The organism is Shewanella sp. SM23 (genome assembly GCF_025654295.1).
Taxonomy (GTDB): Bacteria; Pseudomonadota; Gammaproteobacteria; order Enterobacterales; family Shewanellaceae; genus Shewanella; species Shewanella oncorhynchi.
The window spans coordinates 1-57671 of record NZ_JAKKRM010000009.1; the positions used below are offsets into that span (position 1 = coordinate 1).

General features: G+C 45.3%; 49 protein-coding genes and 1 rRNA gene (1 of these 50 running past the window's edge). 24 read left to right on the forward strand and 26 right to left on the reverse strand.

What is annotated here, in order from left to right:
- The first annotated feature begins 107 nt into the window (after nucleotides 1-107).
- Nucleotides 108-3010 (forward strand): 23S ribosomal RNA (locus tag L5L98_RS12425).
- 328 nt (nucleotides 3011-3338) lie between these two features.
- Entirely contained in the window at nucleotides 3339-5789 is a 2451-nt protein-coding gene (locus L5L98_RS12430) for a GGDEF domain-containing phosphodiesterase (protein WP_263141238.1), read from the forward strand.
- On the opposite strand, the gene L5L98_RS12435 is transcribed toward L5L98_RS12430, so the two are convergent.
- On the reverse strand, nucleotides 5746-6729 hold the full coding sequence (locus L5L98_RS12435) for an alpha/beta fold hydrolase (RefSeq protein WP_198573810.1): 984 nt from the start codon (nucleotides 6727-6729) through the stop codon (nucleotides 5746-5748). The two genes, L5L98_RS12430 and L5L98_RS12435, sit on opposite strands and share 44 nt — an antisense overlap.
- 95 nt (nucleotides 6730-6824) lie before the next feature.
- Complete coding sequence (locus L5L98_RS12440; RefSeq protein WP_263141244.1) at nucleotides 6825-8636, reverse strand: DUF885 domain-containing protein; 1812 nt, start codon at nucleotides 8634-8636, stop codon at nucleotides 6825-6827.
- A 210-nt stretch (nucleotides 8637-8846) separates the two neighbouring features.
- On the opposite strand from L5L98_RS12440, the gene add reads away from it, so the two are divergent.
- Both add and L5L98_RS12450 read left to right on the forward strand, forming a co-directional pair.
- A complete protein-coding gene (add, locus tag L5L98_RS12445) occupies nucleotides 8847-9842 on the forward strand; it encodes an adenosine deaminase (protein WP_263141246.1) in 996 nt (331 codons plus the stop codon).
- A gap of 126 nt (nucleotides 9843-9968) precedes the next feature.
- Complete coding sequence (locus L5L98_RS12450; RefSeq protein WP_263141248.1) at nucleotides 9969-10178, forward strand: hypothetical protein; 210 nt, start codon at nucleotides 9969-9971, stop codon at nucleotides 10176-10178.
- 26 nt (nucleotides 10179-10204) lie between these two features.
- Here the strand turns inward: L5L98_RS12450 and hemN are convergent, their stop codons facing one another.
- The 5 genes from hemN to L5L98_RS12475 all read right to left on the reverse strand — a co-directional run bounded on the left by hemN (nucleotide 10205) and on the right by L5L98_RS12475 (nucleotide 15113).
- Nucleotides 10205-11581 (reverse strand): oxygen-independent coproporphyrinogen III oxidase, encoded by a 1377-nt coding sequence (gene hemN, locus L5L98_RS12455; protein ID WP_263141251.1) that lies wholly within the window; start codon nucleotides 11579-11581, stop codon nucleotides 10205-10207.
- Between the two features lie 261 nt (nucleotides 11582-11842).
- The gene (locus L5L98_RS12460; RefSeq protein ID WP_212599427.1) at nucleotides 11843-12310 is read right to left on the reverse strand and encodes a DUF2489 domain-containing protein; all 468 of its coding nucleotides are present in this window, start codon (nucleotides 12308-12310) and stop codon (nucleotides 11843-11845) included.
- Between the two features lie 73 nt (nucleotides 12311-12383).
- Nucleotides 12384-12944, reverse strand: a complete 561-nt coding sequence (yihI, locus tag L5L98_RS12465; RefSeq protein ID WP_105250763.1) for a Der GTPase-activating protein YihI — start codon at nucleotides 12942-12944, stop codon at nucleotides 12384-12386.
- A gap of 90 nt (nucleotides 12945-13034) precedes the next feature.
- Nucleotides 13035-13673, reverse strand: a complete 639-nt coding sequence (locus tag L5L98_RS12470) for a class I SAM-dependent methyltransferase (RefSeq protein ID WP_105250762.1) — start codon at nucleotides 13671-13673, stop codon at nucleotides 13035-13037.
- An 816-nt stretch (nucleotides 13674-14489) separates the two neighbouring features.
- The gene (locus L5L98_RS12475) at nucleotides 14490-15113 is read right to left on the reverse strand and encodes a c-type cytochrome (protein WP_105250761.1); all 624 of its coding nucleotides are present in this window, start codon (nucleotides 15111-15113) and stop codon (nucleotides 14490-14492) included.
- A gap of 167 nt (nucleotides 15114-15280) precedes the next feature.
- On the opposite strand from L5L98_RS12475, the gene yihA reads away from it, so the two are divergent.
- Nucleotides 15281-15940, forward strand: a complete 660-nt coding sequence (gene yihA, locus L5L98_RS12480) for a ribosome biogenesis GTP-binding protein YihA/YsxC (RefSeq protein WP_006079362.1) — start codon at nucleotides 15281-15283, stop codon at nucleotides 15938-15940.
- 1022 nt (nucleotides 15941-16962) lie between these two features.
- Here the strand turns inward: yihA and polA are convergent.
- Complete coding sequence (gene polA, locus L5L98_RS12485; protein WP_173497795.1) at nucleotides 16963-19731, reverse strand: DNA polymerase I; 2769 nt, start codon at nucleotides 19729-19731, stop codon at nucleotides 16963-16965.
- A 387-nt stretch (nucleotides 19732-20118) separates the two neighbouring features.
- On the opposite strand from polA, the gene elbB reads away from it, so the two are divergent.
- On the forward strand, nucleotides 20119-20781 hold the full coding sequence (elbB, locus tag L5L98_RS12490; protein ID WP_263141269.1) for an isoprenoid biosynthesis glyoxalase ElbB: 663 nt from the start codon (nucleotides 20119-20121) through the stop codon (nucleotides 20779-20781).
- 88 nt (nucleotides 20782-20869) lie between these two features.
- Here the strand turns inward: elbB and glpG are convergent, their stop codons facing one another.
- From glpG to L5L98_RS12515, 5 genes are all read right to left on the reverse strand, one after another.
- Nucleotides 20870-21715 (reverse strand): rhomboid family intramembrane serine protease GlpG, encoded by an 846-nt coding sequence (glpG, locus tag L5L98_RS12495; RefSeq protein WP_173497797.1) that lies wholly within the window; start codon nucleotides 21713-21715, stop codon nucleotides 20870-20872.
- Nucleotides 21712-22017, reverse strand: a complete 306-nt coding sequence (gene glpE, locus L5L98_RS12500; RefSeq protein ID WP_006084745.1) for a thiosulfate sulfurtransferase GlpE — start codon at nucleotides 22015-22017, stop codon at nucleotides 21712-21714. The genes glpG and glpE overlap by 4 nt, the downstream gene beginning before the upstream one ends.
- 101 nt (nucleotides 22018-22118) lie before the next feature.
- On the reverse strand, nucleotides 22119-23144 hold the full coding sequence (gene tdh, locus L5L98_RS12505) for an L-threonine 3-dehydrogenase (RefSeq protein ID WP_012090660.1): 1026 nt from the start codon (nucleotides 23142-23144) through the stop codon (nucleotides 22119-22121).
- 11 nt (nucleotides 23145-23155) lie between these two features.
- On the reverse strand, nucleotides 23156-24349 hold the full coding sequence (locus tag L5L98_RS12510) for a glycine C-acetyltransferase (RefSeq protein WP_168826108.1): 1194 nt from the start codon (nucleotides 24347-24349) through the stop codon (nucleotides 23156-23158).
- Between the two features lie 286 nt (nucleotides 24350-24635).
- Complete coding sequence (locus tag L5L98_RS12515) at nucleotides 24636-25283, reverse strand: TetR/AcrR family transcriptional regulator (RefSeq protein WP_113940155.1); 648 nt, start codon at nucleotides 25281-25283, stop codon at nucleotides 24636-24638.
- Nucleotides 25284-25430: 147 nt separating this feature from the next.
- Here L5L98_RS12515 and waaA point away from each other — a divergent pair, with 147 nt between their 5' ends.
- Nucleotides 25431-26696, forward strand: coding sequence for a lipid IV(A) 3-deoxy-D-manno-octulosonic acid transferase (gene waaA, locus L5L98_RS12520; RefSeq protein WP_263141277.1), 1266 nt, complete (start codon nucleotides 25431-25433; stop codon nucleotides 26694-26696).
- A gap of 26 nt (nucleotides 26697-26722) precedes the next feature.
- Here the strand turns inward: waaA and L5L98_RS12525 are convergent, their stop codons facing one another.
- Nucleotides 26723-27478: a 3-deoxy-D-manno-octulosonic acid kinase gene (locus L5L98_RS12525; RefSeq protein ID WP_263141279.1), complete on the reverse strand. Its 756-nt coding sequence runs from the start codon at nucleotides 27476-27478 to the stop codon at nucleotides 26723-26725.
- 98 nt (nucleotides 27479-27576) lie between these two features.
- Here L5L98_RS12525 and L5L98_RS12530 point away from each other — a divergent pair, with 98 nt between their 5' ends.
- The 4 genes from L5L98_RS12530 (at nucleotide 27577) to L5L98_RS12545 (ending at nucleotide 31475) form a co-directional block, all read left to right on the forward strand.
- Complete coding sequence (locus L5L98_RS12530) at nucleotides 27577-28626, forward strand: glycosyltransferase family 9 protein (RefSeq protein ID WP_263141281.1); 1050 nt, start codon at nucleotides 27577-27579, stop codon at nucleotides 28624-28626.
- A 24-nt stretch (nucleotides 28627-28650) separates the two neighbouring features.
- Complete coding sequence (locus L5L98_RS12535; protein ID WP_263141284.1) at nucleotides 28651-29724, forward strand: hypothetical protein; 1074 nt, start codon at nucleotides 28651-28653, stop codon at nucleotides 29722-29724.
- Between the two features lie 84 nt (nucleotides 29725-29808).
- Nucleotides 29809-30915, forward strand: a complete 1107-nt coding sequence (gene vioA, locus L5L98_RS12540) for a dTDP-4-amino-4,6-dideoxy-D-glucose aminotransferase VioA (RefSeq protein WP_212599438.1) — start codon at nucleotides 29809-29811, stop codon at nucleotides 30913-30915.
- A complete protein-coding gene (locus L5L98_RS12545) occupies nucleotides 30915-31475 on the forward strand; it encodes an acyltransferase (RefSeq protein WP_212599439.1) in 561 nt (186 codons plus the stop codon). Before vioA ends, L5L98_RS12545 begins: the two co-directional genes overlap by 1 nt.
- Nucleotides 31476-31550: 75 nt before the next feature.
- Here L5L98_RS12545 and L5L98_RS12550 read toward each other — a convergent pair whose 3' ends face one another.
- Nucleotides 31551-32465 (reverse strand): WavQ, encoded by a 915-nt coding sequence (locus tag L5L98_RS12550; protein ID WP_263141289.1) that lies wholly within the window; start codon nucleotides 32463-32465, stop codon nucleotides 31551-31553.
- Nucleotides 32466-32751: 286 nt separating this feature from the next.
- Here L5L98_RS12550 and rfbB point away from each other — a divergent pair, with 286 nt between their 5' ends.
- The 7 genes from rfbB (at nucleotide 32752) to L5L98_RS12585 (ending at nucleotide 39229) form a co-directional block, all read left to right on the forward strand.
- The gene (gene rfbB, locus L5L98_RS12555) at nucleotides 32752-33810 is read left to right on the forward strand and encodes a dTDP-glucose 4,6-dehydratase (protein WP_263141291.1); all 1059 of its coding nucleotides are present in this window, start codon (nucleotides 32752-32754) and stop codon (nucleotides 33808-33810) included.
- A 91-nt stretch (nucleotides 33811-33901) separates the two neighbouring features.
- Complete coding sequence (gene rfbA / locus L5L98_RS12560; protein WP_263141294.1) at nucleotides 33902-34771, forward strand: glucose-1-phosphate thymidylyltransferase RfbA; 870 nt, start codon at nucleotides 33902-33904, stop codon at nucleotides 34769-34771.
- A 47-nt stretch (nucleotides 34772-34818) separates the two neighbouring features.
- Nucleotides 34819-35700 carry a dTDP-4-dehydrorhamnose reductase gene (rfbD, locus tag L5L98_RS12565; RefSeq protein WP_263141296.1) on the forward strand — a complete coding sequence of 294 codons (882 nt, stop codon included), beginning with the start codon at nucleotides 34819-34821 and terminating at the stop codon, nucleotides 35698-35700.
- Between the two features lie 10 nt (nucleotides 35701-35710).
- The gene (gene rfbC, locus L5L98_RS12570; protein ID WP_263141299.1) at nucleotides 35711-36250 is read left to right on the forward strand and encodes a dTDP-4-dehydrorhamnose 3,5-epimerase; all 540 of its coding nucleotides are present in this window, start codon (nucleotides 35711-35713) and stop codon (nucleotides 36248-36250) included.
- Nucleotides 36251-36270: 20 nt separating this feature from the next.
- Nucleotides 36271-37101 (forward strand): hypothetical protein, encoded by an 831-nt coding sequence (locus tag L5L98_RS12575; protein ID WP_263141302.1) that lies wholly within the window; start codon nucleotides 36271-36273, stop codon nucleotides 37099-37101.
- A 70-nt stretch (nucleotides 37102-37171) separates the two neighbouring features.
- The gene (gene coaD, locus L5L98_RS12580; protein ID WP_105250747.1) at nucleotides 37172-37663 is read left to right on the forward strand and encodes a pantetheine-phosphate adenylyltransferase; all 492 of its coding nucleotides are present in this window, start codon (nucleotides 37172-37174) and stop codon (nucleotides 37661-37663) included.
- 90 nt (nucleotides 37664-37753) lie between these two features.
- Nucleotides 37754-39229 (forward strand): capsule assembly Wzi family protein, encoded by a 1476-nt coding sequence (locus L5L98_RS12585; RefSeq protein WP_263141306.1) that lies wholly within the window; start codon nucleotides 37754-37756, stop codon nucleotides 39227-39229.
- Between the two features lie 72 nt (nucleotides 39230-39301).
- Here the strand turns inward: L5L98_RS12585 and mutM are convergent, their stop codons facing one another.
- From mutM to L5L98_RS12625, 8 genes are all read right to left on the reverse strand, one after another.
- The gene (mutM, locus tag L5L98_RS12590; protein ID WP_263141309.1) at nucleotides 39302-40117 is read right to left on the reverse strand and encodes a bifunctional DNA-formamidopyrimidine glycosylase/DNA-(apurinic or apyrimidinic site) lyase; all 816 of its coding nucleotides are present in this window, start codon (nucleotides 40115-40117) and stop codon (nucleotides 39302-39304) included.
- A gap of 35 nt (nucleotides 40118-40152) precedes the next feature.
- Nucleotides 40153-40608 (reverse strand): hypothetical protein, encoded by a 456-nt coding sequence (locus L5L98_RS12595; RefSeq protein WP_263141311.1) that lies wholly within the window; start codon nucleotides 40606-40608, stop codon nucleotides 40153-40155.
- 90 nt (nucleotides 40609-40698) lie between these two features.
- Nucleotides 40699-41682, reverse strand: a complete 984-nt coding sequence (moaA, locus tag L5L98_RS12600) for a GTP 3',8-cyclase MoaA (protein ID WP_263141314.1) — start codon at nucleotides 41680-41682, stop codon at nucleotides 40699-40701.
- A gap of 16 nt (nucleotides 41683-41698) precedes the next feature.
- Nucleotides 41699-43510: a bifunctional molybdopterin-guanine dinucleotide biosynthesis adaptor protein MobB/molybdopterin molybdotransferase MoeA gene (locus L5L98_RS12605; protein ID WP_263141317.1), complete on the reverse strand. Its 1812-nt coding sequence runs from the start codon at nucleotides 43508-43510 to the stop codon at nucleotides 41699-41701.
- 36 nt (nucleotides 43511-43546) lie between these two features.
- Complete coding sequence (mobA, locus tag L5L98_RS12610; RefSeq protein ID WP_113940167.1) at nucleotides 43547-44137, reverse strand: molybdenum cofactor guanylyltransferase MobA; 591 nt, start codon at nucleotides 44135-44137, stop codon at nucleotides 43547-43549.
- Nucleotides 44121-44831, reverse strand: coding sequence for an ATP-binding cassette domain-containing protein (locus tag L5L98_RS12615; protein ID WP_173248426.1), 711 nt, complete (start codon nucleotides 44829-44831; stop codon nucleotides 44121-44123). Before L5L98_RS12615 ends, mobA begins: the two co-directional genes overlap by 17 nt.
- A gap of 3 nt (nucleotides 44832-44834) precedes the next feature.
- The gene (locus L5L98_RS12620; protein ID WP_168826136.1) at nucleotides 44835-45542 is read right to left on the reverse strand and encodes an ABC transporter permease; all 708 of its coding nucleotides are present in this window, start codon (nucleotides 45540-45542) and stop codon (nucleotides 44835-44837) included.
- The gene (locus tag L5L98_RS12625; protein WP_212599451.1) at nucleotides 45539-46363 is read right to left on the reverse strand and encodes a substrate-binding domain-containing protein; all 825 of its coding nucleotides are present in this window, start codon (nucleotides 46361-46363) and stop codon (nucleotides 45539-45541) included. The genes L5L98_RS12620 and L5L98_RS12625 overlap by 4 nt, the downstream gene beginning before the upstream one ends.
- A 284-nt stretch (nucleotides 46364-46647) precedes the next feature.
- On the opposite strand from L5L98_RS12625, the gene L5L98_RS12630 reads away from it, so the two are divergent.
- Nucleotides 46648-48030 (forward strand): sigma-54-dependent transcriptional regulator, encoded by a 1383-nt coding sequence (locus L5L98_RS12630; protein WP_105250738.1) that lies wholly within the window; start codon nucleotides 46648-46650, stop codon nucleotides 48028-48030.
- A gap of 1 nt (nucleotide 48031) precedes the next feature.
- A complete protein-coding gene (locus L5L98_RS12635) occupies nucleotides 48032-50185 on the forward strand; it encodes a cache domain-containing protein (protein ID WP_263141326.1) in 2154 nt (717 codons plus the stop codon).
- Nucleotides 50186-50523: 338 nt separating this feature from the next.
- On the opposite strand, the gene L5L98_RS12640 is transcribed toward L5L98_RS12635, so the two are convergent.
- Together L5L98_RS12640 and L5L98_RS12645 are read right to left on the reverse strand one after the other, a co-directional pair.
- On the reverse strand, nucleotides 50524-50982 hold the full coding sequence (locus L5L98_RS12640) for a GNAT family N-acetyltransferase (RefSeq protein WP_263141328.1): 459 nt from the start codon (nucleotides 50980-50982) through the stop codon (nucleotides 50524-50526).
- Nucleotides 50983-51082: 100 nt separating this feature from the next.
- The gene (locus tag L5L98_RS12645) at nucleotides 51083-51742 is read right to left on the reverse strand and encodes a 7-cyano-7-deazaguanine/7-aminomethyl-7-deazaguanine transporter (RefSeq protein WP_219251451.1); all 660 of its coding nucleotides are present in this window, start codon (nucleotides 51740-51742) and stop codon (nucleotides 51083-51085) included.
- Nucleotides 51743-51947: 205 nt separating this feature from the next.
- On the opposite strand from L5L98_RS12645, the gene L5L98_RS12650 reads away from it, so the two are divergent.
- Complete coding sequence (locus L5L98_RS12650; RefSeq protein WP_105250734.1) at nucleotides 51948-52688, forward strand: transporter substrate-binding domain-containing protein; 741 nt, start codon at nucleotides 51948-51950, stop codon at nucleotides 52686-52688.
- Nucleotides 52689-52709: 21 nt separating this feature from the next.
- Here L5L98_RS12650 and L5L98_RS12655 read toward each other — a convergent pair whose 3' ends face one another.
- The gene (locus tag L5L98_RS12655; protein WP_173248418.1) at nucleotides 52710-54068 is read right to left on the reverse strand and encodes an isochorismate synthase MenF; all 1359 of its coding nucleotides are present in this window, start codon (nucleotides 54066-54068) and stop codon (nucleotides 52710-52712) included.
- 515 nt (nucleotides 54069-54583) lie between these two features.
- On the opposite strand from L5L98_RS12655, the gene L5L98_RS12660 reads away from it, so the two are divergent.
- The 3 genes from L5L98_RS12660 to L5L98_RS12670 all read left to right on the forward strand — a co-directional run.
- Nucleotides 54584-55954: an ATP-binding cassette domain-containing protein gene (locus L5L98_RS12660; protein WP_263141334.1), complete on the forward strand. Its 1371-nt coding sequence runs from the start codon at nucleotides 54584-54586 to the stop codon at nucleotides 55952-55954.
- 306 nt (nucleotides 55955-56260) lie between these two features.
- Entirely contained in the window at nucleotides 56261-57451 is a 1191-nt protein-coding gene (locus L5L98_RS12665) for an HD-GYP domain-containing protein (protein ID WP_105250731.1), read from the forward strand.
- 113 nt (nucleotides 57452-57564) lie between these two features.
- Nucleotides 57565-57671, forward strand: the start of a protein-coding gene (locus L5L98_RS12670; protein WP_263141510.1) for a paraquat-inducible protein A. It continues 529 nt past the right edge of the window; 107 of the gene's 636 nt are visible here — the first part of the coding sequence; its start codon is at nucleotides 57565-57567; its stop codon lies off the right edge, out of view.

Genomic DNA, 57671 nt, shown 5'->3' on the forward strand with positions numbered 1-57671 from the left:
AATAGTTTACGTCTAAGGCGCGTCCACTTCTTTGGTCAGAAGTGAGACAAGTAAAACCAAGCTGGTCGCAATGCGGCGCAGATGAGTGAAACTCATTTGGGTTGTATGGTTAAGCGACTAAGCGTATACGGTGGATGCCTTGGCAGTCAGAGGCGATGAAGGACGTAGTAACTTGCGAAAAGCGTTGGCGAGCTAGTAACAAGCATTTGAGCTAACGATGTCCGAATGGGGGAACCCAGCAGCATAAGCTGTTATCGCAACATGAATACATAGTGTTGCGAGGCGAACGAGGGGAACTGAAACATCTAAGTACCCTTAGGAAAAGAAATCAACCGAGATTCCCCTAGTAGCGGCGAGCGAACGGGGATTAGCCCTTAAGTCAGTGGGGTGTTAGTGGAATGCGTTGGAAAGCGCAGCGGCACAGGGTGATAGCCCCGTACATGAAAACTAACCATTGATGAAAACGAGTAAGGCGGGACACGTGACATCCTGTTTGAATATGGGGGGACCATCCTCCAAGGCTAAATACTCCTGACTGACCGATAGTGAACCAGTACCGTGAGGGAAAGGCGAAAAGAACCCCTGTGAGGGGAGTGAAATAGAACCTGAAACCGTATACGTACAAGCAGTGGGAGCGGTTCTTGAGACCGTGACTGCGTACCTTTTGTATAATGGGTCAGCGACTTACATTTTGTAGCGAGGTTAAGCGAATAGCGGAGCCGTAGGGAAACCGAGTGTTAACTGCGCGTTTAGTTGCAAGGTGTAGACCCGAAACCCGGTGATCTAGCCATGGGCAGGTTGAAGGTTGAGTAACATCAACTGGAGGACCGAACCGACTAATGTTGAAAAATTAGCGGATGACTTGTGGCTGGGGGTGAAAGGCCAATCAAACCGGGAGATATCTGGTTCTCCTCGAAAGCTATTTAGGTAGCGCCTCGAGCGAATACCATTGGGGGTAGAGCACTGTTAAGGCTAGGGGGTCATCCCGACTTACCAACCCTTTGCAAACTCCGAATACCAATGAGTACTACTCGGGAGACAGACGGCGGGTGCTAACGTCCGTCGTCAAAAGGGAAACAACCCAGACCGTCAGCTAAGGTCCCAAAGTACTAGCTAAGTGGGAAACGATGTGGGAAGGCTTAGACAGCTAGGATGTTGGCTTAGAAGCAGCCATCATTTAAAGAAAGCGTAATAGCTCACTAGTCGAGTCGGCCTGCGCGGAAGATGTAACGGGGCTAAGCTAGTCACCGAAGCTACGGGTGCACAGTTTACTGTGCGCGGTAGAGGAGCGTTCTGTAAGCCGTAGAAGGTGAAGGGGTAACCCACGCTGGAGGTATCAGAAGTGCGAATGCTGACATGAGTAACGATAAAGGGGGTGAAAAACCCCCTCGCCGAAAGACCAAGGGTTCCTGTCCAACGTTAATCGGGGCAGGGTGAGTCGACCCCTAAGGTGAGGCCGAAAGGCGTAATCGATGGGAAACAGATTAATATTTCTGTACTTCCGCTAACTGCGATGGAGAGACGGAGAAGGCTAGGCTAGCGCGGCGTTGGTAGTCCGCGTTTAAGGTGGTAGGTGGTGTTCTTAGGCAAATCCGGGGACACGTACTTAAATGTACACACTGAGAGCTGATGACGAGGTCCTAAGGGACTGAAGTAGTTGATGCCATGCTTCCAGGAAAATCTTCTAAGCTTCAGGTTAGTGGGAATCGTACCCCAAACCGACACAGGTGGTCGGGTAGAGAATACCAAGGCGCTTGAGAGAACTCGGCTGAAGGAACTAGGCAAAATGGTACCGTAACTTCGGGAGAAGGTACGCTCCTGTTGGTGATGAGACTTGCTCTCTAAGCTGACGGGAGTCGCAGATACCAGGTGGCTGCAACTGTTTATCAAAAACACAGCACTGTGCAAACTCGCAAGAGGAAGTATACGGTGTGACGCCTGCCCGGTGCCGGAAGGTTAATTGATTGGGTTATCGCAAGAGAAGCTCATGATCGAAGCCCCGGTAAACGGCGGCCGTAACTATAACGGTCCTAAGGTAGCGAAATTCCTTGTCGGGTAAGTTCCGACCTGCACGAATGGCGTAATGATGGCCACGCTGTCTCCAGCCGAGACTCAGTGAAGTTGAAATTGCGGTGAAGATGCCGTATACCCGCGGCTAGACGGAAAGACCCCGTGAACCTTTACTATAGCTTGGCACTGAACATTGAACCTACATGTGTAGGATAGGTGGGAGACTWTGAAGTTGTGACGCTAGTCATGATGGAGTCGTCCTTGAAATACCACCCTTGTAGTTTTGATGTTCTAACCTAGGTCCCTTATCGGGATTAGGGACAGTGCCTGGTGGGTAGTTTGACTGGGGCGGTCTCCTCCCAAAGAGTAACGGAGGAGCACGAAGGTTGGCTAAGTACGGTCGGACATCGTACGGTTAGTGCAATGGCATAAGCCAGCTTAACTGCGAGACATACACGTCGAGCAGGTACGAAAGTAGGTCATAGTGATCCGGTGGTTCTGAATGGAAGGGCCATCGCTCAACGGATAAAAGGTACTCCGGGGATAACAGGCTGATACCGCCCAAGAGTTCATATCGACGGCGGTGTTTGGCACCTCGATGTCGGCTCATCACATCCTGGGGCTGAAGTCGGTCCCAAGGGTATGGCTGTTCGCCATTTAAAGTGGTACGCGAGCTGGGTTCAGAACGTCGTGAGACAGTTCGGTCCCTATCTGCCGTGGGCGTTGGATGATTGAAGGGAGCTGCTCCTAGTACGAGAGGACCGGAGTGGACGAACCGCTGGTGTTCGGGTTGTCATGCCAATGGCATTGCCCGGTAGCTACGTTCGGAATCGATAACCGCTGAAAGCATCTAAGCGGGAAGCGAGCCCTAAGATGAGTCATCCCTAGGAATTTAATTCCTCTAAAGAGCCGTTCGAGACTAGGACGTTGATAGGCATGGTGTGTAAGCGTTGTGAGGCGTTGAGCTAACATGTACTAATGACTCGAGAGGCTTAACCATACAACCCAGATGGGTTTTCATCGCCAAGCGCCTAATTATCTCATTGAGATGTAACCAAGCCAGCTGAATAAGCTGGCTTTTTTGCGTCTGCAATTTGTAAAATCGTCATTTAAAGACCAATGCTATATAGCATTATTCTATTCATTTTAGTTTTGGTTCTTCTGCTAGTTCTTTACATTTTTTCCTTCCTTTATTTCAGACTTTTATACTCTAAGTTGATTATTTACATGAAGATCTCGCTTAGTTTGATAAGTCCTTTTGCTTAGTGGTTCGTTTCCCGTTAGCATACAAAAATATTAATTTTTTTGTTAACGGCCATCTGTTGCCTATGCTTCGTAAGCTTTCGCTCGCGGTACTGCTTCCTCTTTGTATGCTGACCCTATATTTAGTGTTGGTCATAGGCGAGTACCTGTTCGAAAGTGACCAAGTTAGGGCTGAACTTGCGCAGCGACAATCGGCTTTGATAAATCAACAGTTGTTCCGCATGCAGAATGTGGTTCAATCGGCGCAAGCTTTACAGGATGTAGAGCGGATTGAGCAGGAGGTTTCCTTAGCTGCGCTGGATATGGGCACTATGGTGTATATCTTGGTTGATGCTGAAAGCCGTATTCGTTTTGCTAATCATACTGTGTGGCGTGATAGCAATGCGACTCAAGTCATCGATGGTTATGATGTAGACCTTCACCGCTCTGTGGTTCAAGCTTTTCTTCCGCAGATCCTCGTTAATCTCGACCGTTTAACTATTCAAGCATATTATCCCGTTCTTCCCCAGTATGGTGGGGCTGTTGATTTGATTTATCTTGAAGCCGATTTAGCGCCTTTAGTTGCCGAAGCTTCCGCTAAGTTACAACAACGTTTTATGCGGGTTTGGGGGCTGGGTGGATTATTACTCATTGGTTTTACCTTCATTCTCTATTTCCTATTGATCCGTCCATTCCAAATATTAAGCGAGGCCGCTAAACAGGTAGGGACTTCTTCCTTTTCGACATCGATACCTTGGAGTTCATCTGAAGTTTTATCTTTGCAAGCCAGTTTGCAGCAGGCACATGAGCGTTTAAGTCGGGCAGTTAAACAGCTCAATGACAGTGAATTGCGTTGGTTATTTGCTGTGGAAGGTTCGCGTAACGGTATTTGGGATTGGGATATTAGTACTGGGGAGGTTTTTCTTTCTGATCGCTGGAAAGAGATGATTGGTTATGAGCCTGATGAATTGGCTGGAGTATTCCAGACATGGGAGACGCGGCTACATCCCGATGATAAGCAGATTGTGTTAGATGCTTTGCAGGAATACGTTAGCGGAAAGAGTAAAGAATTTGAAAGTGTTCACCGCTTACGCCATAGAGATGGCCATTATGTGTGGGTATTAGACCGCGGTATGTTAGTTGATTGGGATCCCCAAGGGCGCCCGACTCGCATGATAGGCATTCATATGGATGTGTCAGAAAGCGCGAAGAACCATGCTGCAATTACTGAGCTTGTAGATCAATCTGTTGTCGGTCGCAAGATGTTGCCCGATGTCTTTATGGTGCGTTTATCTCAATTTTTAACCCAAGGTAATAGTTCGGGGCAATGGGGGGCATTGCTGCTCGTTGAGGTGGATCGCTTAGGATTGGTCGCCACTTTACATTCCCATGAATTAGAGCGCTTGTTAACGCAAATCGCGGCCCGTTTATCGAGTTATTTCACTGAAAATATAACGGTCGGTCGATTAGAGTCTGGTAATTTCGTTTTGCTTGCTAAAGATTTAGCGGCAGATGCGTCAGCCGCTGCTCGTCGTGCTTTAGCCCTTGCGAGTGAGTTAAGGCAAGTGATTGCTCGACCATTCCATTACGGTCATCATCACTTTGAGCTGAGCGCGTGTGTGGGGATCTGTTTACTCGATAGTATAGAAACCTTAGATCCTGCTTTAGTCATGCGTCGTGCCGAGTTGGCAACGTTAAGCGCTAAGCAAGCAGGTCAAGCTGGGTGCGCTTTTTACCATGCTGAAATGGACTTTCGCCAGAGCCGTGATGAGCTGTTGCAACAGGAATTACAAACCGCATTACAACAAGATAGCTTAACGTTAATGTTCCAGCCTGTGATCAATGCGACCAGTGAACTTGTCTCGGCTGAAGTGCTCACGCGTTGGTATCGTGCTGATGGAGAGTTTATTCCGCCAGCTGAATTTGTGGCGTTAGCAGAACAAGGGGGAATTATTGCTGAGCTTGATCTTTGGGTGGCAAAGCGGGTGTGTCTGTTTATTCAGAAATCGCGGGCTCAAGGAAGGAGTTTGCCTCCTTTGACTCTCAATATCAGTGCATTCTCATTTGGTCAGGCTGATTTTGTTGATGCATTCGTTGGGTTAGTTAAGGAGCATGGTATTGTGGCTAATCAACTGGGTATTGAGCTCAATGAGGCCGCATTGTTAATGCAACCACAGTTTGTCGATGAGCGTGTCTCTAAGTTAGTTGAAGCAGGTGTAGGCATCATCCTCGATCATTTCGGTTCGGGTTTGAGTGCCTTGAGCTGCTTAGCTAATCAGCCATTAGTTGCGGTTAAATTGGATATGAGTTGTATCGATTCATTAACCACAATGCCAACAAAAGTGAATGTACTTATTACCTCTGCGCGGCAATTCAATTTGAGCGTTGTCGCCAAAGGTGTCGAATCATCCCAACAATATCAAGCTTTTGTTGAACTAGGCTGTGATGGCTATCAGGGCTATTTATTCAGTCGAGCTTTAAACCAAGCGGACTTTATCCAGCTTGTTTGTCCTCGTCCTTTATTGCGTAGCGTTTAAAGAAGTCGAGAGCATAGTTTAAGGCTTGGTTTCGGCAGGCGTCTTTTTCCATAAAAATCTCATGGGCAGCCCCAGCGATTACTTTCAATTGGCAATGGGTACTCACGGCGAGATTCTGGGCCGCATTATCAACAATCTTATCTTCACTCGCTTGCAGTATCAGTATCGGAGTGCGAATTTGTGCCGTTGCCAGTACGCAAGTATCTGCCGCATCTAAAGATTCAGTCAACCAACGGTTAGTGGGTGAACCGAGTTGTAACTTAGGAGCAGCATCATACAATTCTCGGTAGGCTTGGTATCGGCTTTGACTGTGAGTTAGCTCATTCCCTTTGAATGGAACAGGTTTATAGTTTTGTCCTGCAAGTACATAATTAGGCTCGCCGCCATTGAGTGTGGTATCGAGTTTACTGGCTAACCAGCGTACGAACGCTTTTGGCATAGGTAATTTAATGCCATACATGGGTGCGGAAAATGCCGCGGCGGTAAAAATATCGGGATGCTGTTTGAGATACAAAGTGCCAATCGCGCCACCCATTGAATGGCCAAGTAGCATGAGTTGTTTGTCGTTTTGTGGTAACACTATCTTCTGCATAAATAGTGCAAAATCATCAATATAATCATTGAATCTTCGCACATGGCCCATGTGTGGATTGATTGTCATACGATCCGATAGCCCTTGGCCACGGTGATCTATGGCATAAACAGAGTAACCTTGTTGGTATAAGTCGAAGACCAATTCTTGATACTTTAAATAGGACTCGACTCGGCCACTGCTGAGAACGATTGCGGTATGCGCTTGGGGATGTTTGACCATCATATAGGCCAGCGTGACGCCGTCGGCAGAGGCTAGCGTGTCTTGAACAACGCTTTGCCAGAAGGCTTGCTGCTCTGAGGTATTTAAATCGTGTTCAGTCGAAAATGTCGCTTTGGCTTGGCTCATACTCAGTCGCAAATCATTTGGCTTGAATGGTTTGTTAGAGTGTAACAGACAACCATGGGAGTCTGAAAATACCGACTCCCATGAATTTCATTAACTTAGCGTGTCGCCTTTTTCGCTTCAATAAAATCATTGATTTGCTGTTCGAGGATCGACATAGGCACAGAGCCATTTTCGAGCACAGCATCGTGGAAGGCACGAATATCAAATTTGTCGCCGAGTTCCTGTTCTGCCTTGGCACGTAATCGTTTGATTGTTAACTCACCAATTTTGTAGGACAAGGCTTGTCCTGGCCACGAAATATAGCGGTCAATTTCGGTAGTGACATTGTGCAGTGATAGTGCGGTATTGCTGGCCATAAAGTCGATGGCTTGTTGACGACTCCACCCTTGGGCATGCATGCCTGTGTCTACGACTAAACGCGCCGCCCGCCACATTTCATAGGTTAGGCGGCCAAAGTTACTGTATGGATCTTGGTAGAAACCAGCTTCTAAACCTAAATATTCGCAATATAGCCCCCATCCTTCACCAAAGGCAGAGATATAGCCATAACGACGGAAATCTGGGAGTGAGGTTAGCTCAGAGTTGAGTGAAATTTGCAGATGATGACCGGGTACGGCTTCGTGCAAGGTTAAGGCTTCTAGCTCGTAGAGTGGGCGCTTATCCAATGCATAAGTGTTGACCCAGTAGTAACCGGGTTCATCATCGCTGTTCGATCCTGAATATCGCCCTGTGGTGTATTTCGGTGCAATTTCGGCGGGCACTGGTGCTATACCATAGGGCTGGCGTGGGAGTTTGCCGAAGTACTTAGGCAGCATGGCATCGGCTTTTTTGGCAATAAACGCCGCTTCTTTGAGTAACTGCTCGGCACTGGTGGTGTAGAACTGGGGATCGGTCCGCAGGAAATGTAAGAAGTCGGCAAAGTTGCCTTTAAAACCTACTGACGCGATGATTTGTTCCATTTCTTGGCGGATACGTTGTACTTCTTTTAAGCCCAGTTCATGCACTTGCGTCGACGTCATATTCAAGGTCGTATAGTAACGTACCCTATTCTCATAAAATTCTGCGCCGTTAGGTAAGCTACTGGCCGCGATATTTTCCCGGGCATTGGGAATGTACTCTTTAGTCATGAAATCATAAAAGTTTTGGTACAGAGGTAGAACTTTTTGCTCAACTAAAGCGCGGCCTTCTTGGGTCAGCTGAGTTTTTTGTGCCTCAGTGAAATAGCTGGGATATTGAGTAAAAGGTTTGAAATAACTGCTCTTTTCAACAGGGACGATATAAGCACTGATACTGTCTTCAAAGCCATTGAGTGTCACTTTTGGCGGCGTTATTCCCTCGGCTAATCCTTGTTTTAGCCAGTGGGTTTGCTGGGCGAAATAGGTCGGGAGTGCATTGAGTTTGGCAATATAGTTGCGGTAATCCTCAAGGGTGTTGAATCTTCCCTGTGCGATTGACGTGATATAAGCGTGGAAGCCGCTTTCCGCCGTAATGGGCAGGTAATAATCCTTGAAACGATATAGGTCGACATCGTTTTGGATCTGATCTTCCAGTATTTGAGCGTTAATCCTATCTTCTTTACTCAAGCTGCTGCGGTCGAGTGCTTTGAGCTGCGCTAGTACTGCGATTTGACCTTGATTAAGCTTAGCGAGCGCGGCTGGCGAGAGATCCGCTAATTTTCCTGCGGCACTGGCATCGCCCATGCTGTAAGCCATTTCAGGACTCGCACTGAGCTGTAATTGCCAGCTTTGGTCGATAATCGCTTGCAGCGCGGGAGCTATGGGCTCAACTTGCGACTGTGCTGCCGATATTGTCTGTGGCGCTGCGATTTGACTATTTTTTGTGATTTGAGTGGCACTGCAGGCGCTTAATGCGCATATCAATAAACTGGGGGTTAAGAGTTTATGCATAGTCGATCTCTGATATTTTCGTTGTTATTGAAGTCATTATGCCTGATGAATGCGGCCATTCCTTGTATGGATATTAAGCAGAATTGTGACTGAATGTGAATTTAAATGCGTTTGGCGCATAAATGCCCCCGAAAATGCGTGTTAAACTTAGTGTCCGCCCGCGACCAAATAACAAAAGCATTGGCTGGGTAGTTCAAATAGGGGTTAAATATGATTGATACATCCATTCCATTGGTGGATCTGCATCGTCACCTAGACGGTAATGTGCGGGTAAATACCATTTGGGAACTAGGACACCAACACGGCATTGCGCTACCTGCCGATTCTTTAGAGACGCTCGCACCTTTTGTGCAAATTCAGGGGAAAGAAACTAGCTTAGTCGCCTTCTTAAAGAAGCTCGATTGGATGGTTGCCGTACTCGCAGATTTGGATGCGGTTAAACGCGTCGCCTATGAAAACGTTGCCGATGCGGCGTTATCTGGCTTAGATTACGCTGAGTTACGTTTTAGTCCTTACTATATGGCGATGAACCATAAGTTACCGATTGAAGGCGTAGTTGAGGCGGTAGTTGACGGCGTTAAAGCGGGCTTAAAAGACTATAACGTGAAAATCAATTTGATTGGCATTATGTCACGTTCATTTGGTCAAGCTGCTTGTACTCAAGAACTTGAAGGCTTACTCGCCCATAAACAACATCTTGTGGCTATGGACTTAGCCGGTGATGAATTAGGCTTCCCTGGCGAGTTATTTAACGATCACTTTAAACGTGTTCGTGATGCTGGCCTTGCGATTACGGCTCACGCCGGTGAAGCTGCGGGTTCACAAAGTATGTGGCAAGCGATTCAAGAACTTGGCGCAACTCGAATTGGTCATGGGGTGAACGCGATTCACGATCCTAAGCTGATGGAATATCTTGCTAAGCACCGTATTGGCATCGAATCTTGCCCAACCAGTAACTTGCATACTTCTACTGTGGCTTCTTACGCTGATCATCCATTCAGAACCTTTATGGATGGAGGCGTGTTGATAAGCCTAAATACCGATGATCCCGGTGTGAGCGCTATCGATATTAATCATGAGTATCGTATCGCCAAATCTGAACTCAAGTTAACCGATGCTGAGTTAGCGCAGGTGCAACGTAACGGCGTTGAAATGGCATTTTTATCGGACAGTGGGCGCAAAGCACTCTATGCCGCTAAGGCATAAGTAATACCAATCACATTTAAATATCTAATCAGTTCAGAGCCTCACAGGCATTTCAATCCGAGGCGCATTGATGCAGAAATGGTTATTCTCTTTTAAGTCAATGCAACACGGGAGTGGGATGCCTGTGTGGCTCCCAAGGGGCGGGTTTCAACGCGCTTTATACTGCGTTTAAGGCTTTCGACAGAGCACCACTATGCCTTCAAGCCTTCGCCTTGGCTAAAGCGCGTTGAACTCCCGCTGAATGAACAGATATTTAATACGATTGGTATAAGCTCTGAGTCGTTAATAAAAATAGCTATAAATAAAAATCCGACTCTAGAGTCGGATTTTTTGTGAGCGTTTGCGAGTGCAGCAATAAGCGTTTAGATCACGCGTGAGAACTGTTGCTGACGCGCTTTTTGACGATAGTAAAGATCGAAGCACATACAGATATTGCGGATCAATAAACGGCCAGTAGGGCTGATAGTGATCTGTCTGTCGACGATTTCAACTAACTTATCATCGATAAATGTCTGCATTAACTTAAGATCTTCCGCGAAATAGGTTTCGAAGCTAATCCCCAGTTTCTCATCAATTTTCGCCATATCTAGTTCGAAGTGGCAAATCAGCTGTTTAATCACTACACGGCGGATTTCATCGTCACGGTTCAGGCTACAACCTTTCCACAAAGCATGGCCTTCCTTATCTATGGCCTCATAGTAAGGGCGGATATCTTTCTGGTTTTGCGCATAGCAGTCGCCAATCTGACTGATAGACGATACGCCAAGACCTAACAAATCGCATTCTTCTTGGGTAGTGTAACCTTGGAAGTTGCGGTGCAGTCTGCCTTCGCGCTGCAATTTGGCTAACTCGTCATCGGGTTTAGCAAAGTGGTCCATACCGATATATTGGTAGCCTGCGCCAGTTAAGGTCTCGATAGTTTGGTGCAGCATTTCGAGTTTTTGTTTTGGCGAAGGTAAATGCTCGTCTTTGATCTTACGTTGAGCGGCAAAGCGCGCAGGTAAGTGAGCATAGTTAAATACCGACAGACGGTCAGGCGATAAATCTAAAACGCGCTGCATAGTGACGGCAAAGGTTTCTGGCGTTTGGTGTGGCAAACCATAGATTAAATCTATGTTGGTCGACACAAAACCCATGGCTTTCGCTTTGGCCATTAAGTCGAAGATAAATTGCTCATCTTGTTCGCGATTAACGGCAATTTGCACTTCTTTATTGAAATCTTGTACACCGATGGAGATCCGGTTAAAGCCCGCTTCTTTCAGAGTGTCGAGCATTGACAGCTCAATCTCGCGAGGATCGACTTCAATTGAAAACTCACCTTCATCCGCAAAGTTAAAGTTGGCTTTAATCAATGATGTCAGCTTTAAAATTTGCTCTGGATTTAAGAAAGTGGGTGTACCGCCGCCCCAATGCATTTGGGTCACACTGTAATGTTTGAACAGGGGGGCACGTTTAATAATTTCTTGGCTTAAATATTCAATGTACTGATCGGCTTTGTGTTGGTGGCGGGTGATGACTTTATTACAGCCGCAGTAATAACAAAGCTTGGCGCAGAACGGGATATGAATATACAGCGACAGTTTATCGCTTTTGCTATTTTCAATGGCCGTCAGCAGGTTTTGTTCGGTGAATGTGTCATCGAACTCTAATGCCGTTGGGTAAGAGGTATAACGGGGACCGCTGTAGTTATATTTTTCGATCATCGACTGATCCCAGCTAATCTGAGTGGGCTGCTTCAAGGCGTGTCCTCCGTGGGTAAATTAGCAACAAGCGAAGTATGCAAGGTTCTTAAGTAAATAACCTTGATCTAGGTTGTAAAAATGACGTCTGTCTTTTTAGAAGTTACGCAATATCTATCAAAAAAGTACGCTTGTCTGTCGATATTTGGCGATTTTGTGCGCAGGCTCACGGGAGTAAGGAGGGTAAGATTGGTGCAGGTTTTATCGAGATAACCTCAAAACCACAATATAAGTGGTCTTGAGGTATAGCAATGGGCTGGTTTAATGCATCGCTTTGGCTTGGTAATCCGCCAGTTTTTTCGCATCATCACTGATGCCTTGCTCTAATGCGGCTTCGGACTTCATTCTGATCAAGTCTAACTTCATTCTTTCTTGCTTAGGCAAGGCTTGACGAGCATCCATGATGGGATGATTTTTAATTAACTCAAAGTGTTTGAATAATGAAGGGTAATCGGGAGCCACACGCTCACTTAATGACAGGATTTCAAATAATCGCCCAATCCTGACCACGCCTTCAGAGATCTCACAGCGGTCTTCAATCATGGCGGTGGCGATATAGCGGATATCATCTAAAACTTGGGCACGTTTTGCGTTCGCAGTCACTTCACGCTCGGCTTGTTCAGCCTGCTGACGCTTTTTTTGCTGCTTGAGTTTTAGGATTAAGAAGGTGGCGTAGCTACTTAGCGCTACTATGATGATAAAACCGAGAATAATGATAGTCGTAGACACAGAGACTCCTTATATGAATGGCATAAGGAGCCACAGCTAAAAACTGAGTTCCCTATGCCTTAGCACTGAGAGGTTAGAACTTGTCTTGATAATCTTTTAGTAAGTCAGCGCCTGATTCGAATTTGTCGAATAACTCATCGTCAGACAAAGACTTAGCAGGTGATGAAGGTGTGTCATCATCCATATCGTCGCTAATGCCCAGTTTAATCATCAGAGCTTCAATCTTATTTAGCTGTTGATCTAACCACTTTTGGTCAACCTCGTTGAGGTCGCGGCCTTCTTCAAGCATATCTAACAGCTGATTTAGTCTTGGATCTTCTTCCAGTTTCAGCAGTTTTTGCTCGTCAGTCAGCTTAGCTTGTTTTACTTTTGGCTGAGCGGCTTTATCTGTTACCACTGCCGCAGGAATTGCTAAAGCCACAGGCTTTTTACTGCCATGACGCGGGTCTTTTTTCTTAGCGGCCTGCTGTTGCGGCGCTTGCGCTAAAATTAAGCTTTCGTTATGACGACTACCTGATTTATTGCCAGAATCTTTACGTTTGCCAGTCGCTACAGCGCGATCTTGCTTCTTCACTCTTGGCTGTAACTTAGGGCTGTTCTCGCCGCCCTTGCGTGTTTTCTTGCTACGAGACATGGTCTTCTCAATTATTTACAACGTATGGCCTTGCAGACTAAGGGTGAGCTTGTCTACAAGGTGCGAAATTAGGCCGAGTGTTATACCAGATTATGATGTTTTTTGCATCAAAACGAGGTCCTTTGCGGCAAATAATAGTTCAAAATCGCTATTGTTTGCGAGGTACTCGAAGGTTTGTCGCTGATAAAAGCTCACATGGGTGAGGTTGTTCTTATAATGCCACTTAGCAAAACCATCTAATTCAGTCAGTAATGGTGTGCTTATCGCTAACCAACCACCAGAATGCAGTAGCCGAGAGAGCAAAGTCCACTCTTTTATAGGGTTTTGAAAATGCTCAAACACCCGATAACAGCAGATAAAATCATACTCTAGCTTTAACACATCATGATTCGGGGCAAAAAAGGGATCATATTGATTTAACTTGTGGCCCGCATTTTCTATGGTCGTCAGGCTCTCATCATCGAGTATGCGACCAAAATTCAATCCTAATAAACTGCCCGCTTGTTGCTGCTCTAATTGCGCTAACAGCGGCAAAATAAATTGCGATAACTGTTTTTGCTTCGACGCTATGCGTGAACGACCGTATCTTTGCTTCTCTGCCGCGGGGGGTAAATGGCTATTCGCATCCGCAAAGGTTAACTCACATGTCTTGCAAACATAAAAACTCCGCTTTTTATCTTGATGAAGGAGTCGTGTCTGACTGTTATGACAAAGAGGGCATCTGGGCATTGAGTCTGCTGAAGTGGTTATTAAGGCTTTGATTGTACCAATTATATTGGTTGAGTGCACATTTTAGACACTAATGGGGTGTTACAAAAGAAAAAAGGCGGCAGTTAAACTGCCGCCTTACAAAGGGTGCTTTAGCACCTTATCCTGATTCCAAGTATCCATACTTGCTATGCGACTTTCCCGGTCGGTATCCTTCTTTTTTTTACTGCTTTCCCTGCATTATTTTTGTTAATGGTCTTCCAGACACTTTATTTTTTTCTGTCGCCATCCTTACTACAGTTTCCGTAGATGGTCTCGCAACACATCTTTTAAAGCATCGTCATCATTGACGTCGAGTTAACCATCCATGTTACTTAAGTACCTTCCTGTGATAACAAGCATCCAGCCAGTGCATCCTAAGCTTATCGCTTCCTTTGCTACAGTTTACATCATGTAAACTATGTCCTGATGGGGCAAGTTACCCTTAGCGTAAGGTGTTTTGCTAGAAGCAAATTGGCGTTATCGGCCATCCCTTACAAAATTGTGCTGACCTGGATTTCAAGTGGAAATCACGACTCTTGTTATTATTAGAGAGTGGTCTTAAGTATATTATTGTTATTGAGTATCTTTATTCTTATATCTTAAACGTTAATTATACCGAAACCTGTAAGTTATTATTAATCTTTTTGTACAAACAGATGGGTTTATCTCGGTACGGGGCTTATTAAACCGAAATCTGTGATCTATGTCAAGCACGAATCTTTGCAGTTTACGTCCACGTCAACTTTGTGGTGTAAAAAAAGGGTGACAATACACCCTTCTTTTCACTCGCGAAGATTACTTCAGGCTAGAAAGATACTTTGATAGCGCGTCGATATCGCTATCATTTAGTTTTTTAGCCACATCTTGCATCATGCCATTCAAGTCATTATGGCGGCCCGCTTCACGGAATTTTGTCAGCTGGATCTTGATGTAGTTTGCGTGTTGGCCTGCCAACGTTGGAAAACCTGCAAGCTCAGCGCCTTTACCATCTGGGCCATGACATGCCATACAAGCGGTAATGCCACGAGAAACATCACCACCCTTGTAAAGTTTAGCACCTAACTCAGGAACATCTTTTGCTTCAGCCACTTGGATTGCTTGGCTAGAAAAATATGCGCTAATGTCGAGAATATCCTGATCGCTTAGAGGCATTGCCATGCCACTCATGATAGGATCCATACGCCCATCTTTACCGCCAGTTTGTGCTGCGCTACGGAAATCATGTAGTTGCTTTTGGAGGTAAGTGGCGTGTTGGCCCGCAATTTTGGGGTACATATCGATCATACTGTTACCGTCCATACCGTGACAGGCCGAACAGACAATGATTTTCGTTTTTCCCGCTTCAGCATTACCTTCAGCAATCGCAGGTGAAGATATGGCGGCAATTACAACAGACAGCGCAAGAGCTAGCTTTTTCATGGCGTTCCAACTTCTGGTTAAATTATTATCCTGAGCTTACTAGGGTGACCCGCAAGCGTGGTAAAATATGATTAATGTGATCGGAGTAATATTTTACACGAAAACGTGGGAAAGTAAGTAATTCTTCATAAATTATGGTATTGCGTAGAAAAATTTCGGAGTAAATAGTGACTGAATCTCGTATAGATTTTCGTAGGGCAAAGTTTTTAATCAGTGCACCTGACATTGCACATTTGGATCAATATCTGCCCGGCGATGTTGGAGTTGAGATTGCATTTGCTGGCCGCTCTAATGCTGGAAAGTCTAGTGCACTCAATGCATTAACTGAGCAAAAAAGTTTAGCAAGAACCAGTAAAACACCGGGCCGTACTCAACTAATTAACGTATTTGAGTTAGATGCTCAGCGTCGTTTAGTTGACTTGCCTGGTTATGGCTTTGCGCAAGTCCCACTTGCGTTGAAAAATAAATGGCAGCAAGCATTGGGTGAATATTTGCAAAAACGCGCTTGTTTAAGTGGCGTGGTTGTCTTGATGGATATTCGTCATCCATTAAAAGATCTCGATATGCAGATGATTGAATGGGCAGTTGCTAGTGAAATTCCTGTATTAGCTTTGCTAACGAAATCAGACAAATTAGCCCAAAGTGCTAAGATGAAAACCGTAAATGAAGTGCGTCTCGCACTAAGTGAGTTTGGCGACTGGGTGCAAGTTGAACCCTTCTCATCACTTAAAGGAACCGGTAAGCCTAAAGTGTTGGCAATTCTTAATGAATGGTGTCATCCACAGTGGTTGACTGATGAGTTAGATGCAGCGAATAACGCTGAATAATATCGCCTGTTTTGGTGTACATGGTAGAATTTGACTGTGTATACCTCCTCTTTGTTTTTACTGCAATTTTTTCTCTTTTGTTCAGTCTCATTCCCATCGGTTATTCGTTAATCTCAGGCAAAAAAATAGCCGATGATATTATCATCGGCCAAAAATATTAGCTCTTTTGGGGAGAAGCTAAATTCAACAAGACTCAAGCACCATCAAATTAGCTTCAATGGTTCTCAATGAAACTAGCATACAGCCAATTCATTCCTTATTAAAGTAAATACTCTAAAATTTACTTAAAGTCTGAAAAAAGAGCAAAAAAAAGCCTCAGCAAACAAGTTGCTGAGGCGCCAGAATTTGGCTCATCACTATAAGTGAAATAAAGGTCTGAAAGATAGAACATCTTAACCTCTGTACCCTACGCAGAGAATATTACTCTATTTATCTTTAAATGGAAAACAGTTTTTTCAAAAAAGAGGTAATTATGTGCGCTTGATCTCAGGTTGTGAGTGAAAAAGCATCTCAAATTGATCCTAAAATTTCAGTGAAAATGGTTAATTGGCTGATTTAAAGAGAAAACTCGAAATTTATATACAAAAGTGATCAATATTTGAGATTTGATTTTTTACTCTAATCCTGACCTAAGGTTTTGGTGTACGCGTGAGAGAACAACCGTTATGGCATTCTTGAGCATATATGGCTGACTTGAATGCAGTTTCAATTCGAGTAAATCACACCTTTTAATATCCATCTGCTGTGGCAGTGTATCGATGAACTCTACTGCCAAATGTATCAGGTAAAGATTGTTTGGCTGTGAGTGAATCATTTTCTGCCGATGAAGTTTGTCTAACTTAACGAGCTAATTTGTATTGTGAAAGGGTTATTTATGCTGAGTGATGAAAAGGACTCTGTATTGATGTTCTTAGAGGCGATTAAGACGGGAGAGAGCTAATCTGAGCTCAAAATATTGAAGTCAGATTAGCTTTATTTTCAGTTAAATCATATTGATAGTGTTCTTCTGGATATTACTGAGATTAGTGGGCTTCATCCCAGTTATCACCAATGCCTGCTTCGGCAAGCAGTTCAACATCGAGATTAGCTGCTTGCGCCATCAAGGTGCAGATTGTCTTTTTAAGTGCCTCTGCTTTATCCGCATCGACTTCAAACACTAATTCATCGTGAACCTGCATGATCATAGTGATTTCGCCTTGGGTTTCTGTTTTGATCCACTGGGCAATATTGATCATGGCCTTTTTGATGATGTCAGCAGCCGTACCTTGCATTGGTGCGTTAATCGCAGCACGTTCAGCACCTTGGCGGCGCATCGCATTACGATCACGGATTTCGGGCAAGTAGAGGCGACGACCAAACAGAGTCGACACATAACCTAAGTCAGCAGCACCCGCGCGCGTTTCTTCCATATAACGTAATACGCCAGGATAACGGGCAAAGTAGGTATCGATATAGGTTTGTGCTTCATGGCGTGGGATATCAAGCTGACGCGCCAAACCAAAGGCTGACATGCCATAAATTAAGCCGAAGTTAACCGCTTTGGCACGGCGGCGTTGTTCTGTGGTGACTTCATCAAAGTCGGTACCAAATACTTCTGCAGCAGTGGCTCTATGAATGTCTTTCCCCTCGGCGAAGGCTTTGAGTAAGCCTGCATCTTGGGATAAATGGGCCATGATCCGTAGTTCGATTTGCGAGTAGTCGGCGGCCAAAATTTTACGGCCTGCTGGGGCGATAAAGGCTTGGCGAATACGGCGACCTTCTTCGGTGCGAATCGGAATATTTTGCAGGTTAGGTTCGCTTGACGATAAGCGACCTGTTGCCGCATTAGCTTGATGATAGCTAGTGTGTACGCGACCCGTTTTGGCGTTGACCATCAGTGGCAGCTTATCGGTGTAAGTGCTCTTTAACTTAGATAGACTTCGATGTTCGAGGATCACCTTTGGCAGTGGGAAATCTAAGGCTAATTCGACTAATACTTCTTCCGCGGTCGATGGCGCACCCTTTGGGGTCTTTTTGGTGATCGGATAACCTAGCTTTTCATAAAACAATACTTGCAGCTGCTTAGGTGAACCAAGATTGAATTTTTCACCGGCAATGTCGTAGGCTTTTTCTTCTAAGGTATCGATTTTACGCGCCAGTTCATCGCTCTGTTGGCCGAGTAACATGCTGTCGATTAAGACCCCTTGACGTTCAATGTCCGACAACACTTGGATTAGCGGTAATTCGACTTCGGTAAACATGGCGGCAAGTTCGGCTTCTTTCTCGAGTCTTGGCCATAAATGTTGGTGTAAACGCAGTGTGATGTCAGCATCTTCTGCTGCATAAGGTGCAGCCGTCTCTAGCGGGATTTGGTTGAAGGTCAGTTGTTTTGCACCTTTGCCAGCAATTTCTTCAAAACTGATATTTTTATGGCCTAAATACTTGAGTGCTAAACCATCCATATCATGGCGCGAAGCCACTGAGTTGAAAACATAGGATTCGAGCATAGTGTCGAAAGCGACGCCCTGTAGTTTGATCCCTGCATTGGCTAAGATACTGATGTCGTACTTAAGATTTTGACCGACTTTCTTAAGTTTTGGATCCTCAAGCAGCGGACGCAGTTTTTCTAACGCGACCGTTTTATCGATTTGAGTCGGTGCACCAACGTAATCGTGGGTCAAAGGAAGATAAGCGGCTTTTCCTGTCTCAACGGCGAAGGAAATCCCGACTAATTCGGCCACCATGTAATCTAAGCTGGTGGTCTCAGTATCGACTGCCATTAAGTCGGCTTGTTTAAGCTTAGCAATCCAAGTGTCTAATTCGGCTTCGGTGAGAATGCAGTCGTACTGTGTTTCAATCGCTTCGACTGGAGATGAGTATTCTTGTGTTTCTGTGGATGCCGCATCAATTGAGGTATTTGCCGTCATTTTATTATCTAAGACTTCAGCTAACCAACGTTTAAACTCCATCTCGCCGTAGCATTTGATCAGTTCATCTTTGTCTGCTGGCATGAGAGTGAGTTCGTGCCAATCTTGCTCAAGTTCGACATCGGTTTTGATGGTGGCGAGTTCGTAAGAAAGCTTGAGCATGTCGGCATTTTCAATGATTTTTGCCGCCATGGTTTTAGAACCTCTAAAGCCGAGCTCGGCGACTTTTTCGGGTTCCGCTAATAAGTTACTCACACTGCCGGCTCCCGTGAGCATAGCGAGCGCCGTTTTCTCTCCCACGCCGGGTAAGCCTGGAATATTGTCAGCCTTGTCGCCCATCAGTGCGAGTAAATCTATGATACGGTCTGGACCGACACCAAATTTGGTGACGACTTCTTCTGGGCCCATTATGGTGTCTGTCATGGTGTTGATGAGCGTAACGTTCTCATCCACTAACTGGGCCATGTCTTTATCGCCTGTGCTGATAAGCACGGCACGGTTTTCTAAGCTGGCTTGGCGGGCAATAGTTCCAATCACGTCATCGGCTTCGACGCCGGAAATTGAAATCAGTGGTAAACCCAGTGCGCGAATAATGCGATGCAAGGGTTCGATTTGCGAACGTAGATCATCAGGCATAGGTGGGCGCTGTGCTTTGTATTCGCTGTACATGTCATTGCGGAAGGTTTTTCCCTTGGCATCGAACACGACTGCTATATGGCTTGGCTGATAACGGGTCAACAAGCTGCGTAACATATTCACTACGCCATAAACGGCACCCGTTGCTTCGCCCTTTGAGTTTGTTAGGTGAGGAGGCGCATAATAAGCGCGATACAAATAAGAAGATCCATCCACAAGCACAAGTGGGTTTTTAGCGACGGTTGGCATAGGTATTTTTCGTTTATCGATGACTTAGATGGCGCTAAGCATGCCACAGAAGCACTATTTCAGCCATGGCAAAATGACTCTCAGCCTGTGGATAAGTCTGTGAGTGAAAAAGTCAACTGAGAATAATGGCGATGATTACGGCTTAGTGCGATTTTTTTAAGTTGTTGTTTTTTATGTTTATAAAAGATTTGTGTGAGTTCAATACTGTTTCTTAAAAAATCTTCCCAATTTGTGGATTTTTTATTGACTCCGTAAAATACATCTAAGGATTGGCTTAATTTTCGGCACTCGTCAGATTCGACGAATTAAGTTAGCACGATTTTTAATCAGATCAACTAGTTTGTTTATGGTTTGTTAAAACTTAATGACATAAGAAGGATATTTTTAATGAAAAAAGTCGCAGTGTTACTGAGTGGATGTGGTGTTTTCGATGGAACTGAGATACATGAATCGGTTTTAACGCTTTTATGCTTATCCCGATCAGGGGCTCACTACCAGTGTTTTGCACCAGATATCAAACAGATGCATGTGGTAGATCATCTCACTGGTGAGGTCGATGCTGCTGCAAGTCGTAACGTGCTGGTGGAGTCGGCACGTATCGCCCGTGGCGAAGTCAAAGCGACCACAGAATTAGATATCGCCGAATTTGATGCCTTGATCATTCCCGGTGGCTTTGGTGCGGCGAAAAATCTGTGTAACTTTGCGACGAATGGCAGTGAGTGTGAATTGGAACCGCTGGTGACTGATTTTATCAATGAGTTCATTCTGGCGAAAAAGCCCGTTGGTTTTATCTGTATTGCTCCTATGATGATCCCGCGTTTATATCCCCAGGGAGTAAAAGGCACTATCGGTAATGATAGCGATACTGTTGCAGCGTTTAATTTGATGGGCGGTGAGCATCAGGTTGCGACAGTACATGAGATAGTCGTGGATGAAGCGAATCGCATTGTCAGCACTCCCACTTATATGTTGGCTGGTAATATTGCTGAAGCGCATTCAGGCATCGAGAAGCTAGTCGTTAAGCTACTAGAAATGACTGATCTGAGTTAGTTTGAGCGGTTTGCAGAGGGGTGAAGCGAGTTATTGAACCAAGATAAATTTTAGGATTTATCTTGGTTCACTATATTAGATTGAGTTATTAGATTGAGCTCGAGGATTTGCGGCTATCAAATAAACCTTGGGCTAAACCTATGAGTAAGCCGCCAATGTGGGCGCCGTTAGCAACCGAAACCCCTAGAATATCTGTGAATCCCAATGCCAACCATATCATCATAAAGCCCATATATGATGGTGGGAAATCTATTCCTGCTGCGGGTTTACGTATACCCATGATCCAAGTGTAACCCACCACTGCATACACAACGCCGGACAGCCCGCCAAAGTTAGGTCCACCGACATAATATTGGATAACGTTTGGCAGTGTTCCTGCGACAAACAGCAGGATGAGTAATGGTGCAGTACCAATACGGGTTTCGATTTTACCGCCTAAATACCACCACCAGAGCAAATTAAAGATGACGTGCATGGCGGAAAAATGCAGCAGGCTCGGTGTAAAAACACGCCAGAACTGGCTGAACTCTGAATGAGGTACTGCCCCAAAATAGGACAGTGCTTTGTAGGTTTGGTTGGCGAATCCTAAGTTCATCGCTGCAAAAATGAGTACGCAAGCCGCAAATATGATCAGCGTGACTGGGCCTGCGCCAGTAATAAATTGGGTGAACAACTGCAGCGAAGGGGCACCATAATCGAGTTTGGTTTGGGTATCGCCGTGTTCCCATGAGGCTTGCAGATATTTATTGTCGTAAGGGTGAGCAATAAAGTGGGCAAACTCTTTGCGTGCTTGCTCCACATCTTTGTCATGGATAACCAGAATGGCAACACCCTGAACCAGCGGCTCAATTTGGCAGTCAATGTCTTCCCCTTTGAGGTAATCGACAAATGCCTGCGCGGCTCTGCTGTTGGGGAGTCTGCCAATTTCTATCATGCATTCGCCTCATGCCAAGCGCTATAGCCGCCGTCTAGGCTGTAAACGTCATCAAAACCTTGTTCGCATAAATATTGCGCCGCATTTTGGCTGCTCATGCCGTGATAACAAACCACCACCAGTGGGCTATCCATATCGGCTTGGCTAATAAATTGCGCTAGGTTTTCGTTATTCAGGTTAGTTGCACCTGCAATATGGCCGTTGGTGAAGCTATTGCCATCGCGGATATCGACGATTTGCACTGGCTGTGCTTCGGTCATTTGCAGCAATTGATTAACGCTTAAGTGTTTAAAGGAAGACATAATAAAACCTGACAAAGCTAAGAGATGGAAATCAAGATGGGATAAGTGTGCAACAAGGGGCTGCGAGTGTACAGCCCCTATCTAGGTAATGCTCTGGAGGATTAATCCCAGCTGAGGATTACTTTACCTGATTGGCCCGAGCCCATAGCGTCGAAACCTTGTTGGAAATCGTCAATCTTGAAGTGGTGAGTGATGATAGGTGAAATATCTAAGCCTGATTGGATAAGACTGGCCATCTTGTACCAAGTTTCGAACATTTCACGGCCGTAGATGCCTTTGATGACCAAACCTTTGAAGATCACTTTGCTCCAGTCGATGGCCATTTCACCACTAGGAATACCGAGCATAGCGACTTTGCCGCCGTGGTTCATGGTATCTAACATGGCGTGGAAGGCTGAGGGTACGCCAGACATTTCTAATCCAACGTCGAAACCTTCGGTCATGCCCAGTTCTTTCATCACGTCTTTTAGGTTTTCTTTTGACACGTTCACAGCGCGCGTGGCGCCCATTTTACGGGCCAGTTCTAAGCGGTATTCGTTGACGTCGGTGATCACCACATGGCGAGCACCTACGTGACGACATACTGCTGCCGCCATTATGCCGATGGGACCTGCGCCGGTGATCAACACGTCTTCACCGACTAAATCGAAGGATAATGCTGTGTGCACAGCGTTACCAAAGGGGTCAAAGATTGAGGCTAAATCATCGCTGATATCATCAGGGATTTTAAAGGCGTTAAAGGCGGGGATAACTAAGTATTCTGCAAATGAACCTTCACGATTGACACCCACGCCAGAGGTGTTACGGCATAAATGGGTGCGGCCTGCGCGGCAGTTACGGCAGTGGCCACAGGTAATATGACCTTCGCCAGACACGCGGTCTCCAATCTTAAAACCACGAACTTCTTGGCCTATATCAACCACTTCGCCTACATATTCATGACCAACAACCATAGGGACTGGAATGGTTTTTTGTGACCATTCGTCCCAGTTGTAGATGTGCATGTCGGTGCCACAAATCGCAGTTTTTTTAATTTTGATCAGCAGATCGTTGTGGCCCATCACTGGCTTAGGCGCATCGACTAACCAAATACCTTTTTCGGCTTTTAACTTGCTTAGTGCTTTCATTGTCTTAAGTCCTAAATAATGCCCATTTCTTTGGCAATACGGGTAAAGGCGGTGATCGCTTTGTCGAGTTGCTCACGGGTATGTGCCGCTGACATTTGCGTACGGATACGGGCTTGTCCCTTAGGAACGACTGGGAACGAGAAGCCAATAACATAAATATGTTCTGCTAATAAGCGGTTAGCAAAGTCGCCCGCCAGTTTCGCATCACCAATCATCACAGGGATAATCGCGTGGTCGGCGCCGCCCAAAGTAAAGCCTGCTGCTGACATTTGCTCACGGAAATAACGGCTGTTTTCCCATACGGCTTCGCGCAGGGCTTGGCCTGATTTGAGCATTTCTAACACATGGATAGATGCAGTCACGATTGACGGCGCTAATGAGTTAGAGAACAGGTAAGGACGTGAACGCTGGCGTAACCAGTCGATGACTTCTTTTTTACCCGAAGTGAAACCGCCCGATGCGCCGCCTAAGGCTTTGCCTAAGGTGCCGGTGATGATGTCCACTCTGTCCATCACATTGCAATATTCGTGGGTTCCACGGCCGTTTGCGCCAATAAAGCCTACCGCGTGAGAGTCATCGACCATCACCAGTGCGCTGTATTTATCGGCTAAATCACATACGCCTTGCAGGTTAGCAATCACGCCGTCCATCGAGAATACGCCATCGGTGGCGATCAAGATATTACGGGCGCCCGCTTCTTTCGCGGCGATCAACTGAGTTTCTAAATCGGCCATATCGTTGTTGGCATAACGGAAACGCTTTGCTTTACATAAACGTACACCGTCGATGATAGAAGCATGGTTTAACGCATCAGAAATGATGGCGTCTTCTGCATCTAACAAGGTTTCGAATAGACCTGCGTTCGCATCAAAACATGAAGAGTAAAGAATGGTGTCTTCAGTGCCGAGGAATTCGCTCAGGCTAGCTTCTAGCTTTTTATGTATGTCTTGGGTACCGCAAATAAAACGTACTGATGCCATACCAAAGCCGTGGCTGTCTAAGCCCTGTTGGGCGGCTTTGATTAGCTCTGGGTGATTCGCTAGGCCTAGGTAATTATTCGCGCAAAAGTTAACAACTTCTTGGTGATTAACTTGAATGGCAGTTTGTTGCGGTGAGGCAATAACACGCTCGCTTTTATATAAGCCTTCGGCTTTGATGTCTGCAAGCTGTTGATTAATCTGTGCGTAGAATGAGGTAGAGGCCACCTGATATCTCCTTAGTTAACTTTATTCTGATTTTGGGAGTGGCGGCATTCTAACTCTAAACCTAATCGGCCTACAGCCTTTTTTTCATGCAGGTTCGCAAGATAAACTAGTTTAGGGCTAAAGTGGTTTTTACATTATAAAAACTAATGTGCAACATAAGTTTGCCACTGTTTGACTGAGTATTCTTTTAAGCGTTGTAGAGCGAAAACGGGTTCGCACTCAGTACTATAATTGCTTTGAGTTTAGTTCCGAATGCGAGTTCCCAACATAGGCGTTTGGGATGATGTTATAGGGATTCTTGACTCGCTAGCGCGTGGTAATGTTGCTCTAGGCGAGTAAAAGTCGCAACGGAAGTCGGGGTTGCATAGGCTTTGAAAATCATCAGCACCCTTAAAACGCCTTCATAAAGTGTCGCTTTAGTAATGGTGGACGTGCTGGATTGTGTGAGTTGATAACCAATCCAAAAGCTGACGATCATCTTAATGGTATCCGCCAGTGGCGTGATTTTGTCAGCATCGACACACAGAAATCCGTCTTGTGTGAGTTTATGCAGCACATGGCTTGAACGCGTTAAGACTTGCTGCTGTGCGTGCAAATAGCGTTTTTTTAGTTCTTCATCGCGAGCGAGAATATCCGCAAGATTGGCGTACATGAAGCGGAATTGCCACAAGGTATAGAACATAGCATCGAAGTAGCCGATTAACAGTTCTACATCCACTTGCTTATCTTCATAGGGTTGGAAACCCGATTCGAGATGATTCTCATAGAGACTGAAAATACAGCGGATAATGTCTTCTTTATTGCGAAAATGGTAATAAAGATTCCCGGGACTCATATTTAAGTGAGCGGCAATGTGATTGGTGGTGATGTTTCTTTCGCCATGCTCGTTGAACAGTTCAAGACTGGCATAGATTATTTTGTCGCGGGTTTTCATAAGTTATCCAAATTGCTAGTGAACGCCACATAATTGATCAAAGAAAGCTAACCAACGACCGCCGAACTGCTGGTAAATTATCCCTAATTTGGTGCATATGCTAACATTGCCGCTATTCATCAGGCAAAACTCATAAGCACGTTTTTAATGAATCGTTTTCTCTATTCCACGATCTTATATTTATTATCCCCTTTGCTAATCGTCTATTTAGCATTTCGTGCTATTAAAAGCCCTGATTACCGCGGTCGTTGGGGGGAACGTTTTGGATTAACCCGACTTAAATCGACGGATGTACTGGTCCATTCTGTGTCTATGGGTGAAACGCTTGCGGCAATCCCATTGATCCGTTTGATTATGCAATCACACCCTGAGTTAAGCATTACGGTTACCACAACCAGCCCAACAGGGTCTGCCGAAGTGCGTAAAGCCTTTGGTGACTCAGTGCAGCATTGTTATTTACCCTTTGACTTACCTTGGTGTGTGCGGCGTTTCTTGCGCCAAGTCTCACCTAAATCTTGCATCATTATGGAAACCGAACTGTGGCCTAACTTGGTTGCCTTAGCGGCCAAGCGAGGTGTGCGCTTGATGTTGGCCAATGCACGTCTGTCGGCCAAGTCGGCGGCGCAATATGCTAAGCGCCCTAAACTCAGTCGACCTATGTTGCAACGACTCGATGTTATTGCGGTGCAGACTCGAGTGGAAGCGCAGCGTTTTATCGAGTTAGGTGTATCGCAGGACAGAGTAACAGTATGCGGTAGCTTGAAGTTTGATCTCAGTATTACGCCTGAGCGTTTAGCCAATGCCAAGCAGCTACGTCAAGCTTGGGGGCGTGAAACCTCGCCGATTTGGGTCGCAGGCAGTGTGCATCCTGGAGAATTTGACGCCATGCTCACCGCCCATAAGCAATTATTAGCTCAGTGGCCCGATGCCTTGCTGATTATTGCACCGCGTCATCCTGAGCAGTTTTCTGCCGTTGCTGAGTTTGTTGCCAGCCAAGGTTTTGAATCTGTTCGCCGCAGCGGTAATTTTCCTGTGGCGGCCACGACTCAAGTGCTGGTCGGCGATACCATGGGTGAACTTCTGACCTTTTATGGCGCGGCGGACCAAGCCTTTGTCGGTGGCACGCTGATCAATAATGGTGGCCATAATCCCTTGGAGCCTGTTGCTATGGGCGTACCTGTTATGGTGGGGCCGAACCATTGGGACTTTGCCCAGATTACGCAGATGTTGGCGGATGCTGGTGGGTTAAGGGTTGTCGCTTCGGCGGATGAACTTGCCGCTAACTTGATTGAGTATTTTGCTAAACCTGAGTTACGCCAGCAGGCGGTGAACGCGGGATTGGCTGTGGTTGAGGCAAATCGCGGTGCCTTGCAACAACAATATCTTCTCGCGCAATCTTTAATAACCGCTTAATTCAACTGGATAATTCGTTTAGTGGATCAGGCGCTTTGCATCGCCGCTTGATAGCCTTGCATTAGTGATGACCAGTTATCAGCGGTGAAGGCAAGGTTTGGTAGCTTGGCTTGTTCTTTATTAAAGGAACGTAACAGTCTGTCTAGATTTGATTGCTGCCATTGCGGGCTCGGGTTTTTTAACTCGCCGCGGTCGAAATCGATAAGATAAAACCGCTCTGGCGTTAAGGGTTCAGTTTGTGCGGGCTGGAACAAAATATTCTTGGCATTGAGATCGGCGTGGTACACACCGCGCTGGTGGAATTGGGCGATGCAAGCCCCTAATGCCTGCCATTGCTCTGTGCTCATGACCCCTTTGCCGAGTTTAGCGACTAAATCTTCGGCGCCTTCGACCCGTTCGATAATGATATCGGCGCGGTAAAATAATCCATCGCGCACTATGTTGGCGGCAATCGGTTTAGGTACAGCAAAATCTTCGCGATACAAAATGTCTAATAAGCGTAACTCACCCATGGCGCGGGTATTTTCGAGGCCGGTATAAACGTAAGCATCTTTGCTGAATTTCTCCATTAAGCCGCCACGCCAATAATGACGCAATACCCAATGACTGTGCTCAAATGCCACAAACCAAGTGGTGTAGCGGCCTTTGGATGAACCGACGACAGCATTTTTAGCCCGCCAAAAATCCACCGTGAACCACGCGGGATCGATATCTGTTGGCGTATCTTGGCAAACTGCAATGTTACCTTGGGCGGTTTTTATGAGCTGTATCTGAGCATTCATCGGAGATTTGTTGACTTAAGCGTGGCACCTAGGGCCATTCTACATTAAGATCCTTAGCTTGCGCCAAATAACCTTAAGAGCTTTTAGCTTCAATCCCAATGAGTTTAAATCCCAATACCATGAATTCCCTTTGTTTGCTGCGCTTATCCGCTATCGGTGACGTCTGTCATGCCGTGGCTATGGTGCAGGCGATTCAGCGGCAATACCCCGAGCTCAAAATCACATGGGTGATCGGTAAACTCGAATATCAATTGTTGAAGCATTTACCCGGCATTGAGTTTGTTATTTTCGATAAATCTCAAGGATGGCGCAGCTATTTTAATTTGCGTAAGGCCTTAAAAGGCCGACGTTTTGACGTGCTGCTGCATATGCAGGTTGCGCTACGTGCTACCTTGGCTTCATTAGCCATTTCGGCAAAGGTGCGCATAGGCTTTGATCGTGCCCGCGCTAAAGAAGGTCAGTGGCTAGTGACAAATCACAGGGTGGAGCCCTTGGCCAAGCCCCATGTGCTCGAAGGATTTATGGGATTCGCTAAGGCGATTGGCGTTAACGATCTCACTCCTCAATGGCATATTCCTGTGCCAATTGCGGATACTGAATTTGCCCAGACGCAGATTAAAGACAATGAAAAAGTCTTTATCATTTGCGCTGCAGCCAGTAAGGCAGAACGTAACTGGTTACCAGAGCGTTATGCCGCCGTTGCGAGCCATGCGATTGCGAAAGGGTTTAGAGTCATGCTGTGCGGTGGTCCAACGCAGCTTGAGAAGGATTTAGCAGAGCAAATCTTGCAGGCTTGTCCCTCTAAAATCGATAATTTAGTGGGCAAAACCAGTCTGACTCAATTATTGGCCCTGCTAAAACGCGCAAGATTAGTGTTAGCTCCGGATACTGGCCCTGCGCATATGGCGGTGACCCAAGGCACGCCAGTCATTGGTTTATATGCCCATTCCAATCCTGGGCGCACAGGTCCTTATCTATCGCAGCAATATGTGGTGAGTGCCTATGATGAGGCCATGAGATCGCAACATAGTGGACAAATTAAGTGGGGAACTCGCGCTAAAGGCGAGCATCTAATGTCATTGATCAGTGTTGAAGCTGTGATTGAGAAGTTTGAGCTGGTGGCGCATGACACTAAAGCTTCAGAATAAATTTATTTGGATTAAAGGTTAATTATGGCTCCTCAAAAAGCCCCTAAGTTCTTGTTTATCCCAGTCTCATCGGCTGAGGGCATAGGTGAGTATATGCGCTCAATGATCATTGCCGATGAGGTGAAGAGAACTTGGCCGAATGCCGAGATTAAGTTTATTTTGAGTCAACAAGCTCCCTATGCGACTCAGTGCCCTTATCCTGCTGAGCTACTCGAAGATACGCCGACTAAACAAGTCAAGGCGGTTAACCAAATCATGTCTGATTTCCTGCCTGATATAGTATTGTTCGACGCATCAGGTCGTAAATCGCAGTTAGTCCATGCCCATAAACTCGGTGCAAAGGTAATCTTTCTCAGTCAGCATAAGCGTAAGCGTAGTCGTGGAATGAAAATTGGCCGCGCTTTAGTGACGGATTGTCATTGGGTCGTGCAACCAGAATTTGTGATTGGCCCTATTAGTTGGTTAGATCGCCTTAAGCTGAAGCTAATTAATAGACCTGAGCCTTTGAATATTGGTCCTGTCTTTACCCAGCCAGATACAATTACCCAATCAGCATTATTAGCGCAATATCAGCTAACGCAAAATGAGTTTGTATTATTCAATGCGGGTTCTGGTGGTCACAGGGTGAATGGTGAACTAGCCGCTGATATTTTTGCTAAGGCTGCCAGTGAAAGTTATAAAGCATCTGGTATTTTAAGTGTCATGGTTTTCGGCCCGAATTACCCCAATCTTCTGCCTGAGCTTGAGGGGGTAGTTGTTATTCCTCAATTGAATAATCAGCAATTTATTAATATGTTGGCTGCGGCTAAGGCTGCCGTATTGAGCGGTGGGGATACTTTATTACAAGCGATAGCGCTGCACAAACCGACATTAGCAGTTCCCGTATCGAAGGATCAGCCGCCACGAATTGAAAAGTGCGTATCAGAAAAGTACGTAATAAGTTGTGAAACTAAATCAGAAGCCATAGGACATAAGATTGCCTTGCTCTTAGATCCTACATTAGCCAATCAGCTAATAACATCATTAGCAAGAGGCGAGCAGCTTAACGGACTTGATATGGCGATGAAGGAGCTGGCATTTTTATTAGATCTTGGCTGATTTTTTATGATGAGTCATTTTTAGCCTATTAATCTTACCTGGCTAGTTTGCAATATTTCTGCATTATTTATTGAGAGAATACATATGTCTAAACTGATCCCTGTGACTCAACCATTCTTGCCCGAACTGAATGAATTTACCCCATATCTTGAAGAAATATGGCGTAATCGTTGGTTAACAAATAATGGCCCATTCCATCAGAGACTCGAAAAAGAACTGGGTGAGTATCTTGGGGTACAGCATGTCTCATTATTTAATAATGCTACGATCGCGCTAATCACGTCTTTGCAGGCATTAAAGATATCTGGAGAAGTGATTACAACGCCATATTCTTTTGTTGCTACGAGTCACTCTATTTTATGGAATGGACTCGTGCCAGTTTTTGTAGATATAGATCCCAATACGTTCAATATAGACCCTAAAAAAATTGAGGCTGCAATCACACCTAAGACATCGGCTATTATGCCTGTCCATTGTTACTCCAATCCTTGTGATGTTGAGGCGATCGAGGTTATTGCAGATAAACATGGACTTAAGGTCATTTATGATGCTGCCCATGCATTTGGTGTTAATTACAAAGGTCAGAGTTTACTTAACTATGGTGATTTATCGATTTTAAGCTTTCATGCCACGAAAGTGTTTAATACTTTTGAAGGTGGAGCTGTGATTAGTCCTGATGCAGAGACCAAATTGCAAATCGATAGGTTGAAAAATTTTGGTATTGAGGATGAGTTAACGGTTACTGCGGTAGGCATAAATGGAAAAATGAGTGAGATCAATGCCGCCTTTGGTTTGGTACAGTTGAAACATATTACCCAAGCGATAGAGCAACGAAAAGTTATCGACCATCACTATAGAGAGAAGCTTGCTGACGTCGAAGGGATTCGTGTGCCTGAATTATCTAAAGATAGTAACAGTAACTATTCTTATTTTCCTGTGTTGGTTGAATCATCTTATCGTCTGAGTCGAGATGAGCTTTATGAAAAACTAAAGAAAAACAATATATTATCTCGCCGCTATTTTTACCCATTAATCAGTAATATGTCTATGTATAAAGGCTTAGAGTCTGCTTCAGTCGATCATCTTCCCTATGCGAATGAGACGTCAAATAAAGTCTTGTGCATTCCTATTTTTAATGAGATGGAAATGGATGATGTTAATTTAATTATTGACTTGATAAGGAGTATCTAATGGCCTATTTGAGCCGCGATGAATTAGAAAAGATGGGTATCGCTTCAGTTGGAGAGGCAGTTTTTATTTCAGATAAAGCATCTATCTACGGTGCTGAGAGAATTACTCTTGGTAATAATATTCGCATTGATGATTTTTGTGTGTTATCCGCTGGTGCTGGCGGAATCGTCATTGGCGATTATGTCCACATAGCCGTTTTTTCCTTATTGATTGGCGCTGGGAAAATTGTGTTATCTGATTACAGTACATTATCATCTCGTGTCAGCGTATATTCTAGTAGTGATGATTACTCTGGTGAGTATATGACAAACCCCACAGTGCCAGCAGAATTTACAAATGTAAATCATGGTGATGTATTAATTGGAAGGCATGTTGTTATAGGCAGTGGTAGTGTGATCTTACCTGAGTCCATCATTCATGATGGTGTTGCTGTTGGGGCATTATCTTTGGTTAATAACATATGCCATGAATTTGGCATATACGCTGGCGTGCCAGCAAAGAGAATTAAAGAACGGCAGCGGAAGTTACTTAATGTTGCAGATATTGCAAATCTTAAGTAGGTTTTACTTTACGTAAAGATATGCCTAGTATTTATGCTGAATAAATGCCAAGCATATCCCCTGTGGCTATAGCCGTCAGGATAAATTAAAAAATGTTTTTGATTCCAGCATAAAATCAGTCACAGATTGAGCATATTGCTTATCTAGCTTTTCAAAGTGCTGTCTTTTTAGATACCTGGTCGAATTGGCGAACTCTAAGTCTTCCAATCCATAGGCTATGCCATACCGATTCTCAATGTTGGGATACCATTGTTCCTTTGTGATCCCTTCCTCTGGTACTACAATTGACTCGCAGCCGCATAAGCTCGCAAATGATGAATAGGCTGAGTATGCGTCATATGAAATAAATTGTTTCACCCTTTTGAATATGTTAGCAATTTCTTCATGTGATAAACCATCAATAAGAATTGCATCTTTTGGGTGGTATGTCTTAGGCTTTATTTTATCTTTTCGGATTGAATATGCGACACCGACTCTAGGCTCTTGCGTATTTTTTTCATTGTATATTTCATAGGGAATATGCAATATATTGAGAATGTTATTCGATAATGTCGAGCCATGGAAATGAAAGTCATTGACTAGACCATGGTCAAATTTGAAATAAAGTTCATTAGCACCATAGAAAACCTCTCCGGTAAAAAAACCCGGCTGATTTAGTAACCACCGAATGATGTTCTTTGCTTTTAAAGGATTACCAAAAACGAGTTCAGGGTAAATAACAATATCATTATCAGTGACTTCACCTTTATATATCGGCGTGTTGAATTCAGGGTTGGTTCTATATTTTCTAAATAACCCATCAATAGACTTATTAATAAGTTTTTTTAGTCCAGAGAGATCTTTTTTGCTGATTTTATATTGTTGAAAAAGAGGGGATATCACAGCATTACCACCGAGCTCATTAATGAGATGGCACAGTTTGTGTAAAACAATGACGCCTCCAGAGGTTCGGTTATATGAAGGTGCAAAAATGATGTATCTCGTTTGCATTATCTAACCTATTATGTTGTTTAAGTGCATTTTATCTTAAGTTGTTGATTTTGATAGCGAGGCTAAGTATTTTAACATTGCTTAGAAAGTATTGTAACTGCTTGTGTAGGCTTGTTGGTATCTCAATGCATTCATCCGATTGTTTAGGAAAAGTCATAACAATATTTTGGGTAGGCTGTGGCTTTGTGCCTACCGTCATGCTGTTACTTTGGTTGATCGTGTACCTTTACTGAGTGGTTTGATATCATAAACCTCATAATTTTTGTGATAATTTTTTGAGGTTGGAATGAAGATCTTAGTAACGGGTGGTGCAGGGTTTATTGGTTCAGCATTGATCCGGTATATCTTAAGTAACACCGAAGACTCGATCGTGAATCTCGATAAATTGACCTATGCGGGTAACTTAGAATCTCTGGCTGTCGTTGAATCGAATCCAAGCTATCAATTTGAAAAAGTTGATATTTGTGACAGAGCCGAGTTAGACCGTGTATTTTCTGCTCATCAACCTGATGTTGTTATGCATCTTGCTGCTGAAAGTCATGTCGATCGTTCGATCGATGGTCCAGCCGCTTTTATTGAAACCAATATTATAGGCACGTATCAGTTGCTGGAAGCGGCTCGTCATTATTGGCGTGGACTCGATGCCGAGCGACAGTCACAGTTTAGATTTCACCATATTTCAACCGATGAAGTGTACGGTGATCTCCCCAATATGACGGATCTTTTCACTGAAAAAACTTCCTATGCCCCTAGTAGTCCGTATTCTGCCTCTAAGGCCTCCAGTGATCATTTAGTACGTGCTTGGCAACGCACCTATGGCTTGCCTGCTATCATCACGAATTGCTCGAATAACTATGGACCCTTCCATTTCCCCGAGAAGCTTATTCCCTTGATGATCTTGAATGCTTTGGAAGGTAAGGCTTTACCCGTCTATGGTAATGGCCAACAGATCCGTGACTGGTTATATGTGGAAGATCACGCCCGCGCACTTTATCGAGTTGTGACTCAGGGCGTTATTGGTGAGACTTATAATATCGGTGGGCATAACGAACAGAAAAATATCGATGTTGTAATGACTATTTGTGAGTTATTGGAAGAGTTGGCGCCGACAAAACCTAACGGTGTAAATCGTTATAGTGATCTCATTACCTATGTTGATGATAGGCCTGGGCATGATCTGCGTTATGCTATTGACGCATCTAAGATTGCGGCTGAATTAGGCTGGCATCCTGAAGAGACCTTCCATTCAGGTATTCGTAAAACTGTTGAATGGTATCTCACCAATCAATCTTGGTGCCAGCATGTACACGATGGCTCATATCAACGTGAGCGTTTAGGCATTTAATCATTTCACTCAATAACTTCAATAAGATCTTAGGTTTTCGGTCATTTTTGTTTTGACTGGGAAACTAGGATCTAAAATCTTAGGATATTCAATGAAAGGTATTATTCTCGCGGGTGGTTCTGGTAGCCGTTTATATCCTATCACTCGAGGTGTCTCCAAACAGCTGTTGCCTGTTTATGATAAGCCAATGATTTATTATCCATTATCGACACTTATGCTGGCAGGAATACGTGATGTGTTAGTGATCACTACACCGGAAGATAATGCGAGTTTCCAGCGATTATTGGGTGATGGCCGTGACTTTGGTATTCACATTTCCTACGCGATTCAAGCGAGTCCCGATGGCTTAGCGCAAGCATTTATTATTGCAGAAGATTTTATTGGTAGTGACAGTGTTTGTTTAGTACTCGGCGACAATATTTTTTATGGCCAATCTTTTAGTAAAACCTTAAAACAGGTCGCTAGCCGACCTACGGGGGCGACGGTATTTGGATATTACGTCCGAGATCCCGAGCGTTTCGGCGTTGTGGAGTTTGACCAAGATTATCGAGCCATCAGTATTGAAGAAAAACCAACTACACCTAAATCAAATTGGGCTGTGACGGGCCTATATTTTTATGATAATTCGGTCATAGATATCGCTAAAAGTATCAAGCCATCAGCCCGTGGTGAGCTTGAAATTACTGAGGTGAATCAAACGTATCTTAATGCTGGCAGTTTAAACGTTGAAATTCTTGGGCGTGGTTTTGCTTGGCTCGATACTGGTACGCATGAAAGTCTACATCAGGCTTCTTCTTTTGTGCAGACAATTGAAAATGTTCAAGGCTTAAAAGTGGCATGCTTAGAAGAAATAGCATGGCGAAATGGCTGGTTAAGCGATGCACAATTGATTGCGCTTGCTCAACCGATGTTAAAGAATGACTATGGCCGCTATTTAGTCTCACTTATTGATAAGCGATAGTCCGATGCTTTTTTATGTAGTTCAATTCATTGTGGGTAAATAAGCTGATGAAGATACTCGTCACAGGTGCAAAGGGACAAGTCGGTAGTCAATTGGTTGAGAAACTGAGCAGCGGCATTAATACCCACGTAGAATTATTAGCAGTGGATCGACACTTGTTGGATATTACCGATGAGTTGGCCGTAAATGCTTGCATTGAACGTTTTCGCCCTGATGTTGTAATCAATGCCGCCGCTTATACTGCGGTGGATAGGGCGGAACAAGATGAACTTAATGCAAAGCGTGTAAATCACTTGGGGCCCCTTTATTTAGCCGTTGCGACCAATAAGATTAAAGCCACTATGATCCACGTTTCTACCGATTATGTGTTTTCTGGTGATGCAAAAATTCCTTATATTGAGTCAGATACAGTCAATCCTCAAAGTGTTTACGGTGAAACCAAGCTGGCGGGTGAACAAGCTGTTATTAATGCTAATCCTCAGCATTTTGTTTTGAGAACCTCATGGGTATTTGGCGAGACTGGGGCTAATTTTGTCAAAACGATGTTGCGGATTGGTCGTGAACGTTCGGATATTCGTGTTGTCTGTGATCAGTTGGGGAGTCCCACTTATGCGGGTGATATTGCCGACACGCTGATCGCTATGGCAAATCGCTCAATGGAGCCTGAATGTCCTTGGGGTATCTATCATTTTAGTGGCTCACCCTATGTTTCTTGGCATGAATTTGCACAGTATATTTTTGACGAGGCCTATGCCCAACGGTGCCTAAATACGCACATTAAGGTTAAGCCTATTACTACATCTGAGTACCCCACTGCCGCTAAAAGACCCTTAAATTCACGGTTGAATTGTACAAAAATTGCTACAAACCTAGGTGTTTATGCGAGTGATTGGCGATTGGCGTTTAAAGACATTAAGGCCTATTTATAGTAGTAAGACCATGAATATTATAGAAACTAACATTGTAGATGTGAAAATTATTGAGCCTCAAGTTTTCGGTGATGAACGAGGCTTTTTTATGGAGACCTGGAACCAGAGAGGTTTCCAACAAAAGGTCGCCGACTGCCTATTTGTGCAGGATAATCATTCGAAGTCTTGTAAAGGGATACTGCGCGGTTTGCACTATCAGACTGAGCAAAACCAAGGCAAACTTGTACGAGTGACCTCGGGTGAAGTCTTCGATGTGGCAGTTGATTTACGTAAAAATTCCCCGACTTTTGGCCACTGGGTTGGCATTTACTTATCAGCAGAGAATAAAAGACAGTTGTGGATTCCTGCAGGCTTTGCCCATGGTTTTTATGTCACGAGTGATGAAGCTGAATTTGTGTATAAATGTACCGATTACTACCATCCAGCCTCTGAACAGAGTATTGCCTGGGATGATCCTGAGTTAGCGATAGCTTGGCCGATAACTGTCCCTCCCATATTGTCTGCTAAAGATAAAATGGGTACGGCATTTGCCGATGCTTTTACATTTTAGTTCGTTGAGGTTTACTGTAAATGTATGATCGTAAACGCCAAGCGATAGTAATTCTTGTTAGTTATTATCCGCATTACAAGGAAAGCGCACTTAAGTACAGTGCCGATATCCTGTCAAAAATTTCCGACGAAGTTAAAATCTGCGTCGTATACAATACGGCTGAGGCGCGTTCGCAACCTACTCAATACGATCACTTGATTGATTTTGAGCTTGAAGGCAGTAATAAAGGTTGGGAATTTTCTGCTTGGGACGAAGGGCTTGCCCATGTTCGACAGCAGATTAATATAGCAGATGATGATGTACTGATTTTTGCTAATGATACTTTTTGCCACCATTGGCCGTTTTCATCACTTAATGTGAATTTTATTAGTCAGGCTATTAATCGCGCGAGTTTTGGCGAGGTAGTGGGCGATATTAAGCATTTTAAACAGACCATTCAGTTAAACCAAGTGACGGGTGATGCGTGGATGGCATCTTATTTGTTGGCAATACATATGAAGGATATCGGGCTATTACTGCCATTCGACAAGATTGGTTGCGATGATGATTTTAAAGCGTCAATTCTAGTTAATCATGGCAAAGTTGAATTTGCCCGTAGCTGTACTGAAATACAAAACCATTTGTCGACATACATGTTTCCGACCAAACAAGGTAAAGGCTGGTATAACGCGAGTTGTCAAAATCCCGAGCTGATAAAGCTTAAGGTGATCGCCATTCTCAATGAGATACTATTGTCTATAACTTGTGTTCAGCGTGGCGGTAAGTTAGTTTCATTTCATCCGCAGAAGTGGATGCGATCCTTAAATCGTTTTCGGCGGAAGTGGATGGCATTTAAGCGTAAATTGAGTTAGCAGCGTGTTTTTGGGTATCTTCTTGGGTGCCTTTAATGAATATATGATAGCGGTGGGATGTACTTTTACTATGCATACAAGAGCAATTTACCCAGGGACATTTGATCCTATCACCAATGGTCATGCCGACTTGATTGAGCGTGCGGCTAAACTGTTTAAACATGTGGTGATTGGCATTGCGGCTAATCCTTCCAAGCAGCCTAGATTCACCCTTGAAGAGCGAGTTGAATTAGTCAATCGGGTAACTGCTCATTTGGATAATGTCGAGGTGGTGGGGTTTTCGGGGTTGCTAGTGGATTTTGCCAAGGAGCAAAAGGCCAGTGTACTTGTGCGTGGGTTACGCGCGGTATCCGACTTTGAATATGAATTCCAATTAGCAAATATGAATCGCAGATTGAGCCCTGATCTGGAAAGCGTGTTTTTAACGCCTGCCGAGGAAAACTCATTTATCTCTTCAACCTTAGTAAAGGAAGTCGCTTTGCATGGTGGCGATGTGAGCCAGTTTGTTCACCCTGAAGTAACTGCTGCATTGGCGGCAAAGCTTAAGTTGGTTAAACCTTAGATTTTACCTGCGAACTAGATAGTTTTTACGTAGGAGTTTTGTGTTAACTTTGAGGCATTGTTGCCTTGTGATGATACTTAAAAGGATGTTATGAAGGCTTTTTTTTCCCCCACGATCCTTGCTACTAGCATTGCCTCTGGCCTGTTTTTTTCTTCAATGCTTGCTGCTGCACCTTGGGTCGATGCCTCTGATATTTATCTTAGAGCTGATATTCAAGCACTTGCTGATGCGGGTGTGATCACTGTGCCTGTGAATACTTATCCATTGATGTGGTCAGGCATTGGTGGTGATTTAGCGAAAATTGAGCCTGAGCTGCTTTCTCCCTCTTTAGTACAAGCCTTTGCACGGGTTAATTTTTATTATCAAAATGCTGTCGATAATCGTGGTAATGCACGGATAAAAGTATCGGCAGCATCTGATCCTGCTCGCTTTCAACATTATGGTTCTGACTATCGCGAGAAAGGTGAAGTGCTGGGCTCCTACGAGTATTTAGGATCGCGTGTTGCTTATAAGGCGACTGTGGCAGAAACCTATGATCCGCAAGATAATAAAAACTTCCGCCTTGATGAGTCTTATTTTGCCATCATTTTTGGCAATTGGATCGCAACCTTAGGCGCGGTTGAGCAGTGGTGGGGACCGGGGTTTGACTCGGCTCTACATCGTTCTAATAACGCCCGCCCTATGTCATCGTTAACCTTGAGCCGTAACAATGCTGCGGCTTTTGAAACACCTTGGTTATCTTGGATTGGCCCTTGGACCTTTAAAACCGGATTTAGCTTAACTGAAGTGGATCGTGCTGTGCCTAAGACGGCGGAGTGGGATATGCGCTTAAGTGCAAGACCGATTAAACAGTTAGAAGTGGGATTGTCTTGGTCGACCTTATTTTGTGGTGAGGGCCAAAATTGTAACTTTGACTCTTGGTGGGATTCGGTTGCGAGTAATGCTGTTTGTATCGATGGTACAAATGATTGTGCGCCTAATGAGCGCCGCGATGCAGGCCATAGAACTCAAAGTATTGATATGCGTTATGCCGATACTTTGCAGGATATCCCCGTTGGATTATATCTCGAACATAGTTGTGAAAATGGTAGTGACTGCGGCTCACTTTGGGGTATTGATACCCATTTTGGCACATCGGGTAAGCAGTTTAAGTTGTTCATGGAATATTCGGACACCTATGTAAAATGCGATGGTGATAGTGCCAATTGTTTCTATGAGGATCCTGTCTATCTGAGTGGTGCTCGCTACTATGGTCGTGCTTTGGGTTCTACCTATGATAGTGATGCACAAGTGTTTGTGGTTGGATTAGTTGGCCAGTTTAATAACAGCCGTGGTTTTACCTCGTTGCTGCGTTATGCGAAGCTGAATAAAGATGGCTCCAATGTGGCAAACACTTGGGCGCCACAACCGCCAAAAGAAGATTTATTGATGCTGGAGCTTTCTTACCGTATGCCAGTGTGGAAAGGCATGTGGAGCTTAGGTGGAACTGTATCGAGATCGGAGTTTGAAGTTCAAGAAAATGATACCAATGCCACGCTATTTAGCAGTTTTGAGTATCGTTTTTGACAGCTGTAATTGATTAAATAACGAAAAATGCCAAGCACTTGCTTGGCATTTTGGCTTATAAATAACGCAATATTAGCGTGTTTGGCAAATGCCACAAAATACTGTGGTGCGCTGGCCTAAACGGATTTCACTCAGCAAGTTACCGCAGCTTGTGCAGGTTTCACCGCCGCGACCATAGACATGCAGTTTTTGGGCGAAGTAGCCCGGCTTGCCATCGGCATTGGTGAAGTCTTTCAGCGTGGTGCCACCCTGTTTAATGGCGTGGGCTAAGATTTGCTTCACTTCTGCAACTAAAACGGTCAAACGCTCGATATCGATTTTACCTGCTTCGGCCTCTGGGTGAATGCCCGCCGCAAACAGGGCTTCATTGGCGTAAATGTTGCCCACTCCCACTACGATATGATTATCCATCAGGCAGAGTTTGATCGCTTTTTTCTTGCCCGCTAAAGCTGCCGCTAATTGTGCGACATTAAAGGCATGGGTCAGTGGCTCAGGCCCTAATTTGGCGAGTAATGGATGGGCTTCTTCTGGGAGTTCACACCACAGCCAAGCGCCGAAACGTCTCGGATCGTTAAAGCGTAAAATACGGCCGTTGGCGAGCACTAAGTCGATATGGTCATGCTTTTCCACTGGGGTATCGTGGGGCAAAATCCGTAAACTTCCCGACATGCCTAAATGCACTATGCTAGTACCCGCGTCAGTGTCGATTAATAGATACTTAGCACGGCGTCGCACTTGGCGTATAACTTGGCCGATAATCTGTTTGGCTAAGTCAGGCACTGGCCAGCGCAGCGAACCATTGCGGATCACAAGATCAACCACGGTTTGCTCGACAAGGAAGGGTGCAATACCCTGACGGGTGACTTCAACTTCTGGTAATTCCGGCATGGATTCTTTCTTATCTTAAGTAAAATGGGGCGGTATTAAGCTGCGGGTTTCGCATCGAGGATCGGTTGCAGTTTAGCTCGTAAACTCGGTGGTACTAAATACCAATTACCTGCGGGAGACTTTAAGGCGCCTTCATTGGGAAAATAGATCCACAGCTGAGCATCGCGGATATCTGCAATCTGTATAACTAATTCTTGCGGATTATCTGTGGTTTCTGGCGCGGCGGTTAAGGGGGATACCCGTATGGTTTGCCACGCCTTTGCCCATTCATCACAGTTGAGGATTTTAGTGTCGCACTCCCATTGTGATGCTTGCTTGTGCAGCCATAACCCGTCGAGTTGCAGCTGTGAAAGCGGTGCATTATCGTCAAACAGTCGCTGAGCATCACTCGGAACATTATTGGTTTTGTTATCCATAAAAGTCAGCACGGCGACCATAAAGGCGCAGGCGACTATGATGACGTTATTCCATTGCTTACGAGTTAATGCCATAGAAATGTGTGACGCTAAGTATGGGGTGATGCTTCGAGTTTATCACGGCCAAATTGAGATGCTAGCCCTTAAGCGATGGAGTGGTGATGCTTAACCGCCTGTGGCGTTCATAAAGCGTAGGATTTGTACCTGATTATTGCCAAAGTCGTGCTGCTTAGGCTTGAGATTAATTCCCGCGAGAATAGCGACTTTTAATCTTTCAATATCAGCCGGAAATTCCCGGACTATGCTTTTGAGATCAACGGCATGTTCATTGCCTAAACACAGCAATAATTGGCCTTCGACTGTGACGCGCACGCGATTACATTCGTGGCAGAAGTTGTGGCTGTGGGGCGAGATAAAGCCGATATGGATTGGGCTGTCAGCCATAGTGTAATAACGTGCTGGGCCGCCAGTACGTTTGTTGGAAAGCTGTAGCGGATAGTGACTATTGATGATGGCTTTTACTTCATCGCTGCTGCAATGACGGGCGCGTTTCCGCTCATCCATTTCGCCAAGTGGCATTTCTTCGATAAAGGCGATGTCTAAGTTACGGCCACGGCAGAAATCAACTAAATCAATAACTTCATTATCGTTCTGCTGTTTTAAAATCACCGCATTAATCTTGATACGTTCAAATCCCGCCGCAATAGCCGCATCAATACCATCGATGACTCTGTCTAATTTGCCGTTACGCGTTAGCTGAGTAAACAGTGTGGGGTTTAAGGTATCTAGGCTGATATTGAGGCGCTTTAATCCTGCATCAAACATGGGTTTAGCGAATTTTGTCAGCCTTGAACCATTAGTGGTCATGGATAAATCCGTCAGCCCAGGCAGCTTACCAAGCAGACCCACTAGCTGGTCGCAATCGTTGCGAACTAAGGGCTCACCGCCGGTCAGGCGAATTTTAGTCACACCAAGCTCGGTAAAGGCTTGGGCAATCCAAGCTAATTCTTCGAGGTGGAGTACGTGGTCCTTTGGCAGAAAACAGGGATCTTCCGTCATGCAATAAACACAGCGAAAGTCGCAGCGGTCGGTGACCGAGAGCCGTAAATATTCGACCTTACGGCCAAAGGAATCCACAATTAGACTCATAAAAACTCACTGGATCCTAAAGCAGATCCGCAAAGGGTTGAATAAATACAGTTTCACCTGCATTCACGGCTTCTGCATCATCCCCTATGATGATGAGGCAATTCCCTTTAACCATTGAACTTAACATCCCAGAACCTTGGTTGCCCGTGCTACTCACGTGTAGGCGTCCATCTTTACCAAGCTGATAAATCCCGCGAATAAATTCGGTGCGGCCTTGACGGCTTCGTAGAGTTTCATCACTTATTGCAGGGAATAGCTGCGCTTGCCAATTCACTTCACCTGCTAATTTTCGTAAAGCGGGCTGCACAAATTGCAGGAAAGACACCATGACGGCCACAGGGTTGCCAGGCAGTCCGAAGAATAAGCTATTACCGATTTTACCAAAGGCGAGTGGCCGACCCGGACGCATGCTAATCCGCCAGAAATCAATTTTGCCGAGGCGTGCAAGCACGGTTTTGATGTAGTCCGCATCGCCGACAGACACACCACCAGAGCTAATGACGACATCAGCAAGGTTGGCGGCTTTAGCGAGAGTTGCTTCAAGGGCGGCTTCAGAATCTTCGATAATGCCTAAATCGATAACGTCACAACCGAGACGTTTTGCCATCGCTTTGATGGTAAAGCGGTTTGAGTCATAGATGCAGTTAGCTTTGAGTACTTCGCCGGGCTGGCTCACTTCATCGCCGGTGGAGAATACTGCAACAGTTGGGCGGCGATATACACTCAGGTGATTGAGCCCGAGTGAGGCCAGTAAACCTTGTTCGGCGGCGCTTAGGCGAGTGGCTTTGGCGAGGGCGACTTGGCCTTGAGCAATATCTTCTCCAGCGAGGCGAACGTGTTGGCCAGAAAGAATGCGGCCTTCAAAGCTGACAATGCCATCGACTTCCTTGGCAAGCTCTCGGGGCTGCACTGTATCGGCACCCGCGGGCACTGTTGCGCCCGTCATGATACGCACGGTTTCGCCGACCATAAGCGTGCCCGAATATTGATGACCGGCAAGAACCTCTCCCACCAATTTTAAGGTGGCAGGCATTGGGTCTTGATAGACAAAGGCGTAGCCATCCATTGCCGAATTGGTTTGTTGTGGCACGTCGACGGGAGAAATGCTGTCGCTGGCCAGTACGCGGTTATCTAAGGCGTCTAAGTCAATCTCTTCGACTTCAGCCACGGGTGATACATGGGATAAAATCTGCGCTAAACCTTGGCTGACGCTGAGGTTTTTATTGTCGCCTATGGCGCAGGCATCCACTGCCGAAATGGGGTATTGGAGTGGCGCTTCCCAGTTTTGGGTGTACTCCATCACAAAATCGGCAATCTGGCTGACATTGTTGAGATCGAGTCGGCGCAGCTCATTTGGAATTGCGTCGTTTGGCAACTGAGTGTCATCGCAACAGGCGATGGCGAGGATATTCTCATCTTGGGTGTAGATAAAAGGTTTGCCGTGGGCGGCGCGGTGCAATTCAATTTTAGGTAATGCGAGCTTTTTAAAGCCTTCGACGAGGACAATATCGACTTTGTCGGCTTCGATTTGCTTGAGTAAATGGACTAACTCAGGATCGCCATCGCGCGCATCTTCTGTCATCAGCGCCCAGCGTACATGGGAGGCGACCAGCATTTGTCGCGCGCCAGCCTTGCGCATTTCGTAACTGTCTTTGCCGGGAATATCTACGTCGAAATTATGGTGGGCATGTTTGATTACGGCTAAGCGCAGGCCACGTTGATTTAATTCGGGGATCAATTGCTTGAGTAAGGTGGTTTTCCCCGTGCCACTGTAGGCACAAAATCCGAGAACGGGAATAGCGAGCGGATTGACGAAGGGGTTACTCATTTGCACCTCTAATTTGGGTTATTGGAGCCTTTTTAGCTATTGGGTGATTTCTATCGCTAGTCGTTGTTTTTGTTCTGGCGTATTTACATTCACAAAAGCATTGGGCTGGTCGGCGAATGACGCTACGACGAAGTGATGTTTGATATACCAAAAGTCCACTTTACGCTCACCCGCCTCAAGAAACGCTTTCATCGAGTCACGTAAGCTAGGTTTTAAGAGTAAAACAACGGGTTGTTCATACTCACCGTCACTGGCGACAGCAATCTCGGCCTTTTCTGCTTCAATTGCTGCCAACATACGCGGAACAAGGTCGAGTGGCAGGAGTGGACAGTCGCAGGGCACTACCAACAAGTAGTCCGCATCTGTTTGGCCCATAGCGGTGATCATACCCGCTAAAGGTCCGAGGAAACCACTATGCTCGTCACTTATCACCTTAAAACCGAACTCAGCATAACGTGTTTGGTTACGATTTGCGTTGATCAGGATCTCCTTAACCTGAGGTTTTATTCTATCTATTGTGTGCTTAATCATGGCTTCGCCGTTTAATTCGACGAGACCTTTATCGTCGCCACCCATGCGACGGGCCATACCACCGGCGAGAATAACGGCATCAATTTGCGATGACATACAAAGGCTCCTGTGCTGGCAAAGATTCAGGCTGTTGATAAGAGGTCATCACGCGCTCACCTTCTATGTGCCACTGTTGTTCGCAGATGGCGGTTAGCGCGCAATTCTGATGGCTACTCAGTAACATTCCTGTGCCTTCGTGTTTGAGTTGTTGGATCATTTTTAATACTAGCTCTTGGGAATCCTTGTCCATATTGGAGGTGGGTTCATCGAGCATTAATAGTTTAGGTTGTAGGATCCAAGCGCGCGCAATCGCGAGGCGCTGTCTTTCGCCACCAGAGAGATTACTGGCCCTTTCGTGCAGCAGCGACCCTAGCTGCGCCATCTCAATTGCTTGAGTAATCCGCTGTTTAGCCTTGGCTTTTGTTTCTGAGCTGAAATTCAGCCCATAGGTGAGATTATATTCTACTGTGCCGTCGAACAAATAAGGATGTTGGTGCAGATAAACGGCCTTACCTAACAATGGATTGCGTCGCCACCAAGCATTTTTGGCAAAACCGACAGCCTCAATATGGCCTTTGGTTGGTGGCATTAAGCCCGCCAGAATTTTCATCAAGGTTGATTTGCCTGTGCCATTGTCGCCTTGCAGATAAATCACATCTCCTTGGCAGAGCGATAATACGTCGGCTTTGAATAACAGGCGCGCGCCAAAGGACATTTCTACGTCACGGGCGATCAGTTTGACCTTAGTCATTGCTTAATGGCTCCTTGGCATGGCTTTGCCGCGTAAACTACCTAAGGCAAAGTTGAGGATCAAGGCCAAGATTAGCAGCACTAGCCCGAGGGCGATAGCTTGGGCGAAGTCACCTTTGCTGGTTTCAAGTGCGATTGCGGTAGGAATATTACGGGTCACGTTTAAAATATTACCGCCGACCATCATAGAGCAGCCGACTTCGGTCAGAATGCGACTAAACGCCGCGACAATCGCCAGCAGTAAGGGCATGCGCAGTTCTCGGCATACTGTCCACACTGCGCTGCACCAAGAGGCACCTAAGGTGCGTGAGGTTTCCCAAGCTCTGCGATCAACGCTAGTGAATGCGGCTTGGCTCATTGCAATTAGCACGGGGGCACAGATGAACATTTGCCCGAGAATCATGCCTTCTTGGGTAAATAACCATTTTAGATCGCCCATAGGACCGTTGCGCGTTAGCAGTAAATACACGAGTAGACCGATAACCACTGTCGGGATTGATTGCAGAGTTTGAACTAAGTTAGTGACTATCCATTTGCCGCGAAATGGCGCAAACGCCAACACAAAGCCGAGCACCATGGAAGGAACCAGCGTGATCAGCAGTGCCGCGAAAGAAACCGAAAACGAGATCGAAATGATGGACCAAACGTCAGGGTCTAAAGAAAACAGCAGGCTTAACGCCTGCTGTAATAGTGCTAGCCAGCCGTCGTTCATTCGCTATAAGTTGCCTTGAACAATTGCTCGCCTTCAACTTTGAAGCTGTTGATCATGCTTTGACCTTCTTTGCTGATCAACCAGTCGCTGAATGCTTTAGCGCCTTTGTGGTTCAGATCTGGGTATTTAGTAGGGTTGATGAGAATGACTTGGTATGGGTTGGCTAAGGTTTTACCACCATCGAAATCAACGGCAAGATCGAGCTTAGTTTTATAAGCCACGAAAGTACCACGGTCAGACAGAGTGTAACCTTGCATTTCGTTTGCCATCAGCAGGGTTTTACCCATGCCTTGACCGACTGAAGTATAACCTTTGAAGTTAGGAGTAACATTTGCCGCTTTCCATACTTCTAACTCTTTGATATGAGTGCCTGAGTTGTCACCACGAGAGATAAAAGGTACGCCTGATTTTGCCATTTTAACGAAGGCTTCTTCGGCCGTTTTGCTGTCACGGATTTTTGCTGGGTCGTTTTTAGGGCCAAGTACTACGAAATCATTTTCCATAATGCCACGGGGCTCAACACCAAAACCATCGGCTACGAATTTGGCTTCGGCGCTAGGCGCGTGAGTCATGACTAAATCCACATCACCTTGCTCACCTAGTTTCAGGGCTTTACCTGTACCTGTGGCGATGACTTGAACCTTGTAGCCTGATTCACTTTCGAACTTAGGTAACAGTTCTTTCAATAGGCCTGAGTTTTCTGTGCTGGTGGTGGTGGCTAACTTGATAATTTCAGTCGAGTGAGCGGGTAAAACAGTGAACATACTGGCTGCAACAACCAGTCCCAGTAATGACTTCATATGAGATTTCATGTTTAGCATGGGTACTCCTTGGCGGAAAATAGGATTCCAACTCAAATGCCTACTGAGTGGAAGGTCTCGTAAATTGTAATACGTTCGGTTGAAAGCAAGTTAGATGCCAAGCTGAGAATGCGGTCATTTTCTTCACAGCTTAACCTAATTTGTGAGCTTGATCGCAAGCTTAACAAATACTCTACAGACAAATTGTCTCAGGACAAACTTCTGATGGTTCATAGTGACCTATTCATCTATTTTCAGTGCTAGAATTGGTCGCAAATGAGTCAAAATGTCCAGAAGCAGACAATATGAGCCAGATAGATAATAACCTCAAGCCTCTTCCATCGGCTGTATCGGTACTGATTGTTGATGATGAACCCGGAATGCGGAGTTTTTTAAATAAGGCACTCTCGAAGAAATTTGCCTTAGTCGAAACGGCGGGCAGTATCGAAGATGCGGAGCAGCTGCGTAGCCGTTGCCATTTCGATTTGCTTATCGTCGACATTCGTCTGCCTGGTCGTTCGGGTATCGAATGGCATGAAGCGTTGGATGAGCAGGGGCGTCGTTCGGACATCATATTTATGACTGGCTATGCTGACATGGAAGTCGCGATTACCGCGCTACGTGCTGGTGCGTCTGACTTCATCATGAAACCTTTCCACCTTGAACAGATGATGACTGCGGTCGATCGCTGTATCGAACGTCGCTTGCTTAAACGTGAAAACTTGATGCTGCGTCGTGAGGTTTCAATCGGTTATTCATCGACCATTATTGGCAGCAGTGAAGCCATGAAGTCGGTGAAACATATCATCGAACGTGTGGCGCCGACCAATGCCGTTGTCTTGATCCAAGGTGAGTCGGGCACGGGTAAGGAATTAGTCGCACGGCAATTGCATTTGCTCAGTGGACGTCAGGGACCTTTTGTCCCAGTTAACTGTGGCTCTATCGCCCCTGAACTGCTCGAAAGTGAATTGTTTGGCCATACCGCCGGTGCATTTACGGGTGCGAAAGGCAATCGTGAAGGTTTATTCAGTTTTGCCTCGGGCGGGACGATTTTTCTCGATGAAATTGGCGAAATGCCACTGAAAATGCAAACGGCATTGCTCAGAGTATTAGAGCAAAAAGCGATTCGCCCAGTGGGCAGCGAGAAAGAAGTGAACATCGATGTGCGAGTGATCGCGGCCACTAACCGTACTCTGATTGATGAAGTGGATGCAGGGAATTTCCGTCGAGACTTATATTATCGGCTGAATGTGCTCGATATTTTAATCCCGCCATTACGTGATAGACCCGAAGATGTCGTGGAGTTAACCCATCATTTCACTCGCCAACTTGCTGCTGAATTAGGGGTAAGAGAAGTCGTGTGGAGCCATGAAGATATGGTGAAACTACAGCAACACGAGTGGCCTGGTAACATTCGTGAACTGCGCAACATGATTGAGCGTTGTATTTTGCTGGGTAAACCGCCAGCGGAATATTGGAAGCAACAGCTGAAGAGTGAGTCTTTATCCACATCGGGTTATCCATTGGATTGGCCATTGAAAGACGTGGAAAAACACCATGTGACCAGTGTTGTGGACTTACATTCTGGCAATAAGTCTGCCGCGGCGAGGGATTTAGGCGTATCGCGCAAGACCTTAGATCGCAAGTATAAAGAGTGGTTTGATTTTAGTGGCGAACAGGAGTCATAGGGTGTCATTCTTCACTCACTTTTTTGGTGTCAGTTGGCAGCAAATACAGGCCAAGGTGCGCTATCGCATATTAATCCTGACGTTACTGCCCATTTTACTGACACTGGTGAGTTTAGTGTTTATCACTATTTACTGGAACATCAGTTACACAGGTAAGCAGCTGTTTATGAAGGTTAAAGCTGACTTATCTGTTGCCGAAAACACTTTGCAGCAAGTGCAAGTACGCCAAGAAAAACAACTTGAACGTGTGGTGACTTCTTGGACTTTTCAAAATGACTTTAGGCCACTTTTCAGTGGTAAAGAATTAAGTGGCGAAGTCAGCTACCGAGCCAGTATTGATGCTTTTCTCCTTGAACAGAAAAAACAGCTAAATCTCGATTATCTGCGTTTAGTCAGTGTTGCCGAAGCGGCCGCAGACCCAGATTTACGCCAAATCCTTCCTAAGTTAGATGGTTTATTACCTTACTCCGGCTTGATGGTGCTGCCGCCCGAGCGTTTAGCACGTATCGACCCCGAATTGGCTATCACTGCGAGCATTCCGATAGTTGCAACCTTGCGGGCGCAGAGCCCCGTTAAAACCGTTGAAGAACGTGGTTTATTGAGCCGTAGCCTATTGCCCGTCCCTGATATGGAAGGCAAAGTGGCTTGGTATCTCGATGGTGGGATCTTGTTTAATCGCGATACTCGAATTGTCGACCACATTCGTGATCTGGTATACGACAAAGGCACCTTGCCCGAGCGTTCCATCGGTACTGTGACCATCTTCTTAGATAACATCCGTATTTCCACCAACGTGCCGCTGCATTTTTATCCCACAGGCAATGAGACGCTGGGCCGCGCGCTTGGCAGTTTAGTATCGGAGGAAGTGAAAGACAAAGTGTTAACTCAAGGTGAGCAGTGGGTCGATCGCGCTTTCGTATTTAACGATTGGTTTATTTCCGCTTATGCCCCCTTAGAAGATGTTCGCGGCCAACGTGTCGGTATGATCTATACTGGCTTTTCTGAATCGCCATTTATCCATAATTATTTACTCAATATCATAGAGCTAGGCACGATTCTAATGTTAGTGCTGTTGGTCTCTGGCCTGCTGGTTTATCGCGGTGCTTATAGTTTATTGCAGCCCATTGAACGTATTCACCATGTTGTACAAGCAGTGCAGTCGGGGCGCAATATTCGTATCGGCGCCTTAGGATTAGATCGGGATAATGAGTTATCGAACTTAGCCGAGCAATTTGACAGTATGCTTGACTTGCTACAGCGTCGAAATGCCCAAATTCAAGAGGCTGCAGAACAGCTTGAAATGAAGGTTGAAGAGCGTACTCGCAGCCTGCAGGATAAAACCTTAGAGCTGCAACGTAACGTGGCATTACTAAACGAAACACGTCAACAGCTCGTCACTAACGAGAAGCTCACAGCTCTTGGCGAATTGACCGCAGGTATTGCCCATGAAATCAATAATCCGACGGCCGTAATTCTTGGCAATATGGAATTACTGCGCTACGAACTTGGTGATAATGCTGAAGTAGTAAAAGAAGAAATTGATCTAGTCATTCAACAGGTTGGGCGGATCAGCACTATCATCCGTAGCCTGTTGCAATACAGCCGACCTGGCGAATTCAACGCACCACTAGAAATGCATCCGATGACTCCCATTATCGAAGAAATGTTGGTGTTGGTGCGACATTCGATTCAAAAACAAGAAGTCGTGCTGATCACTGAGTTAAACGCCAGTTGTCCAGTACAGGTTAATCGTCCGCAGTTGTTGCAAGTCTTGATTAATCTTGTAGTGAATGCGGCGCATGCGATGGACGGTAAAGGACGTATTTGGGTGCGAACCTATGACTGGGTGCAGCAGGATATGCCGATTGGCGTCAAAATCGAAGTGGAAGATGAAGGCTCAGGGATAGCGCCAGAGCAGCTTGGACGGATTTTCGACCCTTTTTATACCACACGTAAGGATGGCACTGGTTTAGGTCTTTCGCTCAGTTACGGCATTATCAAGCGGATTGGTGGCACGATAGAAGTGAGTTCAACTTTGGGTAAAGGGTCTTTATTTACCATAGGTTTGTATCATGAAGCGAAGGAAGATCAGCAAAATAATCCCTACGATGGCTTACACTTTGCGGGCAACTACAGCGATATGTCTGCAGATTAGTCTTATCCCGTTAGATAGGCAGTGTGTTGTATTTGGCTGATTAGGTTTGAATTAAAATATGTCGAGCGATTACTAGCTTTGTATTATGTGGCTTTGCATTACTGATTTTTAGGCAAAAAAAAGCCGGATGATGAGTCCGGCCACAAAGAGTGTGTGTGAGCAATGTCGTGCTTGCAAACTCAGGAGCTCCATAACAACGTCGATTACCAGTCATCGTTGTTAAAGATGAGTTTTGGAACGCACGTTAACGATAATCATTCTCAATCGTGTTTGCAAGCTATTTATTGCAAAAAGTGCACATCTTTACAAATATCGTTTTGCTCTCATCCATTAACAGTTTAGATCGACTTGCACAGATGCAGTTTATGATCGACTAAGCTTTTAGGATCGGCTGTCAGTTCAGTAATTAAATATTGATTACTGATCAATAAATTAAGCATCGCAGGGAAGCGGTTCAGCGTCTTCACTTGAATATGATTATATCCTTGGCGGCGCGCCCAAGTTTCTTGATATTCGAGTAGACTCTGCGCTAAGCCTAAACGTCTAAAGTCGGATGCAACGCCACCTAACCAGCTATAAAAAATAGCTTCTTCTTGCTCGTAACCCAGTTTAAACCCTGCCAATTCACCTTCTACATATGCGACTAAGATCAAACATGTCTTGCCCTGTAAGCGCTGGTCCAACACTTCGTTTGTGAGTGGGTGATCGAGCTCTGGGATTTGTTGGCTAAGTTGGATAAGCTGAACGGCTAACTCGGGAGTCAAACTTGACTCTGCTTTAATTTCAATAGAATACATAGTTTACTCTCATAAAAAATCAGCCCCACTCGCGCGTTAACAGGAGCAGGGCTGAGCTATTAACTGGTTAAATTATAACAGGTCTGGCCAGTTGGGTTAATCAGGAAATTGATTCTTGCGGATTGGCTCGCAAAATCTTGTCCTGTAAGACTTTTAGCAAAACACCGTATGCCGGTAGGAAAAGGCCTAAGCTCACGATTAGCTTAAAGCCGTAATCGACTGTAGCGATTTCGGGCCAATTGGCTGCCATAAAGCTATCGGAAGAGGCGTAAAAGGCGATACTGAAAAAGACTAAAGTATCGACCAGATTTCCGACTAAGGTTGAGGCGGCTGGGGCGACCCACCAAGAGCGACTGGCTCGAATACGGGCAAAAACCTTAATATCCATCAACTGACCAATCAAATAAGCCGCGAAGCTGGCAAAGGCAATTCGGAACACAAAGGTATTCCACTGTGCAAGTGAATCAGTACCTTGAAAGCTGCCTTGATGGAACATCACTCCCATCACGTAGGAAATCATCAAAGCGGGAATCATAGCTTTGAGTATGATGCTGCGTGCGGCTTGTTGGCCAAAAATACGGACAGTGAGATCTGTGGCTAAGTACACGAACGGAAAGCTGAATGCCCCCCAAGTTGTGTGGTAGCCAAACAGTTGAAATGGCAATTGTACTAAGTAGTTGCTGACGCAAATAATCAGTATGTGAAATCCTACTAATAGGAATAAAGCGCGGCGAAGCTGCGCTGTGGTTAACATTAACATATGTGGCCTTTTTAGTTGTGTAGGGCGGGGTGAGGGAACCCGCTAATATTCAATTTATTATGTTTACGACTTTATTGCCGGTGACAGCGTGCTGAAATCGGGTCGCCATTATAGTGGTCGAGTTTTAAGATGCAAGTCTGCTGTTTAAATGTGCACATAGAATGAAAACTCTTCTACACTTTGAATACGTCGAAGGAGGATAGCCATGAGACGATTTTTTGCTACTTTTTGCTTATTTTTAGCTGTGTTACCTGTATCTGTTTCCGCCGCTCAGCCGATAGTGGTCGATGTAGCAACGTCAACTTGGGAGGGATTTGCCAATCGTGATAAAACGGGTTACTACTTCGAGTTACTTCAGCGGATTTTCCCTGAGCCAGAATGGCAGCTCAATGTACAGTTTATGCCTTTTGCCCGCAGTTTATATCTTGTTGAGCACAATCGTACCGATATCACGCTCAGCGTTTACAAGGGTGATATTAAAAAGGGGCTATTAACAGAGAATATGGTTGAAGTGGACTCTATCGATGTGGCTGTTACTGCCGAGGTGGCGGCAGGCTGGACCGGTATTGAAAGCCTATCCCACAAGAAGGTTCAGGCCATGCTGGCCTACAGATACAATATGCTGACACCTGTGCCTATGTATTACGAAGAAAGTAGCGATATGTTGACTATGCTCAATAGCTTAAATGCTGGACGTATAGATGCCGTGCTAGATTACAAACCTAATTTACTTACGTTTGTTCCTAAATTAAAGGCGCCACAAAATTTTGTGATTATTCAAGGTGTACTCAAGGCCGAAACCTATTTTGTTTTCGCTAACACCGAGAAAGGCCAGATGTTGAAACAACATTTTGACCTTGCACATAAGCGCTTAATCGATTCGGGTGAACAGGACAGGCTTTACCTTGAAACGATTGAAAAACGAAGGGCTGACGGCGCTGAATAGTCTCAATGTTTACTAGGCTTATTACATTTCGAATAAAATCGACATTATGGTTGCGAGTTTATTTTCAAGCTCTTGCCACTCAGCTTCGGGCTCAGAACCTGCAATAATTCCCGCCCCCGCAAATAGGTTAATCCGACCGGGTTCGATTAGCGCACTGCGGATCGCTACCGAAAACTCACTCTCATATTTATTGAAATAGCCGCAGGCACCTGCGTACCAACCGCGAATATAACCTTCACGTTGACGAATAAAGTTTAGCGCTGAATACCGCGGCAAGCCGCCAACTGCAGGAGTAGGATGCAGGGCTTGTAACAGTTGGAAATCATTCACGCCCGGCTTCAATTCGGCTCGAATTGCACGGTGTAAATGTTGAATATGGTTCAGTTTAAAAATAGTCGCTAATTCATCGGCGCCAACATAATTGCTCAGCGGCGTGAGCATATTCACTATGTGACTGCGAACAAGTTGGTTTTCAACGCTATTTTTGTTGTCTTCTAATAAAGCATTCGCCAGCGCAATATCTTCTTCTTGATTGAGACCGCGTACCGTTGTACCAGCAAGTGCCTCGGTAAATAGCTCCTGCTGACGGCGGCGGAATAAACGCTCCGGTGAGCAAGAGATAAAAGTGCGATCTGGGCTAAATTGAAAGCCAAACTGGAAACTATTGGGATTACGGCCCTGCCAGCAAGCCAGTACCATCCAAGGATCGATAGGTTCGTTGACTTCAAGTTGTGTTAAGCGGGATAACACGACTTTTGGGGTATCTTGATTGAACTTAGGATCCACCACTTGCTCGACTAATGTCTTCCAACGTTCAAAATCAGGTTTGTCACTGCGCCCAAGTGGAACGATCTTTTTAGGTGGCGAGAGTGGCTTCGCAGGCATGACGGCTTCGATAGCGCCGATGGCCTTATCTATCTCGCTATGGTGATCATTATCAGCAAAATTAAGATTCACTAATAGGCTAAATTTGTTACCACTGCGTCTAAATTCAATGCGCGGCAGGATAAAGCGGCTATTACCGAACTCAGGCCAAGACTCTATAGTGCGATCGAAGGCAACACCGCCGTAGTAGCGAATATTCTGATTCGTCGATAAGGCTCGCTGCTCTTGGTAGGCCATGGCCAGTTGCTGATCATTGATTCCGGTTTCAAATCTAAAGTCTTTGCACGCCCCTATCGCCGCGACTTCTTCGATTCTGTCGCGCCCATGCCAGTAGATCCTTGGATATTGAGTCTGGGATGCCAGCCATGAAATTAAAGGCATAGCGACAGTGTTTAGTGACAACTGCACTATCGGTTCCGTCGGTGGAACTTGCTTTAATTGAATGAGTTTGTCGATGAGAGACTTAAGGTCTTCAGACAGGGCGTGAACGGGCAAATAGAACTCCAAAGATAACGGATGAAGGCGAAAGCTGAAGGTCACTCTGTCAGCGTCAGTAAATTCGACTCAGGTTAATGTCCTCTTTTACAAGCCATTTACCTGTAGTGATTTTAGTCTGTAAATAAGAATCTTTCGCTCAAATTAAAGGCCACGGTCGAGTGTGTCAAGATGTAAGGCCCTATCGTGTGACTTTCGCCATAGTCTCATTTTACGCTGATAAAAAATGTGACTTGAGTGGGTCTTTTTGTCGGGCAAGTCACCCTCGGTGGACATTTTGTCTCTTAGTCGCTAAATGTACTTTCCCTTTGTCGTAATTAGTCGATCTAGGTTGGTTTTTAAACGTTTTTCGGTTGAGACAGAATAATCGCGGTCCACAATAGCTGGCACATCTTAAATTTTCTACGTGACAAGTTAGATGTCTATTAACGTATGACTCGCCGTGGGAATGAAAAGACGACTAGGGTGAAGCCTTGTCATAGGCTGTTCGTTAGATCTTTATAGGCAGATATAGCATGAAACTCTTAGATCTCGAAGGCGTTAGCTTCAACTATGGCAGCCAGTTACCGACGGTATTACAGGAAATTAACTTGGCGATTTGTACAGGCCAATGCCATTGCGTGAGCGGTCCTACGGGCTCAGGAAAATCGAGTCTGCTAAATCTACTGGCGGGCGTGTTAAATCGCCCGCATGAAGGTGACATCTGGCGTTATCCTCAATTGGTTACGGGTCTGGTAATGCAAGACCCACAAACTCAGTTACTAAGGCAAACCGTTGGTGCCGAGGTGGCTTTCGCCTTAGAAAACCTCGGTATTCCCGCTGAGCAAATGCTACCTAAAGTGCAATTAGCACTACGGCGCGTGGGCTTGTATCTGCGCCTCGATACCCAAGTCAGCACGCTTTCCCTCGGTCAAAAATATCGCTTAATGATCGCCGCCCAGTTAGTGTCAGAGCCGCATTTACTGCTGCTCGATGAACCTTGGGCACAACTCGATGATCACGGTGTGAGTGAGCTGCTGGTCGTGCTTCGCAATCTTATCCAAGATGGTATGGCGCTAGTATTGGTTGAGCATAACGCCTCGGCATTCGCCGAGATTATTCAGCATTATTGGCAGTTAGAGGCAGGCAAGTTGTCCGAAGGCATCTATACAGTGAGCGATGCGCCGCAAATTGAAGCGCCTGCGTGGCGACATCAAGCTAAATTTGAGCATTTAGGCAAAGTCTTGGTCAGTGCCGAAGCCTTTGATTTTGGGTTCGATGCTTGTCCCACGTTATTTGCGTGTCCACAAGGATTCCAATTGCAAGCGGGGGAGATAGTGACCTTAGTGGGCGACAACGGCTCTGGTAAAACGAGTCTATTGAAAACTATAGCGGGCGTGCACAGTTTAAGGCAGCGTCTTCCCCTTAAAGTGCTAGGGCGAAGACCTAAATTGGGGATTTATGGCGCGGAATTGGGACTGTTGATGCAAAGGCCGAGTCGACAATTATTCGAGTCTAACGTGCTAGCCGAAATGCAGTTTAGCCTTAGGCGCTTTGAACTCCCCAAAGAGCGAGCGGTGCAAATGTTGGACGAGTTGGATTTATTTAGCTTAGCCCATCTGTCGCCCCACAAATTATCTTACGGCCAACAGCACTTGATTGCCTTAGCGTCACTCGCCTGCCTACGCCCTAAGGTGCTGCTTTTGGACGATCCATTGGCGGGGATGGATAAGCATTACTTCGGCAAAGTGTGGTACTTGCTAAAGCGGTTAAGCTCCCAAGGTTGCGCTATTTTGCTCAGTACTCACAGAAGCATTGAACACAGTGCAGTGTCACGGCAACTGAGTTTACGTAATGGTTTATTGGTGGAAGAGTCAACTGAAATGGCTGAGCGTTATGTGGGGTAGTTGTGAGCTTTTCGCGCGTGAGGGTCGTTGGTTTTGAATGCCTAGCCCTTAGGCATTTGTTGAAATAATGAGAGATTGAAATGGGCCTAATCTACGCCTTAAGCTCTGATTTCATCGTATCTTGTTTAGGACCCTTTATTTACCAAGAAAGTCTATGGTGATTTTCTAATCCTCGTCTTAGAATGCCCCTCACGTCTGTTCTATAATAATCAAAAATAACAACAGAACATTTGAGCGTAAGTCGCTTTAATGTCGTATGGTTAAGTTGATATTTTATTCAGGCACATCATCCTTGGGGTTGTAGATATGAGTGAGTCGGCAGAATCAGTTGAACTTATCAAATTACCAGTGTCACAGCTGACATTGGGTATGTTTGTCAGTGCCATAGACAAAAATGATAAAGGTCAACTTGCTATTGCAAATGCAGGACAAATTAAACACAAGGATGCGATTTTAAAGTTAGCTAAAAGCGGTATTAAATTTGTTTGGGTAGACGCTGATCGTTCGGCTGAACATTGTGGGTTAAAGAAAAAAATCACTAACGATAATCAAACCGACAATAAAAAAGCGCTCATTAGCCGAGATAAGCAACAAGCTCAAGCTAAAGTCATGCTTACCGAAGCGAAAGACCTCATTCGTAAAGTCTTATCTGAGACCTTCGAAGGTAAAGCCATCGAAGTTGCCCCCTTCGAAGCGTTGGCCGATACCATGATAGAGTCAGTGATGTTGGATGCTGATGCGCTTAAATGTATGTCTGCACTCCGTTCAAAAGATGCCTATCTACTTGAACATTCAGTGAATGTTGCCTTTCTGCTGGTGACCTTTGGTAAATACTTAAAGCTAGATCGTGTCATGCTACGGGAAATGGCGGTCGGCGGGATTTTGCACGATATTGGCAAGATTAAAGTCGACAATAAAGTGCTGCATAAGCCGGGCAAACTGACGCCGGAAGAGTTCGAGCATATGAAGCTGCATCAAGTGTATGCGCTTGAAATTATGAACGAAACTACTGGTCTTTCGCAGATCAGTAAAGATATCTGCTTGATGCACCACGAAAAATTAGATGGCAGAGGTTATCCAAGGGGGTTGAAGGGTGATGAAATCCCCCGCCATGGCCGTATGAGTTGTATCGTTGATATCTTCGATGCTTTGACAGCGACGCGATGTTATAAAGAGGCTATGAGCCCTGCCGCGGCCTTTAAAATTTTACTCAGTCTGACGCCATTCCATTTGGATCAAGAATTGGTCTATGAGTTTATTCGTTGTATTGGTGTTTACCCTGTGGGTTCCTTAGTTGAATTGTCGGATGGTCGTGTTGGTATTGTTTGGGCCTCGAAAGATAGGGATGCGCTACATCCAATCGTAAAGTGTTTTTATTCTTTAAAAGTAAAACGTTACACTGATGTCGCTATGGTGGATTTATTAAAATCTGAACTTTATATTGAACGCGGTGTGTCACCGAGTACATTAGATATCGATCCGACTCCTTTCTATTAATCTTCAAATCCTACCTTAAATGCCGGTCATCTGAGTCGATGGCTGGTGTGAATGATTGCAGAGCCTGCGCTAAAAACCGTAAACTGAAAGTATTTCTCTGGTCGAGCAATGCTATGAACAGTGCTATGAAATCTCTATTTCCTATTTTTATCATTATCTTATCCTTGGCTTTGTTAATCTCTGGGGTGACTCAACCAATTTTGAGTATCAGCGGCAGTAT

Excerpts from the sequence above, each read along its gene's own strand:
- L5L98_RS12530 (WP_263141281.1), top strand. The coding sequence starts at position 27,577 with ATGAGTTTAAATCCCAATACCATGAATTCCCTTTGTTTGCTGCGCTTA.
- elbB (WP_263141269.1), top strand. The coding sequence starts at position 20,119 with ATGAAAAAAGTCGCAGTGTTACTGAGTGGATGTGGTGTTTTCGATGGA.
- L5L98_RS12620 (WP_168826136.1), bottom strand. The coding sequence starts at position 45,542 with ATGAACGACGGCTGGCTAGCACTATTACAGCAGGCGTTAAGCCTGCTG.
- glpE (WP_006084745.1), bottom strand. The coding sequence starts at position 22,017 with ATGTCTTCCTTTAAACACTTAAGCGTTAATCAATTGCTGCAAATGACC.
- L5L98_RS12470 (WP_105250762.1), bottom strand. The coding sequence starts at position 13,673 with ATGCCCAGATGCCCTCTTTGTCATAACAGTCAGACACGACTCCTTCAT.
- moaA (WP_263141314.1), bottom strand. The coding sequence starts at position 41,682 with ATGAGTCTAATTGTGGATTCCTTTGGCCGTAAGGTCGAATATTTACGG.
- L5L98_RS12515 (WP_113940155.1), bottom strand. The coding sequence starts at position 25,283 with ATGAAAACCCGCGACAAAATAATCTATGCCAGTCTTGAACTGTTCAAC.
- L5L98_RS12535 (WP_263141284.1), top strand. The coding sequence starts at position 28,651 with ATGGCTCCTCAAAAAGCCCCTAAGTTCTTGTTTATCCCAGTCTCATCG.
- tdh (WP_012090660.1), bottom strand. The coding sequence starts at position 23,144 with ATGAAAGCACTAAGCAAGTTAAAAGCCGAAAAAGGTATTTGGTTAGTC.
- L5L98_RS12605 (WP_263141317.1), bottom strand. The coding sequence starts at position 43,510 with ATGAGTAACCCCTTCGTCAATCCGCTCGCTATTCCCGTTCTCGGATTT.
- L5L98_RS12525 (WP_263141279.1), bottom strand. The coding sequence starts at position 27,478 with ATGAATGCTCAGATACAGCTCATAAAAACCGCCCAAGGTAACATTGCA.
- rfbD (WP_263141296.1), top strand. The coding sequence starts at position 34,819 with ATGAAGATACTCGTCACAGGTGCAAAGGGACAAGTCGGTAGTCAATTG.
- mobA (WP_113940167.1), bottom strand. The coding sequence starts at position 44,137 with ATGTCATCGCAAATTGATGCCGTTATTCTCGCCGGTGGTATGGCCCGT.
- L5L98_RS12435 (WP_198573810.1), bottom strand. The coding sequence starts at position 6,729 with ATGAGCCAAGCCAAAGCGACATTTTCGACTGAACACGATTTAAATACC.
- waaA (WP_263141277.1), top strand. The coding sequence starts at position 25,431 with ATGAATCGTTTTCTCTATTCCACGATCTTATATTTATTATCCCCTTTG.
- L5L98_RS12640 (WP_263141328.1), bottom strand. The coding sequence starts at position 50,982 with ATGTATTCTATTGAAATTAAAGCAGAGTCAAGTTTGACTCCCGAGTTA.
- L5L98_RS12475 (WP_105250761.1), bottom strand. The coding sequence starts at position 15,113 with ATGAAAAAGCTAGCTCTTGCGCTGTCTGTTGTAATTGCCGCCATATCT.
- glpG (WP_173497797.1), bottom strand. The coding sequence starts at position 21,715 with ATGATAGAAATTGGCAGACTCCCCAACAGCAGAGCCGCGCAGGCATTT.
- L5L98_RS12615 (WP_173248426.1), bottom strand. The coding sequence starts at position 44,831 with ATGACTAAGGTCAAACTGATCGCCCGTGACGTAGAAATGTCCTTTGGC.
- mutM (WP_263141309.1), bottom strand. The coding sequence starts at position 40,117 with ATGCCGGAATTACCAGAAGTTGAAGTCACCCGTCAGGGTATTGCACCC.
- coaD (WP_105250747.1), top strand. The coding sequence starts at position 37,172 with ATGCATACAAGAGCAATTTACCCAGGGACATTTGATCCTATCACCAAT.
- L5L98_RS12625 (WP_212599451.1), bottom strand. The coding sequence starts at position 46,363 with ATGCTAAACATGAAATCTCATATGAAGTCATTACTGGGACTGGTTGTT.
- L5L98_RS12665 (WP_105250731.1), top strand. The coding sequence starts at position 56,261 with ATGAGTGAGTCGGCAGAATCAGTTGAACTTATCAAATTACCAGTGTCA.
- L5L98_RS12440 (WP_263141244.1), bottom strand. The coding sequence starts at position 8,636 with ATGCATAAACTCTTAACCCCCAGTTTATTGATATGCGCATTAAGCGCC.
- L5L98_RS12645 (WP_219251451.1), bottom strand. The coding sequence starts at position 51,742 with ATGTTAATGTTAACCACAGCGCAGCTTCGCCGCGCTTTATTCCTATTA.
- rfbC (WP_263141299.1), top strand. The coding sequence starts at position 35,711 with ATGAATATTATAGAAACTAACATTGTAGATGTGAAAATTATTGAGCCT.
- L5L98_RS12585 (WP_263141306.1), top strand. The coding sequence starts at position 37,754 with ATGAAGGCTTTTTTTTCCCCCACGATCCTTGCTACTAGCATTGCCTCT.
- vioA (WP_212599438.1), top strand. The coding sequence starts at position 29,809 with ATGTCTAAACTGATCCCTGTGACTCAACCATTCTTGCCCGAACTGAAT.
- L5L98_RS12595 (WP_263141311.1), bottom strand. The coding sequence starts at position 40,608 with ATGGCATTAACTCGTAAGCAATGGAATAACGTCATCATAGTCGCCTGC.
- polA (WP_173497795.1), bottom strand. The coding sequence starts at position 19,731 with ATGCCAACCGTCGCTAAAAACCCACTTGTGCTTGTGGATGGATCTTCT.
- L5L98_RS12630 (WP_105250738.1), top strand. The coding sequence starts at position 46,648 with ATGAGCCAGATAGATAATAACCTCAAGCCTCTTCCATCGGCTGTATCG.
- add (WP_263141246.1), top strand. The coding sequence starts at position 8,847 with ATGATTGATACATCCATTCCATTGGTGGATCTGCATCGTCACCTAGAC.
- L5L98_RS12650 (WP_105250734.1), top strand. The coding sequence starts at position 51,948 with ATGAGACGATTTTTTGCTACTTTTTGCTTATTTTTAGCTGTGTTACCT.
- rfbB (WP_263141291.1), top strand. The coding sequence starts at position 32,752 with ATGAAGATCTTAGTAACGGGTGGTGCAGGGTTTATTGGTTCAGCATTG.
- L5L98_RS12545 (WP_212599439.1), top strand. The coding sequence starts at position 30,915 with ATGGCCTATTTGAGCCGCGATGAATTAGAAAAGATGGGTATCGCTTCA.
- yihI (WP_105250763.1), bottom strand. The coding sequence starts at position 12,944 with ATGTCTCGTAGCAAGAAAACACGCAAGGGCGGCGAGAACAGCCCTAAG.
- L5L98_RS12430 (WP_263141238.1), top strand. The coding sequence starts at position 3,339 with ATGCTTCGTAAGCTTTCGCTCGCGGTACTGCTTCCTCTTTGTATGCTG.
- L5L98_RS12660 (WP_263141334.1), top strand. The coding sequence starts at position 54,584 with ATGAAACTCTTAGATCTCGAAGGCGTTAGCTTCAACTATGGCAGCCAG.
- L5L98_RS12575 (WP_263141302.1), top strand. The coding sequence starts at position 36,271 with ATGTATGATCGTAAACGCCAAGCGATAGTAATTCTTGTTAGTTATTAT.
- L5L98_RS12550 (WP_263141289.1), bottom strand. The coding sequence starts at position 32,465 with ATGCAAACGAGATACATCATTTTTGCACCTTCATATAACCGAACCTCT.
- rfbA (WP_263141294.1), top strand. The coding sequence starts at position 33,902 with ATGAAAGGTATTATTCTCGCGGGTGGTTCTGGTAGCCGTTTATATCCT.